The following is a 57,671-nucleotide window of genomic DNA, read 5'->3' on the forward strand; positions in this document are numbered from 1 at the left end:
ATTTGTCAAAAAACTGTCGTTTTTTTCAAGTGGCTGATTTCTCTACGGAAATTCTGCCAGCGGCGATTTGAACGCAGCTTCGACGGCTTTCGAGCCCGACGCTCATACCATCCGTCGCCTTGCTCTATATGGGAATGCGCGCGAGCGATTAAAAGGCCTGCTTCCAGCTTTACCCTTTGGTGATCAGGATCAACACCACGAACATCACGGGCACTGCGACCAGCGCCGGAAGGATGATTGCCGGATATCCGAACGCGACGATCGCAAGCAGCCACATCAGCAGCAGGTTCACGACAAAGAGAACCTTCGCCGTCGTCGGACCTTGAACCGCCTCCTTCAGCATCCAGCCGAACAGCGGCACACGGTAGATCATCTCTGTCATCATAGAACCTCGTCTTGGCTGAGTGACGGCACAGTGGTCGAGCGCGGCCGCTCTCGCAATGTGGCAAATTGGCTTTTGCCAGATCGGCGCGCATTACCTGCGGGGAACGTCGCAATCTGCTGGACATTCCGCAATCTCACGCCCTAATCTCGATCCCGTGATGGTTTCGCCCGGACATGACCCGACGGGCGGACGAAGAGGGAATACGGTGAGGACTACCCATCAGGGGCCGAAACCGTGGCTGCCCCCGCAACTGTGAACGGCGAGCGACGTCCGGAATGCCATTGGCCTCGTGCTGATAAGGCGGACTTTCGCCCTGACCCGTGAGCCAGGAGACCTGCCATCACTTGGCGCCGTGAACGCGGCATTCACTCTTCCCGCGCGGTGGGCGCGGACGAAAGGACATGAACTATGCATATTGAACCCGGCGTCGTCGACGGCGCGAAACTCGCACTCAGCTACGCAACGGCCGCCCTCTCCTTCGGTCTCGTTGGCAAGATGGTGGTCGATGACATCAAGTCGAAGGCCACACCGATAGGTCTTGCCGGACGGGCGCTGATGACCACCGCCCTCGTCTTCTCCTTCTTCGAGGTTCTGCCGCACCATCCGGTCGGCGTCTCCGAGGTGCATTTGATCCTCGGCTCGACACTCTTCCTGATCTTCGGCGCGGGGGCAGCCTCCATCGGTCTGGCTCTCGGCCTGCTGCTACAGGGACTGTTCTTCGCCCCCTTCGATCTGCCGCAATATGGCATGAACGTCACGACCCTGATCGTGCCGCTCTTTGCCATCAGCCAACTCGCCGCGCGGATCATCCCACAGAAGAAGGCCTATGTGGATGTCGGCTACCGCGACGCCCTTGCTCTTTCGACAGCCTATCAGGGCGGCATCGTCGCATGGGTCGCCTTCTGGGCACTTTATGGCCACGGCTTTAGCGCCGAGAGCCTTTCGTCCATCGCAACCTTCGGCGCAGCCTACATGACGGTCATCCTGATTGAGCCGCTCGTCGATCTCGCCGTCCTTGCAGCGGCGAAGTCCTGGCGGAAGGCAACCGACAATGGCCTGTTCAACGGCCGCCTGCACCACGCAGCCGTCTGATCGCCGCTTCACGGAGAAGAGCGCATGGTCCGGCCATGCGCTTTTTCTTTGAAACAGGGGCCACTTTCGGGTACCGCGAGGCGGAAACCGCACAACCTGAGTGCTATCGCCGTCAAGACATCGAGGACACCCATGCGCATCCTGTCCGAAGCTCATTATCCGGAACTGCCGAACTACTATCGTGGCAAGGTGCGCGAAAACTACGACCTTGCGGACGGCAGCCGGATCATCATCTCGACCGACCGCCTCAGCGCCTTCGACCGGATCCTCACCTGCATTCCTTATAAAGGCCAGGTTCTGACCCAGACGGCGCGCTACTGGTTCGAGAAGACCAAGGACATCTGCCCCAATCATGTGATCGCCTATCCCGATCCGAATGTCGTCGTCGGCAAACGTCTTGACATCCTGCCGGTCGAGATCGTCGTGCGCGGTTATCTCGCCGGCACGACAGGTACCTCGATCCTCACTCTCTATAAGAAGGGTGAGCGCCAGATGTACGGGATCACCCTTCCCGACGGCATGCGGGACAATGAGAAGCTTCCGACCCCGATCATCACGCCGACGAGCAAGGAATTCGACGGTGGCCATGACGAGCCGCTGACACCGACCGAAATCGTTGAAAAGAAGCTGCTGACTGCCGACCAGTGGGAGACCTTGTCCCGCTATGCGCTCGCGCTCTTTGCACGCGGTCAGGAACTGGCGGCCGAACGCGGCCTCATTCTCGTCGACACGAAATACGAATTCGGGACGGACGAGAACGGCACGATCATTCTGGCGGACGAAATCCACACGCCGGACAGCAGCCGCTACTGGATCGCGGACAGCTATCAGGCGAGCTTCGAAAAAGGTGAGCGTCCCCAAAGTTTCGACAAGGACTTCGTGCGCGCCTGGGTCGCCGAGAGATGTGACCCCTATGTCGATGAGATCCCGGAAATTCCACAAGCGCTGGTCGAAGAGACATCGCGTGTCTATATCAAGGCGTACGAAGCGATCACGGGAATGGCATTCGTGCCCGATGACAGCGGCGAAAGTCCCTGGGCCCGTGTCCGTCACAATCTGACCTCGTACTTCCCCTGAGAAAGGGTGGACTATGAATCATGATCCTCGCGTAAGGCCTCTCACCTGCTGCCCTTCGGCTGGAGCGGGTGCTGCCATGCGCAGGCCAAGACGGCCGGCGGAGGAAACGCGCGAGGAGATTTTGAACACGGCCGAACGCATGTTCCGCGCTCAGGGCTATGCCAGCGTATCCATTGCGGACATCGCGACAGAGCTTTCGATGTCGCCGGCCAACGTGTTCAAGCATTTCCGCACCAAGACAAGTCTTGTGGATGCGATCGCCACCCGCGCCATCGAACAGACGCTGAATGCCTTGAAGGCTCTCGCCAGCGACAGGCCGGCGCCGGAGCGGCTCTACGCACTTGCCCAGCACCTGATGGACGAACACCTTTCCGAGCAGGTGGATGCTCCCTTCGTGTTCGAGATGATCCTTGTAACGATCACCGAAGAACTGGATTGCGGCGACCGATTCCGCCAGATCGTTGTCGGCATGATCGGCGAGATCATTGCGGCCGGCGTCGAGGAAGGTGTCTATCACGCGGATGATATCCCGCGCCTGGCCAACGCCACCTTCGATGCGCTCGCCTGTGTCATTCATCCTGTCATGACAGGGATGGAGAAGGCTGACATAATGGCAACACGCTGTCGGGAAGTCGTCCGCCTCATCGATGCTGCATTGCGGTCGCCGCTTGCAAAGTGACGTTTCTTGACTTACGTCACTTCGATCATGATGGAGACCTCCTTCAACGGACGCCTCCATAGTTCCGTCATGCCCTGATTCCGATGAAGCAGGACAGGACTGCTCTCGTTCAATGCCTGACCATCTGTATGGGATTATTTGATGCGCCCAAGCCTCAGACTTGCTTCCGCTCTCGTCATCTGCACTGCAGCCCTCGCCGGCTGCTCCGAACAGGAGGCGGCTCAGGGAGGTGGTGGAGCTGCAGCCGGCGGCGGTGAACGCCCACCGGCGGCCGTCAGCGTCGTGGTGATGAAGAAGGAATCCCACGAGCTCACGACAACCCTGCCCGGTCGTGCCTCCGCATTCCAGATGGCGGAGATCCGTCCGCGCGTCAGCGGCATCATCAAGGAAATCGCCTTCAAGGAAGGCAGCGAGGTCCAGGCCGGCGATCTGCTCTTCAAGATCGAGGACGACACCTATCGCGCAGCGGTCGCCCAGGCGCAGGCCAGCTTGCAGAAGGCAGAAGCCGGCGTTCCGACCGCTCAATCCAACCTTGCCCGTCAGGAACGCCTTGTCGGCAGCGGCGCCACGCAGGTGGAGCTTGAAAACGCCCGTGTGACCCTGCTTCAGGCCGAAGCAGATGTTGCCCAGGCCAAGGCCGCCTTGCGGTCCGCCGAGATTGAGCTGGGACTGACCGAAATCAGGGCCCCTTTCGAAGGCGTGACGACGGCTTCGCGCTACTCCATCGGCAACGTCGTGACCGCCAACCAGACCGACAGCCTGATGACACTGCGCCGTCTCGATCCGATTTACATCGACCTGACGGAATCGAGCGTGAACCTGCTGCGGCTGCGTGAGGCGATCAAGGCTGGCCGCATCGATCAGACCGACAGCGAGACGACAAACATCCGTCTGACACTGGAAGACGGCATCGAATATCCGATCGTCGGCAAGCTCGACATGTCCGAACTGGCTGTCAGCCAGACCACCGGCACATTCTCGATCCGCGCCCTCTTCGACAATCCCGACAGCCTGATCCTGCCGGGCATGTATGCCCGGGCAACTGTCGATGTCGGTGTTGAGCAAGGCTTTCTCATCCCGCAGCGGGCGGCCACGCGCAGCCCGAACGGCGAGCTGACGGCGAAATTCGTGACCGCGGACAACAAGGTCGAGACGCGGACCTTCGAGAACGCCGAGGTCTCCGGTGACAATTGGCTCGTCGCCTCCGGGATCGAGGATGGCGACAAGCTGATCGTCGACGGCTTCCAGTGGATCGGCGACGGTGCACCCGTTCAGCCGGTCGAGGCGAAGATCAATGCGGACGGGCTCGTCGAAGAGACCGCGGCCCCGGCTGCTGCGCCTGCTGCACAACCTTAATGGTGCGACAGGCAAGGCAACCGAGGCGTAGAGGATAACCCATGGCCCAATATTTCATCCGTCGCCCGATCTTCGCTTGGGTGATCGCGATCATCATCATGCTCGGGGGCGCATTGGCGATCTCGACCTTGTCGATCGCCCAGTATCCGGAAATCGCACCGACGACCGTGCAGATTTCGGCAAGCTATAACGGCGCCAGCGCAGAGACCGTCGAGAAATCCGTCACCTCGATCATCGAGGACGGCATGACCGGTCTCGACGATCTGACATATATGACCTCGTCGTCGAGCACCGGCTCGGCAACCGTGACGCTGACCTTCGGCAACTCCATCGATCCGGAAATCGCCCAGGTTCAGGTTCAGAACAAGCTCCAGCTGGTCCAGTCGCAGCTGCCGGATATCGTGCAGACCTCCGGCATCTCGGTGACGCGTTCGACATCAAGCATCCTGCTCGTCGGCGCACTCGTCTCGACGGACGGCGCCCGCAGCAACGTCGAGCTTGGTGATATCTTCTCCTCCCAGATCGAAGACCAGATCAAGCGCCTCGAAGGCGTCGGCAGCATTCAGGTCTTCGGCACGGGCTATGCAATGCGCGTCTGGCTGGATCCGTTCCAGCTCAACAAGTTCCAGCTGACGCCCACGGATGTCACCACCGCAATCCAGGCTCAGAACACCCAGGTCTCCGTCGGCGCACTGGGCAGCCAGCCCGCCCCGGCCGGCCAGCAGCTGACCGTAACGGTCACGGCTCAGAGCCAGTTGCAGTCTGTCTCCGACTTCGAGTCGATCATCCTGAAGACGGAAACGGACGGCGCGACGGTTCGCCTGAGCGACGTCGCCCGCATCGAGATCGGCCAGGAAAGCTACGGCACGAAGACCCGCTCCAACCGAAATCCGGCGACCGGCTTTGCCGTGAACCTCGCGACCGGCGCCAACGCGCTGGACACGGCGGCTCTCGTCAAGTCGCAGCTCGAGACCATCGGCCCGTCACTGCCGGAAAACGTGGTCATCACCTATCCCTATGACACCACGCCATTTGTCCAGCTGTCGATCGAGAAGGTCGTTCACACGCTGCTCGAAGCGATCGTGCTGGTCTTCGTGGTGCTGCTCGTCTTCCTGCAGAACCTGCGCGCGACCATCATTCCGATGATTGCCGTCCCAGTCGTTCTGCTTGGCACCTTCGGCATCCTTGCGATCACGGGTTATTCCATCAACACGCTCACCATGTTTGCCATGGTGCTTGCGATCGGCCTCCTCGTCGATGATGCGATCGTCGTCGTGGAAAACGTCGAGCGCATCATGTCGGAAGAAGGGCTTTCCCCGCTCGAGGCGACCCAGAAGTCTATGGGCGAGATCACCGGCGCGATCGTCGGCATCGCGCTCGTCCTGACCGCCGTCTTCATTCCGATGGCGTTCTTCGGCGGCTCGACGGGCATTATTTACCGCCAGTTCTCGGTCACCATCGTTTCGGCGATGCTGCTCTCGGCACTCGTGGCCATCGTCCTCACACCGGCGCTCTGCGCCACGATGTTGAAGCCGATCGACCACCACAAGCAGAAGCGCGGCCTTGGCGGCTGGTTCAACCGGAACTTCGACAGTGCCACCGGCGGCTATGTTTCCTCCATTGGCTATCTCCTGAAGCGCCCGCTCCGCGTCATGCTGATGTTCGCGATCGTGATCGGCGGCATGAGCTGGCTCTTCCTGCGTCTCCCGTCCTCCTTCCTCCCGCAGGAAGACCAGGGCGTGTTGATGACCATCGTGCAGCTGCCGAACGGCGCGACCGTCACGCGCACCGAAGAGATCATCAAGAAGATTGAGGACTACTATCTCGATCAGGAAAAGGACGCGATCCAGGACGTTTTCTCGGTCTCCGGCTTCTCGTTCACCGGGTCGGGTCAGAACTACGCGCTCGTCTTCGCAAAGCTGAAGGATTTCGAGCTGCGTGAAGAGCCAGAACTCGCGGCTTCTGCCATCGTGCAGCGTGCCATGGGGTATTTCTTCACCTTGCGTGATGCTCAGGTCTTCCCGCTGCAGCCGCCTGCAATCCCGGGTCTCGGCACCTCGAGCGGCTTCTCGATGTACCTCGTCGACAGCGGCAAGAACGGCACCGAAGCGCTGACCGCCGCCTCGCAGCAATTGATGCAGGCTGGCAGTTCCAACTCCGCTATCAGCTCGCTGCGCTCCAACAACCCGCCGGCGGAAACTCAGCTGAAATTCCTGCTTGATCAGGAAAAGATGGGCGCCATGGGTCTCGACATCGCAACCGTCAACAACATGCTGTCGACGATCTTTGCGGGCCGTGACGTCAACGACTTCACCCTGAACGGCGAACTGAAGCCCGTCTATGTGCAGGGTGACGCGCGCTACCGCATGCAGGAAACGGCGATCAACGACTGGCATGCCCGCAACAGCGACGGCGAAATGGTGCCCTTCTCCTCTTTCGTCAAAACCCAGTGGATCAGTGGCGCTCCGACGCTCAGCCGGTTCAATGGCGTTGGTGCGATCTCGATGGAAGGTGCAGCCGGCGCAGGCGTCAGTTCCGGCACGGCCATGGACACGATGGAAGAGCTGACCGCAGCCATGGATGGCGGCTACACCGTCGCCTGGCAGGGCATCTCCTACCAGGAGCGACTGTCCGGCTCTCAGGCGCCGCTGCTCTATGCGCTGTCCGTTCTGATCGTCTTCCTCTGCCTTGCCGCCCTTTACGAGAGCTGGTCCATCCCGTTCTCGGTGATCATGGCGGTGCCGGTGGGCGTGCTCGGAGCGGTCGCCGCAGCAACCCTGTTCGGTCAGTCCAACGACGTCTACTTCAAGGTCGGACTGCTCACCACGATCGGTCTGGCTGCCAAGAATGCGATTCTCATCGTGGAGTTCGCAAAGGACCGTCAGGCGGCCGGATTGAGTGTCATTGATGCAACACTCGAAGCCGCAAAGCTTCGTTTGCGCCCGATTATCATGACATCTCTCGCCTTCATCCTCGGCGTTGTGCCATTGGCTATTGCGACCGGCGCGGGTTCCGCTGCGCAGAATTCGATCGGTATTGGCGTTCTGGGTGGCATGTTAACCGCAACGGCGCTCGGAATCTTCTTCGTGCCGTCGTTTTTTGTGATCATTCGGCAACTTTTCGGCGGTGCAAAACCGAAAGATGAGCTGTATAAGGGATGATTGACAAACTACGTTAAGGAATTATTGCGTAAGCTGCTGCGGTAGCCTGCGTGAGTATAGCGGTCGCCGGCAAAGGTATCCAGAGATCCTTCCGCGGCAAGACCGGGGGACCAATACAGGAACACGTGATGCTGAAAATTCGCGCCGCCGCACCTCTCGCAATGCTCCTCCTTTCCGGTTGTGTCGTCGGACCGGATTACGAGACGCCCCAAACGGCACTCCCGATCAAGTTTTCCGAAGGCAGCACGCGGGCCGCTGCAGACGTAACGCTGCAGCCCTGGTGGACGGCCTTCAACGACCGCCGCCTGAACACGCTGGTTGATCAGGGCCTCGACCAGAACCTGGATGTCCTCCAGGCGATCGAGCGCATCACCTCGGCTGAAGCAAACTTCGAATCCGCTGATTCGGCCGCATTCCCGCAACTCTCGGTGTCAGCCGACCATCAGGTCTCCAAGACCAATGCGAGCGGCGCGCTTGTCACCCGCGACAGCGATACGACCAATACCACCACCGGCACGGCCGGTGTGTCCTGGCTGATCGACCTTTTCGGTCAGTATCGCCGGGCAAAGGAAAGCGCCAAGGCATCGCTCGACGCGGCCTATGCCAGCGCAGACGTTGCACGTCTGACCTTCCTGTCGAGCGTCGTGACGGCCTATGTCGATGCCCGCTATTACCAGGAGCGCATTGCGATTGCCCGCAAGAACCTCGGATCCCGCCGGGAAACGTTGGAACTGACGCGCCTGCAGCTTGAAGCCGGTGCGGCTTCCCGCCTCGACGTGGTCCAGTCGGAAGGTCTCGTGAACTCGACGCTGGCTGAAATCCCCGCACTTGAGATCTCGTTCCGCCAGTCTGTGCACCGGATCGCGCTGCTGCTTGGCCTTCCGGCGACGAGCCTTCTCGCAGACCTGCAGAAGGGCGCATCTCAGCCCTACTTCCGCCGCAGCGTGAATGCCGGTGTTCCTGCCGACCTGATCCGCAACCGTCCGGATATTCGCGCAGCCGAGCGTAACCTCGCTGCGGCAACCGCCGAGATCGGCGTAGCTGAAGCCGCGCTCTATCCGTCGATCACGCTCAGCGGATCGATCTCGCCCACGCTCGTCGCCGTCGCCGGCGCCAGCGGCAAGGCAACCTCGTGGGGCTTCGGCCCGAGCCTTGACTTGCCGATCTTCGATGCGGGTGCCCGTCGCGCCAACATCAAGGCACGGGAAGCGGCAGCGCGGGAAGCTTATCTCGCATGGAAGCAGACTGTTCTCGGCGCGGTCGAGGAAGTGGAGAACGCCCTCGTGGCCGTCAACCGCACGCGTCAGACCGTCTCGGCACTGACCGCCACCGTCCGCTCCTATGAAGAGGCCCTGTCGCTTGCAACGGCGAGCTACCGTGATGGCGCCTCCTCGCTTCTCGACGTGCTGGATGCCCAGCGCAACGTTGCCAGCGCCCAGGCGAGCCTCGCCCAGGCTGTGCAGCAGTTGGCCAACGGCTACGTTCAGCTGAATGTCGCCATCGGCGGCGGCTACGCATGGGACGGCGCAAAGACCGTCGTCGCCAGCAAGTAAGCGTCCTGAAATCGACAACAAGGAAGCCCGGCACCTGCAAAGGTCGCCGGGCTTTTCTTTGTCCAGAGTTCAGAAAGTGGCGGGCGTATTGATCCAGATGAGCACGGTCTCGCCGCTTGAGATATTGCGCCACGAATGCGGTCTGCGGCTTTCGAAATAGAAGCTGTCACCGGCATGCAGTTCGAAGAACTGGTCACCGTCGAGGATGATCTCCAGGCTTCCCGACAACATATGGATGAACTCCTCTCCCTCATGCTGATAGGCGCCCTCGCTTGAAGCGCCCGGTGCAAGCTGGAACCGGTTGCACTCCATCATGTTGCGCCCCTCGGCAAGCACCTGAACCGCGACACCGGATGAAGTGGTCGGCCACGAAGCCCATTTGCCTTCGCGGATCAGGCTCTCCCCGCCCCTGCCCTCCTCCTGTCCGCTGAGCGAGGCCAGCGTCGTGCCAAGATGGCGGGCAACCTCGTGCAGCGCGGTGAACGAAAGCCCCTGGGAGGTACGCTCGAACGTCGAGAGCTGGGAGATGGATACCCCGGTTGCCTGAGCGACAGTCTCGAGCGTCTTGCTGGCTTCCCGTCTCAAACGCCGCATTCGCGTGCCCGGCCGGATGTCGGAAGCGTCGTCCTCTGCCTCGCCGGCATCGTCGTCGGCTTCCGGCAAGTCACGCAGGGTCTCGCGGATCGCCGCGGGATTGAGCCCCTTCTCGCTTCGAAGCCATGCAATGTGCTTCAGCCGATCCACCAGGGCGCGATCATAAAGCCGCTGCCCTGTCTCGGTGCGGAGAGGCTGGATCAGTTCCTGGCTTTCCCAGAGCCGCAGCGTCGAGGGCGAAACGCCCGCCATCCGCGCTGCCTCCGCAATCTTGAACCGGATATCGTCCACGCTGCCCTCGATCAAATGTCGCAGTCACGCGTGATAATGCCGACAAGACATATTGCAAGTCTACAGAAAAAATGTAGGAAATATGAAACCGGGCGATCAACCTTGTCGATGACGCCTCTGGCAACCCTTCGCACAGGACGAAAACGATGAAGAACGCCGAAATCTCAGCCCGCAAGAACGACGCCATCTCCCGCGGCGTCGGCATGACAACGCAGATCTATGCCGACAAGGCAGAGAACTCGGAAATCTGGGACGTCGAAGGCCGCCGCTACATTGATTTCGCCGGCGGCATTGCCGTACTCAACACCGGGCATCGCCACCCGAAGGTCGTTGAAGCCGTCAAGAACCAGCTCGACCGCTTCACCCACACCTGCCACCAGGTCGTCCCTTACGAAAACTACGTCGCGCTTGCCGAGCGCCTGAACAAGATGGTCCCCGGCAACTTCGAGAAGAAGACGATCTTCGCAACGACCGGCGCCGAAGCCGTCGAGAACGCAATCAAGATCGCCCGCTGCGCCACCGGCCGCTCTGCCGTGATCGCCTTTACCGGCGGCTTCCACGGCCGCACCTTCCTCGGCATGGCACTGACGGGCAAGGTCGTGCCCTACAAGGTCGGCTTTGGCCCGATGATGGGTGACGTCTTCCACGTGCCCTTCCCGCTCGAAATGCACGGCATCGATGTCGAGACCTCGCTCGACGTTCTCGACAAGCTGTTCAAGGCCGACGTCGACCCGAAGCGCGTCGCCGCCATCATCGTCGAGCCGGTCCAGGGCGAAGGCGGCTTCTACGACGTGCCGCGCGCTCTGATGAAGGCACTGCGCGAGATCTGCGACGAGCACGGCATCTTGCTTGTCGCGGACGAAGTGCAGACCGGCTTTGCTCGTACCGGCAAGCTCTTTGCCATGGAGCACTATGACGTCGTGCCGGACCTGACGACGATGGCAAAGAGCCTCGCCGGCGGCTTCCCGCTCTCGGCCGTCACAGGCCGCGCCGAACTCATGGACGCTCCCGGCCCCGGCGGTCTCGGCGGCACCTATGCCGGCAACCCGCTGGCAATCGCCGCCGCCCATGCCGTGCTCGACGTGATCGACGAAGAGAACCTTTGCGATCGCGCCAACCAGCTCGGCAGCCGCCTGAAGCAGCGTCTGGAAGCCATCCGCGCGGATGTTCCGCATATCATGGATATCCGCGGCCTCGGCTTCATGAACGCCGTCGAGTTCAAAGTGCCTGGAACCGACAAGCCGAATGCGGATTTCACCAATGCGGTGCGTCTGAAGGCGCTGGAGAAGGGCCTGATCCTTCTGACCTGCGGCGTCTACAGCAACGTCATCCGCTTCCTCGCCCCGATCACCATTCAGGACGAGGTCTTCAACGAGGCGCTCGATCTGATCGAAGCCTCGATCCGTGAAGTTGCAGCAGGAGCCTGAGGCATGACCCTTTCGAACGTTCTGACCGACAAGTTGAAGGATCCGACACTGGCGACCGACAAGTCGCTCGTCGGCAATGACTGGCTGGCGGCAAGCCAGTCGGGCAAGACCTTCGAGGTCACCAACCCGGCCACGGGCGAAGTCATCGCGGTTCTCCCCGATGTGAGCAAGGCGGAAGTCACCAAGGCGATCGATGCCGCTCACACGGCTCAGAAAGCATGGGCGAAGAAGACCGGCAAGGAGCGCGCCGCCGTGCTCCGCAAGCTGAACGACCTGATGGTCGCCAATGCCGATGATCTGGCCACGATCCTGACGATGGAAATGGGTAAACCCTGGCCTGAAGCCCGTGGTGAAATTCTCTACGGCGCGTCCTATGTCGAATGGTTCGCCGAAGAAGCCAAGCGCGTTTATGGCGACACCATCCCCGGCCACCAGGCCGACAAGCGGATCATGGTCATCAAGCAGCCGGTCGGCGTCGTCGGTGCGATCACGCCATGGAACTTCCCCAACGCGATGCTCGCCCGCAAGGTCGCGCCAGCACTTGCCGTCGGTTGCGCCATGGTGTCGAAGCCCGCCGCCCAGACGCCGCTCTCGGCTCTGGCGATCGCCATTCTGGCCGAGCGTGCAGGTCTCCCCGCCGGCCTCTTCTCGGTGTTGACCTCGACCGACGCGGCCATGGTTGGCCAGGAACTCTGCGCCAATGACAAGGTCCGCAAGCTGACCTTCACCGGCTCCACCAATGTCGGCCGGATCCTGATGCGTCAGGGGGCAGACCAGATCATGAAGCTCGGCCTCGAGCTCGGCGGCAATGCTCCCTTCATCGTCTTCGATGATGCGGATCTCGATGCTGCCGTCGAAGGGGCGATGATTTCCAAGTATCGCAATGCCGGCCAGACCTGCGTCTGCGCCAACCGCCTCTATGTCCAGTCCGGCATATACGACGCCTTTGCCAGGAAGCTCGCGGAAAAGGTTGGCCAGCTCAAGGTCGGCAACGGATTCGCCGAGGGCGTGACCACCGGTCCGCTGATCGACTCCAAGGCCGTTGAAAAGGTCAAGGAGCACGTGGCGGACGCCGTCTTCAAGGGTGCTCAGATCGCTCTCGGTGGTAAACCGTCCTCGGCGGGCGAGCTCTTCTTCGAGCCGACGATCCTGACGGGCGTCACCACGGCGATGAAGGTGGCGACCGAGGAAACCTTCGGGCCCGTCGCTCCGCTCTTCAAGTTCGAGACGGAAGAGGAAGTGATCGAACTTGCCAACGCCACCGAGTTTGGCCTCGCCTCCTACTTCTACTCGAAGGACATCGCGAAGGTGTTCCGTGTGGCGGAAGCCCTCGAATATGGCATGGTCGGCGTCAACACCGGGCTGATCTCGACGGAAGTTGCGCCCTTTGGCGGCATCAAGCAGTCCGGCCTCGGCCGCGAAGGCTCCAAGTACGGCGTGGATGACTATACCGAGATCAAGTATATCTGCCTCGGCGGCATTGCCTGACCGATTGAAGATCCCCGGCCCTGCCGGGGATCCTCATTTCTGTTGATCGCCTTCGAAGATGCGCTCGGCCACAGAGCGTCCGAGACGCGCTAATGTCTCGAAATGGCTGCCTCGTGCCGAAGACTGGCGCCAGAAGAAGCCGATGTCGCGAATGCCTTCCCAGCCGTCGATCGTCAGCAGCTTGATCCCGTCTTCCTTGGCGAATTCAGAGCGCACATAAAGCTCCGGAAAGAGCGACAAGCCCATGTCGATCGACACCATCTGCCGGATCGCATCCAGGCTGGACCCCTCATATTCTTCGGCCAGTGTGGCGCCAGACATGTCCGCGAGGCGCCGCACTTCGTCCATCAGCCGGTGACCGGCACCGAGCGTGAGAAGCCTCTCGCCCTTCAGCGCATCCGGCGCGATCCTGTCGAACGCAGCCAGCGGATGCGCCTTGGGGACGCCAAGAAGAATCCGCTCCCGACAGATCTGCAGCGAGACGAAACCGTCTTCAGCCGATGGCAGCGGACCCAGTCCGCAATCCGTCTCCCCCTGCAGCACGGCCTTTTCCAGCTGCCGCGGCCTGTCTTCCCGAATGTAGATCTTGAGCTCCGGATACTGCTGGTGAAGGGGCGGCAGAAGATAGGGTAGAAAATAGGGGCCGAAGGAGGGCGCGACGCCGAGGCGGATCGCGCCGCCAAGATTGGACTTCGATCCGGTTGCAAGCGCTCTGATCTCATCCAGACCACTGAGAATGACCTTGGCGGCCGTAATGATCTCCGTGCCGACGGGCGTCGGGGTCACCTGACCCGGCATGCGATCGATGAGCGTCACCCCCAGCTGTTTTTCGAGAAGCGCCACCTGCACGGAGAGCGTCGGCTGGGAGACGTTGCAGCGTTTGGCGGCTTCGCCGAAATGCCCGGTCTCGCCGAGCATCACGAGATATTCCAGCTGCCGGTGGCTTGGTCGGAAGGGCACGGGGTCAACTCCATAGAGAGGGCCTATGGATTTTATATAATCAATGAATTGGAACAATCAAACGAACACCCTCATATTCTGATCGTACGAAAGGAGATAGCCATGAAGCAACTGCTGAAAGCCCTGAGAGCCCGTCACTCGATCGTCGCCGCCAAGATCGATGAAGAACAGCGTCGTCCGCAACCGGATGGCATCCGGGTCCGCGCCTTGAAGAAGATCAAGCTGCACTTGAAGGAGCAGATCATGTTGCTGGAGCAAGGCGAGACCATGAAGGTCGCCTCAGCGCGCTCCAAGGCGTCGAACTTCGGCACACCTCTTCTCGCCGGACGCTGATCCGCCTGCGCGCCGTGATGGCGCAGGCGTGACCGGCGAGAGCGGCCGGCGGGGCACCCTGCGCCCCGCCGGCATTTTCGGGTCGATGAAACGAAAAAGCCCGGCGTCGTTGAACGCCGGGCTTTTTTGGTTTTTGTCGGTCTCGCGCCGGACTAGTTCTTGGCGCGCTCGACGTAGGAATTGTCTTCGGTCGCGATCACGACGCGGGTACCAGCGTCGACATGCGGCGGCACCATGGTGCGGATGCCGTTCGAAAGCATGGCGGGCTTGTAGGAGGAGGAGGCCGTCTGACCCTTCACGACCGGCTCGGTCTCGGTGATCTCGAGCGTCACGTGACGCGGCAGCTGGATGGCAAGAGCGACGCCTTCATGCATCGAGAGGATGCAGACCATGCCTTCCTGCAGATAGGCCTTCTGATCGCCCATCGTCTCGGCATCGACAACGACCTGATCGTAGTTGTCAGGGTTCATGAAGTGGAAGCCTTCACCGTCCTCGTAAAGGAACTGGTGGTTCACATCTTCAACGAACGCGCGCTCGACCTGTTCGGTCGTGCGCCAGCGCTCCGAAACCTTCACACCGTCGACGATGCGGCGCATGTTCACCTGGGTGACCGGCGTGCCCTTGCCCGGATGGAAATTCTCGGCCGTCAGGACGACGTAGAGCTTGCCGTCGACATCCAGAACATTGCCCTTGCGCACGGACGAGGCGATAATCTTGACCATTGGAATTCCTTGTATCTGCGTAAGACCCGTCGTAAAGGACGGCGGTCCCGATGGACCTCTTTGAATTTCTCGGGCGCAACTAACCCAAATCCGGCAAAATAGCCAGCCCGTGTTGAGAAATGGACCGAGATTCCGGCATGATTGACAGCCGCCGTTCATCCCCCCCGTGGTGGCGCGCTTCCGTGCATGCGGACCGCCGTCCTTTCCTCATCGGCCGCAACCGGATCCAGGCTGCTTTTCGCGCGCATTTCGCCGGACAGGACTTCATCGAAGTCGACACCGCGACCCTGCAGGTATCGCCCGGCAACGAGGCCCATTTGCACGCGTTCCGGACCGAGGCGATCGGCCATGATGGCTCCGCGGTACCGCTCTATCTGCACACATCCCCGGAATTCGCCTGCAAGAAGCTCTTGGCCGCAGGCGAGATGAAGATCAGCTGTTTCGCGCATGTCTATCGCAACCGCGAGCGTGGCCCACTGCACCATCCGGAATTCACCATGCTCGAATGGTATCGGGTCGGCGAAGGCTATGAGCAACTGATGCGGGACTGCACCGACCTGATCGCGCTCGCAGCCCGGACGGCAGGAACGCGCCAATTCGCCTATGGCGGCAAGACTGTCGACCCCTTCGTCGCGCCGGAACGGATCTCGGTCGCGGAAGCCTTCTCCCGTTATGCCGGCATAGACCTTCTGGCGACCATTGCCGTCGATGGCTCGACGGATCGCGATGCCTTGGCAAGAGAACTCGAAGACGCCGGCATCAAGACGGCGGTTGACGATACCTGGGCCGACCTCTTCAGCCGCGTCATCGTGGAAAAGGTCGAGCCGAACCTCGGCGATGGCCGCGTCACCATTCTCGATCGCTATCCCGTTGCAGAAGCAGCCCTCGCCCGCCCCTGCGCGAACGATCCGCGCGTCGCTGAACGCTTCGAAGTTTATGCCTGCGGCGTGGAACTGGCCAACGCCTTTGGAGAACTGACGGACCCGGCCGAGCAGCGTCGGCGCTTTGAAGCGGAGATGGTCGAGAAGAACCGCGTCTATGGCGAGACCTATCCTTTGGACGAAGACTTTCTGGAAGCGCTCGCCAGCATGCCGGACGCATCCGGCATCGCACTTGGCTTCGACCGTCTCGTCATGCTGGCAACCGGCGCGCTCCGGATCGACCAGGTCATCTGGGCACCGGTCGCGGAGACCCATCTTGGCTGAGGGAACGCTGCGCAGCGTCGGCGACCTCGTGTCGGAAGGTCTCGTGCCGGCCGACGAGGCGGCGTCCCTCACGGCCGTGGCGGAACGCTACGCCATCGCGCTTACGCCGACCGTCCGCGCCTTGATCGACACGAGCGCGCCGGCCGATCCGATCGCCGCTCAGTATGTGCCGTCTGCCGCCGAGCTGATCGAACACCCGGACGAGCGGCCGGATCCGATCGGCGATCATCCGCATTCGCCTGTCGAAGGCATCGTTCACCGCTATCCCGACCGGGTACTCCTGAAGCTCGTCCATGTCTGTCCGGTCTATTGCCGCTTCTGCTTCCGTCGCGAAATGGTCGGCCCCCAGGGTGACGGCAATCTCGGTGCAGAGGCTCTGCAAAGGGCGCTCGACTATGTCCGCGCCGACGCGCGCATCTGGGAAGTGATCCTGACCGGCGGAGACCCCCTGATTCTTTCGCCCCGCAGGCTGCGCGACGTCATGCAGCAGCTTGCGACCATCCCCCATGTGCGGATCGTGCGCATCCACAGTCGCGTGCCGGCCGTGGATCCCGCTCGCATATCAATCGAACTTCTGGAAGCGCTGAAGGCGGGCGGCAAGACGCTTTATCTTGCGCTGCACGTGAACCACCCGCGCGAACTCACGGCCGAGGTCCGCGAGGCCTGCAGACGTCTCTCGACTGCCGGCGTGCAGCTGGTCAGCCAGAGTGTTCTTCTGCGGTCGATCAACGACAATGCCGAGACCCTGGCGGAGCTGATGCGATCTTTCGTCGAGATCGGCGTGAAGCCCTACTATCTTCACCATCCTGATATGGCGCCCGGCACCGGTCATTTCCGCCTGACCATTGCGGAGGGCCAGGCCATCATGCGGGACTTGCGCAGCAAACTTTCAGGCCTCTGCATCCCCCATTACATCCTCGATCTGCCTGGTGGTCACGGCAAAGTGGAAATCGGCACGAACGCGCTGCGCGAAGTTGAACCAAATCGGTACATCGTTCTCGACCGTCACGGCCGGGAACACCTCTATGAAGGCTAGTCCAGGCATATTTCCGCCCTGAAACGGCCTACTGGGACCTCTGCAGGCTTTATCTTAGCTTTCGTTCATTCTGATTTTACCGAAAGCCTTAGCGGAAACTTCGTCTTTCCTCTGTAAGAAATCGCTCAATAGATTTCGAGCGTCCGACCGGAGGGAAAACGATGAACGAAACCATTCGCGCGCTGCTGACCAAACTCGGTGGCCTTCCCGTAGCTGTCGATACGCTTGCTGATGATGCCGACCTTTATGCGGCTGGCCTGTCGTCCTTCGCCTCGGTCCAGCTGATGCTGGGCCTAGAGGAAGCCTTCGATATGGAGTTCCCGGACCACCTGCTGAACCGCAAGTCTTTCGCCAGCATCGCCGCCATCGAGGCGACGGTCGCAACCATCGTCGGGGACAGAAAGGTCGCCTGATGGACCTCTCCTCCACATCGACGGACAAGACACTGAAGGCACGCGCATCTCGCGTTGCAGCCGTCGCCGCGCAGCATGCCGACGATGTCGATAAGGCCGGCCGTTTCCCGAAGGAAGCGGTCGACGCCATGAAGGCGGAACGGCTGATGGGGATCCAGATCCCTCTCGATTGCGGTGGTGAAGGTCGATCGACCTCGGAAATCGCCGAACTCTGCACCATCATGGCCCAGGGCTGCGCTGCCAGCGCAATGATCTTCGCCATGCATCAGATCAAGGTGTCGAGCTTGGTTTCCCACGGCACTGAAGCCGCCTGGCACCGCGACTTCATGCGCCGGATCTGCGCCGAACAGCTTCTTCTTGGCTCCGCCACGACGGAAGGCGGCATCGGCGGCAACCTGCGCAATTCGATCTGCGCGATCGAGGTCGAGGGTGAGCGCTGCCGGCTGGAGAAGGACGCAACCGTCATCTCCTACGGCAAGCAGGCCGACGCGATCCTCATCACCTCTCGCGCGCACAAGGATGCGCCGCCGAGCGATCAGGTGATGACGGTGTTTCTGAAGGACCAGTACAGCCTCGAACAGACCCATGTCTGGGACACGATGGGCATGCGCGGCACCTGCTCCGATGGCTTCCTGTTCAAGGGTGAAGCGCCGGCCGAACAGATCTTGCCGAAACCCTTTGCCGAAATTGCCGCGCAGTCGATGCTCGCCAGTTCGCATCTGCTCTGGAGCGCGCTGTGGTACGGAATTGCCGTCGATGCCTTCGCAAAAGCGCAGTCCTTCGTGCGTGCCGCTGCCCGCAAGGCGCCTGGCACCCAGCCGCCGGGTCTCGTCCAGCTCGCAGAAATGTCGAGCCAGTTGCAGGTCATCCGCTCGAATATCCAGGCTGGCCTCACCTCCTACGAACAGGCCCTGAAAGATCGGGACCGTCTGTCGTCCATGGGCTTCGCCGTCGCCATGAACAACGTCAAGATCGCCTCTTCCGAGATGATCCTGCCGGTGATCAACCAGGCGCTCAGGGTCTGCGGCATCATGGGCTACAAGAACGGCACGCCCTACAGCCTGGGACGTCACCTACGCGACGCCCATTCGGCGGAGCTGATGATTTCCAATGACCGCATCCTCGGCAATACCGCGACGATGCTGCTCGTACACAAGCAAGAAACCGGATTGTTGGGGTAAAGACATGGACATGCAGGTGAGCTTTCTGGACCGCCTCTTCGACAGCGGTCTTCTGATCGACACGGGCGTCGACGGTCTCTACGGCCGCAGCGGCCAGTTCGAAGATGTCATCGCCGCCTTCGAGCGACTGATCGACAAAGTCGGCGGTGCCGACGGCGCCGAAGCGATCCGCTTCCCGCCCGGCATGAACCGCGCCTATTTCGAAAAGAGCGGCTACATGAAGAGCTTCCCGCAGCTCGCGGGCACCGTGCACTCCTTCTGCGGCAACGACCACGACCATCTGAGCCTCTTGCAGTGCATGGAAGAAGGCAAGGACTGGACGAAGGAGCAGCAAGCGACCGACATCGCTCTTACGCCGGCGGCCTGCTATCCGCTTTATCCGACCGTTGCCAAACGCGGCCCGATCTCGATGGATGGTGGCCTCTTCGACCTGCAGTCCTATTGCTTCCGCCATGAGCCCTCGAAGGACCCTGCACGTCAGCAGCTTTTCCGCATGCGCGAATATGTCTGCATGGGCACCGAGGCCCATGTCACGACCTTCCGTCAGACCTGGATGGATCGCGGCGTCGAGATGATGAAATCCATTGGCCTCGACGTCGAGATCGATGTTGCCAACGACCCCTTCTTCGGCCGCGCCGGCCGGCTGCTTGCTAACAATCAGCGGGACCAGAACCTGAAGTTCGAACTGCTGATCCCGGTCACCTCGCAGGCCAACAAGACCGCCTGCATGAGCTTCAACTACCATCAGGACGCCTTCGGCCAGAAATGGGGTCTCTCGCTGGCCGACGGCTCCGTGGCGCACACCGCCTGCGTCGGCTTCGGCCTGGAGCGCATAGCGCTGGCGCTTTTCGCACAGCATGGTCTGGATGTTGCAGCCTGGCCGGAAGCCGTGCGCAAGACGCTCTGGGGCTGAACCCGCAATGACATCAGTCTTCCCCGGTCTGGATCCGGATGCTTATGTCCCGCACGCTCTCCACGCAAAGGAGCGCATGTGGCCGGAAACCAACTGCTATGTCGATCTCTGGATCGAGGTGCTCGCCTCGGCCGGCTGTGTGCCGGAAGCCATGCTCGGCTTCACCCTGACCCAGGACTTCGAAGGCGACCAGTTCACCTTCTTCAAGGTGCCTCTCGAAGACCTCGAACAGCTCTATGACGTCAGGGTCACCGAACTCGCGATCTTCGACACCGTCGAGGACCACGTCAGCGAGCAGATCTCCCGCGGACGCCTCTGCCTCGTGGAGATGGACAGTTTCTTCATGCCAGACACGCAAGGCGTCGGATACCGGCAGGAGCACGGCAAAACGACGGTCGGCATCAACCGGCTCGACGTCGAAAACCGGGTCATGGACTATTTCCACAATGGCGGCTTTTTCCGCCTCGAGGGCGACGACTTCGACGGGGTTTTCCAGCGGAACCTGCCGGAAGGCACGGTCCCCTTCCTCCCCTATACCGAATTCGCCAAGTTCCCGGAGGCGCCGATGTCGGCAGCCCACCAGCGCGAGACGGCATCGGCGCTTCTCCGCCGGCACTACGTCCGGCGTCCGCAAGGCAATCCGATCGCAGCCTTCGCCGCGGTTTTCCCGGCACAGGTCGAGGCAATCGCCGAACGGCCCTTCGGCCATTTCCACAAATACGCCTTCAACACGTTGCGCCAGTTCGGTGCCAATTTCGAGCTTCTGGCCAGTCATCTGGCATGGCTTGATGAAGCCGCTTACGCTTCTGTCATTGCCGAGGCTCTGGCGATCAGCGAATGCGCCAAGACGGTGCAGTTCCAGCTTGCCCGGGCCGTAACCCGCAAGAAGTTCGATCCCTTGGCCACGGCACTCGATCCGACCATTGCGGCCTGGCAGCGTCTGATGGATGATCTTGGCCAACGACTGACGTAAGGACGCGCCTATGACGGGAACGATCTATCTGGGGGCTGACATGCGTCCCCTGGAGCAGGGCTGGACCCTCATGATGTCAGAGCCCGGGCAGTATCAGGTCCCCGCGGAACTTCCCCGCAATGCGTTTAACATCAACGCATCTGTTCCCGGAACGGTCGCGGCCGCACTGACCGAAGCCGGCCTTTTCGATCCGGCCAGTCCAGCGCCCTTGCATGGGAAGGATGTCTGGTACCGGAGATCGCTCAGCGGCGAAACACCCGGTCCCGCCGTGCTGCGCTTCGAGGGTCTTGCGACCATTGCGGAAATCTTCGTCAACGGCGTCTTGCGGCACACCAGCGAGAGCATGTTCGAACCCGTGGACCTGCCGCTCGATCTCTCGGGCGAAGACGAACTGGTCATCTGTTTCCGTGCCCTGCAACCGCATCTGGAAAAGAAGGGGCCGCGAGCACGCTGGCGCCCGCAAATGATGGACCAACAGGGCCTGCGCCTCGTGCGGACAACCCTTCTCGGGCACATGCCCGGCTGGTGCCCGGAGATCCATCCTGTCGGCCCCTTCAGACCGATATCGCTCATTCGTCCTTCACGCGATGCGATCTCCGATTTGCGCATTGGGGCCGACCTCGATGAGTTCGGCACGGGCGTTCTAACTGTGGAATTCCGCGAAGCGGCCGGCGCAGAAATGGCGATCCTCTGTTGCGGCCGTACCGCGCAGTTCGAAAGGCAGCCAGACGGCAGAATGAGAGCCCGCCTTGATCTGCCCGCCGTCGCGGCGTGGTGGCCAAGAACCCATGGCGAGCCTACGCTCCATGACGTGACGCTGGCCATCGACGGGCGCCTTCATTCCCTCGGTCTCGTCGGCTTCCGCCGCATCGAGGTGGATCATGACGAGGACGGCAAGGGCTTCGGGCTGAAGGTCAACGGTGTTCCGGTCTTCTGCCGTGGGGCCGTCTGGACCAATGCCGATATCCTGCGGCTGCCGGGCACGGCTGAAGCCTATGCACCATGGCTCGCGCTGGCGGCCGAAGCGAACATGAACATGATCCGCATCGGCGGGACCATGACCTATGAGACCGCCGACTTCTTCCGCCTCTGCGATCGGCTCGGCATTATGGTCTGGCAGGACCTGATGTTCGCCAATTTCGACTACCCGACCTCCGATGAAGCCTTCGCGCGCAAGGCAGTGTCCGAAGTCGACATGCTTCTCGGGAGGCTTCAGGGCCATCCGTCCCTGGCCGTCGTTGCCGGCGGCAGCGAAGTCTTCCAGCAAGGGGCCATGCTCGGTCTTCCCGAGCGCATCTGGAAAGGCGAGTTCTTTACCGACGCGCTGGCACACGTGGTGAGGGACCGCCGGCCCGACGTGGCCTACGTCCCGAACTCACCCTATGGCGGCAGCATGCCCTTCGTGCCGAACGAAGGCGTTGGCCATTACTATGGCGTTGGTGCCTACCAGCGCCCGCTCGAAGACGCCCGGCGAGCCAAGGTGCGTTTCGCTGCCGAATGTCTGGCCTTCGCCCATGTCCCGCAGCAGCGAACCCTCGACGCCCACCTGCCGGTTGCTCCGGTCCACGACAGCAGGTGGAAAGCGCGTGTGCCGCGCGATCGCGGCGCCTCCTGGGATTTCGAGGATGTTCGAGACCATTATCTTGCGGAACTCTATGGCGTCGATCGGGCACGCCTGCGCCGGGAAGATCCTGCGGCCTATCTCGATCATGCCCGTGCAACGACAGCGGAAGTGGTAACGGAAACCTTTGCCGAATGGCGACGGCATGGCTCGTCGTGTCGCGGTGCGCTGACCTGGACACTTCAGGATCTGGAGGCCGGTCCTGGATGGGGGGTGATCGATGCGACAGGCGAGCCCAAACCGGTCTGGTACGCCTTGAAACGTGCTTTCCGTCCGCTCCAGGTCCTGTTGACGGATGAGGGCACCAACGGCCTTGATATCCACCTGATCAACGAGGGGCCGACCAGCGAGAGTGTGACACTCGAGATTGCCTGCCTGCGAGAGGGTGCGCAGCCAGTCGTCTCGGCGAGCAAGGCCTTGTCCCTCGACCTTCGTTCCAGCCATCGCATTCCGGCCACGGACCTGTTCGGGGCATTCTTCGATACGACCTATGCCTATCGCTTCGGTCCGCCGTCGCATGATGTGACGGTTGCAAGATTGCTGGATACCTACGGCGCCGTTCTCTCGGAGGCTTTCCATTTTCCACTTGGGCGTCAGCAGGCGCATTATTCGACCGGCATCGAACACGCCTTCCACCGGATCGATGGCGTGTGGTGGCTAGACTTGAGCACCGATCGGTTCGCCCAGTCGGTCCATCTTGATCTCGAGAACTTCCGACCGGAGGATGACTGGTTTCATCTGGCACCCGGTCGCACAAAGAGGATCCGGCTGCATCCGAGAGATGGTGCCGAAAACGATCAGAAACCACGGGGCACACTACGCCATCTCTGCGCGAGCAGAAGCCATCCCCTGTCCTGACGATCTTCACACCTCAGGATCGTGAAAAAGCCGTCCGACCACTTCGTCCCAAGTGAGGATATCGGATGTGTCGATGGTCAGATGGTCCATGACCTTGGCGCGTTCGAAGGCGGAGCGCATGGAGGCCGGATCGTCGGGATCATAGGCACAGACATTATCACGACCGGCCGCGGCAAACCGCGGCGCCACAATCGGAAGATGGCAGTAGCTGTACTGGATCATCTTCAGGCTCGACTGACTGAGATAATCGGCGCCGGCACCGGGCCGATAAGGCGCAATCCCGATATCGGCAAATTTGATGAAGGGCACGATGGTCTGAAATGACACCTCTCCATGCACCACGATGTTTCCTCGTGGCTGGGAGGGGAGAGCCTTCTTGCCGAAGAGGTGAAAGGTCCAGTCGGGGTTTGCGGTCGCGAGCGTCTCGATGAGGCTGGCATCGAACATCATGTCACCAACGCTGATCGCGTGACGCTCCCCTTCGTAAGGGCTGACCGACGCCTCGTCGAAGAGTGTCTTGCTGATGCCGTGCGGCACGAAGACCACACGGTCCTGCAAACCGAAATCGGAGCGCATAGCCTCTGCCATAATGCGGATCTGATCATAGAGTGGCAGTGTCCGCTCGAGTTCGTCGATCACACAGGGATGAACCCGAATGGTCTCCAGCCGATCTGCTGCATGGTAGATGAATTTGGCATCGGGCGCGTATTGGTGCAGATAGCGCGTCAGAAGAGGCGAAGGTCCGCTCTCGATGACGATGTGCGAGTAGTCGGGCAGACGCTCGATCACCGCCTTCGGCAGAAACTGGCCGTAGCGGCGATAAAGAGGCGCAGCCACGGCGTTCAGCAAGCCAAAACGCAGGTTGACCGGATGGAAGGGCGCGACCCAGACGAACTCCTCCAGGCGCTCATCCAGCTCGAACCACTGGTTGATCGGACGGGTGCGCGCGTGCTCGTAGCGTCCGTCCCGAATGAAACGGCTGATCGGGCTGAGGCGGCAGATCAGGAAATCAACGGCGGCACCTTCCGCGCGGAGTTGGTCCGACATGAAGTGCAGGTCGACACGTCGCGGCGCATCGGCGAAATGATGGCCCGAGACGACAAGGATACGCTTGGAAGCAGATCTCATCAGGCAAACGCCTCCTGCAGGCGCGATCCGAGAACCTCGCGGTAGAGTGAAGCATGCTGATCGCAAACGCCCGCCCAGCCATGCTGCGAAGCGCCCGCCATCATCTCCGACCGTAGCGCAGGCGAAGCAGAAAGACGCCGGAATGCCGCTTCGATCGACGAAGCTGCCATTTCGGCCTGCGAAAAATCGGTAGTCGCCACCCCTGGATGGCGGGCAGCCAGGGCGCGGAAGGCCTCGTTCTCGTGAAGCACGGGCACCAGTCCTGCGCTCATGGCCTCGACGGCGACGAGCCCGAAGCCTTCATACTCCGATGCCGAGACAAACAAGGATGTGTTGGCGAAAATCTCGCGGACTCGGTCATTGCTCACTCCGACATGCAGGTCGATCTCCTTGCCGAGGTCTTGGGCTGCGATCGCGGCACGGAGCTCCGTTTCCGTCTGATCGGAGGGGGAACCGATGATATCGAGATGCCAGCCGCTCGCCTGAGCCTTCAAAGCACGCATGGCGGCGACGAGCCGATCGAGCCGCTTGTTCACCGAAAACCGACCGATGGTCACCATGCGGCGAACCGGTGTTTCGCTCGCAAGCCCGGCAAATTTGCCGATATCGACGCCGTTCTCGATCAGCCGCGCCTTCTTGCCGGCGATCGGCTCGAACATCCGCAGATCCGGCTGACTGCAGCAGATGATCGCGTCATAAGCCAGAGCCGAGGCGCGGGTCGCGGTCCCGAACCAGAGCTTCTTGATCGCCGCATGGTTCTTCGTGTGGAAGAACCCACCATGCGTTGTGGCAACCAAAGGCTTGCGGTGAAACGGGCGAGCCCAGGCGAGCGCATCGTAGAAGAAGTCGATGCCGTGCACATGCACGAGGTCGGCATCGGCGATATGACGGAAGACCTGGGGCGCCACGGGATACCGGCTGCTGCCGCGCCAGGGAATGCGGACCACCTCGACGCCGTCCATAACTTCGTGAGCCGGCAGGGCTATACCGAGCTCCCGAAACAGGCGATCGAGGGTAATGACCCTCACCTTCACGCCGCGCTCGACCAGCGAGCGGCTCAAGTTGGAGACCACATCCTCAAGACCACCCCGGCCCGGCGCATACTGGCGCACGATCTGCACGATGCGTGGGCTTCCGCCAGAGCCTGTCGAGCCGCTCGGTCGCGAGCCAGTCATGCTCCCCATGCAGCACCTTCGTCTTGGCTATATCCGGTCCATGTCATGCGCCCTGCCTAACGGAAAACCGTTAAGGTCAGGTGTGCGCAGCAGTGCCGGTCGGCTGGCGGCCTCAACCGCCTCCGCTCAGGGAGGGACAGGTCATGGCTTGCGGCGAAAAATCGGAAAGCGCCCGTGACAGTCCCTGCAGCTGCGGACGATCGCCAGCATCCGTCGGCTGGATGTTCAATGCCTCCTCGGCAGGCCACCAGTCTCCTGCCGCCCAATAGGCCCATCCGATCCACACATCCCGCCCCCGTTCGACGGTATCGACCATGCGACTGAGAGCCTGAACGCAGGCTTCATCCTTCGGCACGCCGAACTCGCCCAGGTAGCCGCGCTTGCCATTGTCTCGGAGCCACTGCGTGTAGTTCTCGATTGCGGCGATGGCATCCTCGGCCCGGCTGCAATTGTCCTTGGTCCCGGAGAAGTCGTCGTCCAGATACTGGTGAACCTCGAACGCATAATGGTCGAGCGGATCCTTCACGCCGAGCATGACAACGCCATTGGCGCCACCATAGTCCTCGCCCATCCAGCTATGTGCTCCCGACCAGGAGTTTCCGGGCACGAGGATCAGGTCGCGCGCACCCGTGGACCGGATGGCAGCGATCGCGACATTGGCACCTTTCAGCCACTGCTCCGTCGGCATTGTGTGCGGCTCGTTCATCAATCCGAACACGATGCCGTCCTGATTGCCGAATGCGAGGCTGAGCTTGCTCCAGAAATCGGCAAAGGCTTCGTAAGGCACGGCTTCCGAGCCGATCAACTCGCCGCGGTAGCGGGCATAGTTGTGAGGATCGAGAACAACGATCTGCCCCGCCTCCCGCAGTCGACGCACCGTATCCTTCAGCCGCTCGAATTCAGCCGCATCGAAGTCGGCGTTGAGAGAGGTCTGCAGGCGCGACCAGGAAAAGGGCAAGCGAACCGAGTTGAAGCCCTTGTCGGCGAAATAGCGGATGGTCTCGTCGGAGGGATAGATATAGGCCGTCCCGAAGACGCCATCCTCCTCGCCGAACTCGGCACCCGCGAGATTGATGCCTCGCAGACAGGTCCCGGACGCAAGCACGGCCTGCGACGTCGTTGCCAACAGCGTCAAAGCCAGGCCGCACGCACGAACGAGAGGAAGGATCATGCCTTTGCGGGCGGTGCGCGTCATGGAGGATCTCATCTGCATCTCGTAACGAGGCCTAGGGTTGGCGCAGGTTATTGCCGGCTCTGCAAAGGTCAATGGGCCAGTTCAGGGATGGATAGCGGTTTTATGCATCGTGATCACGACGACGGCGAAGATGCGTCTTTGAAAGGCGCAATGGGAACGAGGTTTTGCTTTTCCTGCCCTAATCTCTGGCCATCGCAAAGGCAGGGAGCTCGCGGCGGCGAACAAAGCCCACCTTTGGAGGACGATAACAATCTGCGATGTTGCACGCTTCCGATCGTGACGGACATGCGATAGAGACACGGCGCCCTGCCATGCCGAGGAGATGAGAGAACCGATGACGAGCTATGTATTGACCGTATCCTGCCAGTCCACTCGCGGCATTGTAGCGGCGATCTCGGGTTACCTTGCCGAGCAGGGCTGCAACATCGTCGATAGTTCCCAGTTCGACGATCTGCATACCGGACAGTTCTTCATGCGAGTGTCCTTCATCTCGGAGGAAGGTGCGGCGCAAGCCAAACTCGAAAAGGGCTTCGTGGCCGTCGCCGAGAAGTTCGGCATGAACTGGAACCTCTACGACGCCGCCCAGCGCATGAAGGTGCTGCTGATGGTGTCGCGTTTCGGCCACTGCCTGAACGACCTGCTCTATCGCTGGAAGATCGGTGCGCTCCCGATCGACATCGTCGGCGTCGTCTCCAACCACTTCGACTATCAAAAGGTCGTCGTGAACCACGACATCCCCTTCCACCACATCAAGGTGACCAAGGAGAACAAGCCGGAAGCCGAAGCTCGGATCATGGATCTGGTCGAGCAGACCGGCACCGAGCTTATCGTCCTCGCCCGCTACATGCAGGTTCTCTCCGACGATATGTGCCGCAAGATGTCGGGCAAGATCATCAATATCCACCACTCCTTCCTGCCGAGCTTCAAGGGTGCCAACCCCTACAAGCAGGCCTTCGAGCGTGGCGTGAAGCTGATCGGCGCGACCGCCCATTACGTGACCGCCGACCTCGATGAAGGTCCGATCATCGAACAGGATGTCGCCCGCATCACGCATGCGCAGTCGGCAGAAGACTATGTCTCGATCGGGCGCGATGTCGAAAGCCAGGTGCTGGCGCGCGCGATCCACGCGCATATTCACCACCGGACCTTCATCAATGGCAACCGGACTGTCGTCTTCCCGGCAAGCCCGGGCTCCTATGCCTCGGAGCGCATGGGTTAATCAGGGCAAAGGGCGCCGGAGCGGCGCCCTTTCTCGTTTCAGGCCCGATTTCTCCGGGATAGACGCAAAACCACGCTCTGCTAATCTCCCGTCATGATTCCCCAGGGAGGAAACGTATGGCCGACTCGGCTCTGCTCCAGCGCACTGAACTGCCGCGTCCGAACGTTTCGCTGGCCGATGCCAGGATCATCTTCAATGACTTCTATGGCTTCAGTGGCGAGATCCAGGAACTCGGCAGCCAGCAGGATCGCAACTTCCTCATCGACACAGGCGACGAGCGCCTCGTTCTGAAGGTCATGCGGGCGGAATATCCCCAGCATGAACTGGATGCGCAGAACCGGGCGATGGACCATCTGCGGGCACTCGATATCGGTCTGCGGATACCGGAACCGGTTGCCGCTCTCACGGGCGAGTTCATTCCGCAGATCGAGATCAACGGCGAATACTACTGGGTCAGGCTCCTGTCGTTTCTCGACGGCCAGCCCCTGACGCGGCAGAAATACCTCTCACCAGAGGTCGTGGCAGCCTTCGGCGACGTGGTCGCGCGTGTCGCCACCGGGCTGAAGGAGTTTCGCCATGAGGGTCTGGACCGCGAGCTGCAATGGGATCTGCGCCGCGCCGGCCCCGTCGCGCTCCATCTTTTGAAATCGGTGACCGACCAGAAGCAGCGGGACAGGATCGCCAAGGCCATGATCATGGCGGTGAAGCGCCTGCAGCCGCTCGCCTCCGAACTCCGTATCCAGCCGATCCACCACGACATCACCGACGACAATGTTGTTGCGACACCGGACGCGAGCGGCCGTCTGACACCGGATGGCGTGATCGACTTCGGTGACGTGCTTTACGGCTGGCTGGTGGCCGACCTTGCCGTCACCTGCGCCGCCCTGCTCCATCATGCCGACGGCGATCCCTTCTTTATCCTGCCGGCCATCAAGGCATTTCACGCCCGCTACCCGCTGAATGAAGCCGAGCTCAAGGCTCTATGGCCACTTATCGTGGCACGGGCGGGCGTTCTGGTGGCCAGCAGCGAGCAACAGCTGTCGATCGATCCCGATAACGACTATGTGCTCGGCAATATCGAGCACGAACGCACCATCTTCGAAGTCGCGACCTCGGCACCCTACCCGTTGATGGAGGCGGCGATCCTCGAAGCAGCAAGCGCGCTTCCCGACGAACCCGAGGTCACGATCGTTCACCCGCTTCTCCCCGCGCTGCAGCCGGCCGATGTCCGACTGACCGATCTCACGGTGACGAGCCCCGACCTTCCGCGTGATAGCTGGGCTGATCAGGAAATCGACTGGAAGCTGCTGGCGCGGGCCGCGATGGAGACCGGTGTCGCCTCGACACGATACGGCGAATACCGTCTTTCCTACACCAAGCCTCTGTCCCCGACGCCACCGGCAACCTTTGCGCTGCATATCGACGTCTGCTTGCCCGGTGGCACCGAGGCTTTCGCCCCCTTCGACGCGACGATCGTGCTGGACGGCCATCACCTGATCCTGTCCTCTCCCGAAGTTTCTCTGCATCTCGATGGCATCGATTGCAGCCTCGAAGACGGCGCAAGTGTGAAGGCTGGCGACCCGATCGGTGCGGTTGCCGGCGCGGCCGGTGGCGTGGGCGGTCTGCGCATCCAGCTGTGCCGGGATCCGGACCTCGTTCCGCCGCTCTTTGCCAAACCACAGCAAAGTGCCATCTGGAGCCGCATCTGCCCTTCCCCCTCCCGCCTGCTTGGCGTGGGTGTGGATGCGCCCGCTCCGGTGAGCCAGGAACTGCTCGACAGACGCCGCAAGAACTTCGCCAAGCCACAGAAGAACTATTACAGCGAGCCTCCGCAGATCGAACGCGGCTGGAAGGAACATCTCTTCGACGTCAATGGCCGCGCCTACCTCGACATGGTCAACAATGTCACGATCCTCGGCCACGGCCATCCGCGGCTCGCGGACGCCGTCGGCCGGCAGTGGGCCATGCTCAACACCAATTCGCGCTTCCACTACGCCGCTGTCGCCGAGTTTTCCGAGCGTCTCGCCTCGCTTGCGCCGGACGGCCTCGACACGGTCTTTCTCGTAAACTCCGGTTCCGAGGCCGTGGATCTCGCACTCCGCCTCGCCTGGGCTCATAGCGGCCACCGCAACATTCTGAGCCTGCTCGAAGCCTATCACGGCTGGACAGTGGCGAGCGACGCCGTCTCCACCTCTATCGCGGATAACCCGCGCGCTCTGGAGACCCGGCCGGATTGGGTCCATCCGGTGCTTTCTCCCAATACCTATCGCGGTAAACATCGTGGCGAAGGTTCCACGGCCGCCTATGTCGAAGCGGTGGCGGAGAAAATCGCCGAGATAGAGAAACAGGGTGGCCATCTGGGTGGGTTCATCGCCGAGAGCGTTTACGGCAATGCTGGCGGAATACCCCTACCACCAAATTATCTGAGCCAGGTTTATGAGCTGGTGCGCCAGCATGGCGGCCTTTGCATCGCCGACGAGGTTCAGGTCGGCTATGGCCGGCTTGGCCATCACTTCTGGGGGTTCGAGCAGCAGGGCGTCGTGCCTGATGTCATCACCGTCGCCAAGGGCATGGGCAACGGACAGCCACTCGGTGCTGTGATCACGCGACGAGAGATCGCCGACAGTCTGGAAAAGGAAGGCTACTTCTTCTCCTCCTCCGGTGGCAGCCCTGTCAGCTGCGTCGTCGGCATGACGGTGCTGGACATCATGCGCGACGAGAACCTGCAACAAAACGCCCGCGATGTCGGCGACCACCTGAAAGCTCGCCTCGAAGCGCTCGGCCAGCGCTTCCCGATTGTCGGCGCCGTCCACGGCATGGGTTTGTATCTGGGTCTGGAATTCGTCCGCGACCGGGACACGCTGGAGCCGGCGACAGAGGAAACGGCTGCGATCTGCGACCGGCTGCTCGATCTTGGCGTCATCATGCAACCGACGGGCGACCATCTTAATGTTTTGAAAATAAAGCCGCCGCTCTGCGTTGCTCGAGAAAGCGCCGATTTCTTCGTCGAGATGCTGGAAAAGGTGCTTTCGGACGGCTGGTGACCCTCGGCACAAGAATGACCACGAGCCTAACGGGCACCTCCCAAAAACGCATTTTGCGTAAAGAAAGCGCAAAGCCCAAATCTGGGTAAACTAAATGGCAGCTTCACAGCGTTTTGAAGAGTGGTCTATCTTCGGACACAGAAGGTAGCCGAAGGAATATCCATGCCGACAATACCGGAGCAAATCTCCAGTCATTTGCTGATCTGGGCCGTCGCTCTGTTCATCGTGAAGCATCTGCTTGCAGATTTCCTTCTCCAGACCAGCTGGATGGCACAAGGCAAGGAGCGCCCTCACGGCTGGGCAAAACCGCTTCTCGCCCATGTCGGCGTGCACGCGGCGGGGACCCTGCTGATCGCATCCCTGATGGCCCCCTCGCTCATCTGGCTGGCTTTGGTCGATTTCGTCGTCCATGGAGCGATCGATCGTTGCAAGACGATGATCCAGCAGCGCCATCACTTCAAGGTCGACCAGGCGGCCTACTGGTGGCTCTTCGGGGTCGACCAGACCCTTCATCACCTGACGCATCTCCTCTTTGCAGTCTGGATTGCCGCGGCGGCAAGCGCCGCCTGATGAGATCAGGCTTTGGATAACTCTCTGACGATCCAGTCCCGGAAGGCAACGAGTGGCGGATAGGCTGCCCGCTCTCGCGGGAAGGCAAGGTAGTAGCGCTGCGCGCTTTGCATCGGTCGGTCGACGGCGGGCACAAGTTCACCACGCTTCAGCTCGTCCTGGATCAGGAATGTCGGCAACAAAGCCACCCCCAATCCACCGATTGCCGCCTGTGACGCCGTCGCGAACTGGTCGAAGAGCATGCCGTGCAGGCTGTCGAATGCAACGCCGGTTTCGGAAAACCAACGCTCCCAGGCGTCGGGCCGTGTCGTCAGGTGCAGAAGCGGCACTTTGATGAGATCGGCGGGCTGCTCTATCCCGTGCGTCTGCTTGAATTCCGGGCTGCAGGCCGGCACCGTCTGTTCCTGCATCAACAAGGTCAGTTCCGCGCCAGGCCAGACCGCGTCCCCGAAATGTATGGCGGCATCGATGGAATCCAGACGGAAATCGAAGGGTGACAGACGGGTCACCAGATTGATCGTGATGCCGGGATTGGCAGCGAGGAACTGGCCGAGACGCGGCGCGAGCCACCGCGCGCCGAAGGTTGGCAGGATGGCAAGGTTGAGGGTGCCTCCATGGGGATTGGCGCGAAGGTTGAGCGAAGCGCTGGAGATCCGCCGCAGGGCCTCCCGGATCTCACGGGCATAGCTGTCGCCAGCGACCGTCAGCCGGATCGTCTGTCGCTCCCTGAGAAAGAGTTCGACACCGAGCTGGCTCTCCAGGGCCTTGATCTGACGGCTGACCGCACTTTGCGTGAGATCGAGCTCGCGGGCAGCGGCGGTGATGCTCCCCGTCCGTGCGGCAGCCTCGAAGGCGCTGAGCAGAGAAAGCGACGGAAGAAAGCGGCGCGCCGGTAGCATGGTCATGCCTTTTCGGAATGATCTCTTGAGAATTTATCGCTGGAATGGCGTAGAACGCTCTTCTAGAAATCACAAGACTGTACGGGGAGGAATGACATCGGGGGACAGACCCACCCGAACTCCTGGCCCCGCACCATGCATCCGGGGCCACGCCATGCTCAACGATCCTCGCTCCCACGGTCTATGGGAAAAGACGGCCCCTGCCGCCCCGCAGACGACCCCGCTCAAAGGCGCGGCAAAGGCCGACGTCGTCATTGTCGGTGGAGGCTATACAGGCCTTTCCGCCGCGCTGCATCTGGCCGAAGCGGGCACCAGTGTTATCCTTCTCGAAGCCAAAGAGATCGGCTTCGGCGGCGCCGGCCGGAACGTCGGCCTGATCAATGCCGGCATGTGGGTCATGCCGGATGATCTCCCAGGCGAGCTCGGCCCCGTCTATGGCGAGCGGCTGCTCGACCTGCTCGGCAACGGACCACGCGTGGTCATGGAGCTGATTGATCGGCACGGCATCGAATGCGAGCTCGAACGCCAGGGCACGCTACACTGCGCCGTGGGCTCCACAGGCCGGAAGGAAATCGAGGCCCGTGCCGAACAGTGGCAACGGCGCGGCGCGCCGGTGGAACTGCTCGATGAAGCGGAAACCGAACAGAAGATTGGCACCCGAGCCTATCAGGGCTCGCTTCTCGATCGCCGGGCCGGCACCTTGCAACCACTCGCCTATGCACGCGGCCTTGCCCAGGCCGCGATCAAGGCAGGCGCGACACTGCATACGGCAAGCCCGGTCGAAAGCTATGCCAGGATGGCAGACGGCTGGCAGGTCAGGACCTCCGAAGGCAGCGTCGATGCGCAGTGGATCGTCGTGGCAACCGACGCTTATAGCAACGGTCCCTTTGCCGCTGTGCGCGAGGAACAGGTGCATCTGCCCTATTTCAATTTTGCGACCGTTCCCTTGAGCGATAATTTGCGTAAGTCGATCCTGACGGAGCGCCAGGGCTGCTGGGATACGAAGGAAGTGTTGTCCTCCTTCCGCATGGACAAGGCCGGTCGTATGGTCTTCGGCAGTGTCGGCGCCCTGCGCGGCACAGGCCTCACCATTCACCGCGCCTGGGCACAGCGTGCCTTGAAGGCGATCTTCCCGCAGATCGGTGACATCGCCTTCGAAAGCGAATGGTACGGCCAGATCGGCATGACGACCAATGCGCTGCCGCGCTTCCACAAGTTTGCGCCCGGCGTCATTGGCTTCTCCGGCTACAACGGTCGCGGCATCTCGCCGGGTACGGTCTTCGGCAAGACAATTGCACACCATATCCTTGGCCAGCTCTCCGAGGATGAGCTGCCCCTGCCGCTCACCGATCCACAAACACCGGCCTTCCGCACTTTGAAGGAAGCATGGTACGAGGCGGGCGCCCAGGTGGCGCATCTGGCCGGCGCACGATTTTAAACGAACAAGAACCAGGTAGACCTGACGGGAAGGACCATCATGACCCTCGCCACTCTCAAATTTTCCGCCGAAACGGCCTCGCTGATGGCAAGCTTCGGCGTGGATGCCAAGGCTCTGACCGGCGGCACGCTTTCGGTTCGCTCGCCGATCAATGGCGAAACCATCGCAGCGGTCGCAGAGATCTCCGCAGACGACACCCGCAAGGCGATCGATGCAGCCCACAAGGCCTTCCTCGAATGGCGCCTCGTGCCCGCCCCGCAGCGCGGCGAACTGATCCGCCTGCTCGGCGAAGAGCTGCGCGCGGCCAAGACCGAGCTCGGCCGCCTCGTCTCCATCGAAGTCGGCAAGATCACCTCGGAAGGCCTGGGCGAAGTCCAGGAAATGATCGACATCTGCGATTTCGCCGTCGGCCTGTCGCGCCAGCTCTACGGTCTGACGATCGCGACCGAACGCGCCGAACACCGCATGATGGAAACCTGGCATCCGCTCGGCGTGACAGGCATCATCTCGGCCTTCAACTTCCCCGTCGCCGTCTGGTCCTGGAATGCGGCTCTCGCACTTGTCTGCGGCAATTCGACGATCTGGAAACCCTCGGAAAAGACCCCGCTCACCGCCATCGCCACCCAGGCGATCTTCGAAAAGGCCGTGAAGCGCTACAACGCGCAAGGCGGCAAGGCGCCTGCCAATCTCTCGACGCTGCTGATCGGCGGCCGTGACATCGGCGAAATCCTCGTCGACCACCCGAAGGTCCCGCTGATCTCGGCAACAGGCTCGACCGCCATGGGCCGTGCCGTCGGCCCGCGCGTCGCGGCCCGCTTTGGCCGCTCGATCCTCGAACTCGGCGGCAACAATGCCGCAATCGTCGGCCCGACCGCCGATCTCGATCTAACCCTGCGTGGCGTCGCCTTCGCCGCCATGGGCACCGCCGGCCAGCGCTGCACGACACTGCGCCGTCTCTTCGTGCATGAAAGCGTCTACGACACGCTCGTCCCGCGCCTGATCAAGGCCTATGGCTCCGTCACCATTGGCAACCCGCTGGAAGCAGGCAACCTGATCGGTCCGCTGATCGACAAAGGCTCCTTCGACCGCATGCAGCACGCGCTCGAAGCCGCAAAGGCCAATGGCGGCAAGGTGCACGGCGGCGACCGCGTGCGCGCCGATGAGTCCGCTGAGGCCTATTACGTCCGTCCGGCTCTCGTCGAGATGCCCGAACAGTGCGGCCCGGTCGTCGAGGAAACCTTCGCGCCCATCCTCTATGTCATCAAGTATGCCAACTTCGATGACGCTCTGGCGCTGAACAACGATGTGCCGCAGGGCCTCTCCTCATCGATCTTCACCAATGACATCCGCGAGGCGGAAGCCTTCGTCTCCGACCGTGGTTCGGATTGCGGCATTGCCAACGTCAATATCGGCCCCTCGGGTGCCGAAATCGGTGGCGCTTTCGGTGGCGAGAAGGAAACCGGCGGCGGCCGTGAGTCCGGCTCCGACAGCTGGAAGGCCTATATGCGCCGCCAGACCAACACCGTGAACTACGGCAGGACCCTGCCCCTCGCCCAGGGTGTCAAGTTCGACATCGAGTGAATGAACAAAAGGCCGGCGATAACCTCGCCGGCCTTCATCTTTTTCGGCACCCGCGACTTAGCGAAGGTTGAAGCGCACCGGAGCGGTGATGGTCTTGTTCACGCCGGCCGGCGGGGCCGGAACCGGGGATGCAGCGCGGACCATATCGAGCACCGCGCTGTCGAGGGTCGGATAACCGGACGACCTGGACAGAGAGACCGACAGTACATTGCCGGAATCGTCGATCCGGAACCGGACATAGACGGTTCCCTCCTCGCGATTGCTACGTGATGCACTCGGATAGCGTTTGCGGCGCTCCAGATGCGACATCAGCCGCGACTGCCACTTGGCCGGCGAGACGCTGCGTCCGGCGCCATTCGCCGTCGCCGCAGCAGCATTGCGGTTCGACTGGGCCACCTCGGCTTTTGCAGTGCGCGCTGCCTGAGACGCCGGCGGCTGAACCTGTTTCTTGGCGACTTTCTTGGGCGCGGGTTCTTTCTTCTCCACCTCACGCTTGGGCGGAGGCGGCCGCATCATCGGGATCGGAACCTCGACATTTTCGAGCTCCGCCATAACCATCTGCTCGATCGGATCGATCTCCGGTTCGGGCTCCGGCAGCGGTTCAGGCTCGACCACCGGGGGCGGCTCCGGCAGAGCTTCGGCCACTTCCGGTTCGGGCTCAGGCTCTGGCGGAGGCGGTTCGGGCAGAGGCTGCTCCACCGGTTCCGGGATGGGTTCGGGCAAGGGCTCGCTGGTGGCGGTCTTCACCTCTTCGGCGTCCACCTGCTCCGTGGAGATTTCATTCTCTTCCGTGTTGACGGCTTCTGGTTCGGGCGCCAGTTCGATCATGATCGCAGGCGGCGGTCCGCTATCGGCAACCACAATGTCCGGTTCGCGCAGGAGAACTGCCACCGCTCCCGCATGCGCGGTCGCGATCAGGAGGCCGGCTGTCGTCCACAACAGCCCCTCGCCGACGACACGCTTCGTGGAGCGGGGCTCGATCATGGCACCGTCTCCGTTCCTGTCGACGGCTCTGCCTGCGGCGGTGCTGCGGCCGGCACGGATTCGAGCCCGACGAGCGCGATCTTCAGGTAACCCGCATCCCGAAGGAGGTTCATGACCTCCATGAACTGTCCGTAATCGACCGTCTTATCCGCGCGCAGGAAGATGCGTGCGTCCTTGTTGCCTTCCGTCATCCGATCAAGCGAAGGGCCGAGCACATCACGGGCCACGGCGTCGTTGCCGAGCGAAAGGCTCATGTCTTCCTTCAGCGTCACATAGACCGGCTCATCCGGCCGCTGTGCAGGCTTTGCGGTGGAGGCCGGAAGATCGACATTCACGTCGACCGTCGAGAGCGGCGCTGCAACCATGAAGATGATGAGCAGCACCAGCATGACGTCGATGAACGGCGTCACGTTGATCTCGTGGTTCTCGGCCAGATCGTCGCCCGAATTGTTTTCTCTGATACCGCCGGCCATCAGATCACTCCGCCGCCATTGCCATGGCCTTGGCCGCCTGGGCAATCCGCGCGCTCTTGCGGAAATCGAGGTCGCGGCTCACCAGACGCTCGATGCCGGCACCGGCATCGGCAAGCAGCTGGCGGTAGCCCGTAACGGAACGGGCGAAGACGTTGTAGATGATGACGGCCGGAATGGCGGCAACGAGACCGATCGCGGTCGCAAGAAGCGCCTCGGCGATGCCGGGTGCCACAACGGCAAGATTGGTCGTCTGCGTCTCGGCAATACCGATGAAGGAGTTCATGATGCCCCAGACGGTGCCGAACAGGCCGACAAAGGGCGCCGTCGAGCCGATGCTCGCCAGAAGACCTGTTCCGTTCGACATCTGCCGGCCCGCGCGCGCCTCGATGCGCGACAGGGCCGAGGCCACACGCTCCTTCACGCCATCGCCGCCGACCTGATCGATCGCGGCATCCGAGAGGCTCATTTCATGCTGCGCGGCGCGCACCATGGTCGCCACCACGCCACCACGCTTTTCGAGTGCCTTCAGCGCATCGCTCAGCTGTCGGGCCTGACCCACGGCCTTCAGCCCGCGCTTTGCCCGGGCACGGGCACCGAAGAGCTGCAGCGACTTGGCGAGCCACACGGTCCAGGTGAGCACGGAGGCCAGCGCGAGCAGGATCATGACCGACTTCACGACCCAGTCTGCCGCCATGAACATGCCTTCGGGCGAGAGGTCATGCGGCATGATCGCGGTCTCTGCCGCAGACACGTCCTGCGCTGCCGGAGCGGCCGTTTCGTCAACAACCGGCGTAGCGGAGGGCTCGGCCGGCGCAGGATCGGGATTAGACGCCTCGACGGGCGCTGCATCGGACGAAGACGGTTGAGCTGCGGTTGGAGCGGGCTGCGTGGCCGCAACCGGTTGAGAGGGCTCTGCGGGAGCGACCGGCGGCACTGCAGGTGCGGCGGGCTCGCCGGTTGAACTCTCGGGCTGGGTCGCGGCAGCGGGCGCCTGAACGGGCGCGGCCGACTGGGAAGGCGCAGCCTCCGGCAGAACCACACGAGGCTCTGTTCCAGCTGGAGCGGTCTGTTGAGCCGTTGCGGTGGATGCTGCCGCAACGAGAGAAAGCAGAAGCACAAATCGCTTGAGCGAGGGTCCCGAATGGATGAGCGACATTGGGAGCTCCTTGTAAAATGATGATGAAAACGGGCGCAACGAGCACGCCCCTACGCTGCCTTCCCCATAATAAACTTGATTATCTGTGACAAGTAATAAAACAACCGGCGCGCGGTTTTCCCGCAACCGTGACCATCAGCCAGAGCTTAAACCGCGGCACGCGCCCGCTCGAAGAGATCGTTGACGTCCTGCCTCCGGCAAAGTTCTGTACCGGCCGTCATGACGGTGGCCGCACCCGCGGCCTGACCGAAGAGGAAAGCGTCTTCGATCGTGTTTCCTTGCGCAAGCGACCAGACCATGCCAGCTACGAAGCTATCGCCTGCACCTGTCGCCGAATTGACCGGCACTTCGATGGCAGGGAGACGAATGATCTGGTCGGCCGAGGCAAGAACGGCTCCATCGCCGCCAAGGGTAACAGCGATATACCGGGCAGCCCCGCTCCGGGCATAGGCTTGCGCCGCCGCACCGACTTCGTCGTGGCTCAACTTGCGTCCGAGAAACGCCTCGAACTCGCCCAGGCTCGGCTTGACCAGGAACATCTTGGATTTGGACAAGGCCTCTGCGAGCGGAGCGCCGGATGTGTCGAGCACGAAGCGTGCACCCGCTTTCGCAACGATTTCCGCCAAACGGACATAGGTATCATCGGGTGCGCCTCGGGGCAGGCTCCCGCTGGCGACCACGTAATCTGCCTCGCTCGTCTCGATCGCCTCGAATACGGGAGCGAGTTCCGCGTCGCTCACCAGGGGGCCTTCTGGCACGAAACGATATTCGAGGTTGGTGGAGGTTTCGTGGACCGCAAAAGCGACCCGGACAGGATCGTGGATCGTGAACGCCCGCTCCACGATTGGCAGAGGCTTCAGCATGGCTTCCAGCAATTCCCCGGTTGCCCCTCCCGACAGGAACATCAGTTCACAGGTCCCGCCGAGCGTGACGATGACCCGGGCCACATTGATCCCGCCGCCGCCCGGAAACTGCTGCTGATTGTGGGTGCGTGTCTTGTGCGTGTGTCGCACCACCTCTGCATCGCTGGAGATGTCGATTGCAGGGTTGAGGGCAAGGCAAAGGATTTTGGGCATGAATCTGGCCACCACTGAGGAAGAAACAGGATACTGCAATACGGATGCGACAGATCTAGGACGCCAGGGGCGGTAGCCGCAAGCCGGTCAAAAGGCGCAGCCCCTCAACCGCGATGGACAACTGACGTTCCACAGGGAGCGTCCAAGGTGAACAGTGCGGTCGGCTCGACAGGGATTGTCTTTGGCGATTGAGACATTACCTTCGCTGCGCATCTCTCGAAGGAAAACCAGCAGTCATGTATACCGGCATCGTCCAGACCGTCGCCCCTGTCAAATCTGTTGTGCGCCACGACGGCTACACCACCTTCTTCATTGAAATGCCGGAACGGCTGATGGCAGACCTTCAGATCGGAGCCAGCGTTTCAGTCGAAGGCGTGTGCCTTTCCGTCACGACGATCGACGGTAACACGGTCACCTTCGATGCCATGGACGCAACCTTGGAGCGGACCAATCTCGGAACTCTTCAGACAGGTCACGGCGTCAACATCGAGCGCTCGGCCAAGCCGACGGATGAGAATGGCGGCCACAACATCGCCGGCCATATCGCGACCACGGCCGAGCTCGTCGCCGCGAAGATGGAAATGCCTGGAGCGTTCATACGCTTCCGCGTGCCGGAAGAGTGGGCCAAATACGTGTTCAAGCGCGGCTATCTGGCCGTGAACGGCGCGAGCCTGACGGTCGCGGAGGCCGAAGGTGACACCTTCACCATCAACCTCATTCCCGAGACGCTGCGCCAGACGACCTTTCCGCGCTACAGGGTGGGCGATGCAATCAACATCGAGGTCGACCATCAGACCATGGTCATGGTGGATGTCGTGGAACGCACCCTCGAACGCCTGATGGCAAAGCGCAGTTAGGCAGCCGCCTTCAGTGGCGGCTATGGGATCCTGACGAGGGGACGTCTTTCATCAGCGAGACCAGCACCTGCCGGTAATCGGCGGGCTTCGACGCGCAGAGTTCCTGAGGAATGCCGTTCTCTTCGATTTCCTTTATGGCCGAGCCCGAAACGATGCGGAACGGGATCCCGTTGCGCCTCAAGCGCTGGACGATCGGTGTGACTGCGCCATCCCGCACCTGAAAATCAAGGATTGCGCCGGAGATATGCTCGGTGTCGAGGATCTCCAGGGCATCGCGCACACTCTCGGTCGTGATGACATTCACACCAGCGCGTGCGACGGCGTCTGCAGCGTCCATAGAAATGAAGACGTCGTCCTCGACGATGAGGATCGTGTCGATCGCTAAAGCCTGTCCTGGTCTCATCTTCGTTCTCCTTTTGCCACCACAACGTCTTCAACCGCGCTTTGTTCAGTTTTTCTTAAATTGCTAAACGATATGGTAAACATAGACTTAACGCGTAGTTTCGTTCCGATGTTGCGCTGCATGGATGGAACCCGAGCCCACCTTGGAACATCCATGCAAAGCCCTGCGTTTTCACTCCGCAGAACAACGGAGATCACACATGCAGATCATTGGAACGGAAATCATTGAAAGCCCGCAGCCTCACACGGCCTTCATCGTCGAGTTTCTCGGCGACGGCGGAGAAAAGGTTTCGGTTCACATGGCCGAGACGGAAAACGGCGGCCTGACGCGGGACAACGCGGTCCAGAAGGCGCAGGTCCTGCTGCTCCAGGCGAGCCGCTTTGGTCTTTCCGATCAGGCTGACGATGACGAGACTGCCGACAAGGAGCCGAGCGCTGCCGTTGAAAGCCTTCGTCAGGAGCAGCAGGAGCGCAAGGTCGACGAGCGCAACGGCTCTGCTCTGCAGGAGGGACTGGAGGACACCTATCCTGCCAGCGACCCTGTCTCGGCGACCTATACCTCGACCATCGGTGAACAGAAGCACTAACAAAGCCGCATCGGCTTTACGGTAACGACATGCCCGCCGAATTGAACAGCTTTGGCTCGGCGACTTTTCTGGAGCTGTCTGCCATTATCGTTCGACTGCTGATCGCCATGGCCTGCGGGGCGGCGATCGGGGTCGAACGAGAGTGGAAGAGCCATGCTGCGGGCTTGAGGACGCACATCCTCGTTTGTCTTTCGGCGGCGATCGTTGCCATCCTCACAATCGAAATCGCGCACCACAATGCCTTCAACGAGAACGAAGTCAGGCTCGACCCGATCCGCCTGATCGAAGCGGTGACAGCGGGCGTCGCCTTTTTGGCGGCAGGCATGATCGTCTATGCGAAAGGCGAAGTGCATGGCCTGACGACGGGCGCCGGCTTGTGGTTCGCCGGCGCCATTGGCTTGTCCTGTGGTCTGGGCTTCTGGCAAATCGGCCTCATTGCCACGGGCTTTGCCCTCTCTGTTCTCTGGCTCCTTCGGGTAATCGAGAACAAGCTGCCAGAGAAACCTGACGAGAACGAGTAGTCGCTATCGAAGCAGGCTCTGGCCGCCGTCAACCCAGATCGGGGTTCCCGTCACATGCCTTGAGGCATCGGAAGCAAGGAAGGCCACGACATCGGCGATATCCTCAATCGTGCCGGATTCGCCGCCAGTCAGAGGAATGTCCCCTTCGGGAAACTCGACCGGCACCTCCGTCTGGCGCTTTTTACGAACATTCGTGTTGTCGTCGATCTCAGTCTCGATGGCGCCGGGACATATCGCATTGATGCGGATGCCGTGGCGCCCCAGCTCAAGCGCCAGCTGCTGCACCATGGCGAGCTGTGCCGCCTTGGTCGCCGAATAAGCGGTGGCACCGGGCGTCGTGAAGGTCCGTGTCCCGTTGATCGAGGACATGACGATGATCGACCCGCCGGTCTTCTTCAGGAATGGCACCGTATGGTGCAGGGTCAGATAGGTGCCCCGCAGATTAATGGCGATCGTCTTGTCGAATTCCTCGGGCTTCAGGTCGTCGATAGGCGCCCATGTCCCGTTGATCCCGGCATTCGCAACCACGATCTGCAGACCTTTTCGTGCGTCGATCAGACGGCCGACCGCCTCCGCCATCTGATCCGCCTGACTGACATCGGCGACCAGTACCATGCCGTCGCCGCCACCGGCCCGGATCTCGGCAAGCGTTTCTTCAAGCTCGTCTTCCGTGCGACCCAGAAGGCCAACAAAGGCGCCGCCTTTTGCGAGCCTCAGCGCAGCACCTTTGCCAATTCCGGACCCGGCCCCCGTGACGAGGGCGGTATCCCTCTCGAATTCAGCCCCGTTCATGAACGATCGTCCGCATGCTCGGGTTTGCCCTTGCGTTTCGTGGAAGCGAGATCTTCGAGTTCCTTCTCGCTCATGCTCTTTTCCATGCTGCGGGACGCGCCTTTCAGATCGGAGACCTTCGCGTACCCTCGCTTGGCCGCAAGGGCCGCACCGGCTGCCTTTTGCTGTGCTTTCGACTTCGCTGGCATTGCCATCTCCTCTGGTGTTTCAGGGCCTGTCGTGTCGCAAGCAAACCGGCGAAAGAAACGAAAGTTCCTGGCCGCTCACGGCGCGGAACAAAGACAGGGCCTTGCGGATTAAGCTGCGCAACTCCAGACATCAGAGGATCAGATGGACGCCAAGAGCACGCATTTTCATGTCACGCCGGGCGAGTGGCACAAACTGGGCGCGTGCTTTGATGGGGAGGGAACGAATTTCGCATTGTTTTCCGCCCATGCCGAACGCGTCGAGCTCTGCCTCTTCGACGAGAGCGGGAGTGTCGAGATCGCACGGGTCGAATTGCCGGAATATACGAATGAGGTCTGGCATGGCTATTTGCCGGGCGTGAAGCCGGGCCAACTCTACGGCTACCGCGTCCACGGCCCGTACGACCCGGAAAACGGTCATCGGTTCAATCCGAACAAGCTGCTGCTCGATCCCTATGCGCGAGAGATCGTCGGTGACTTCGCCTGGTCGAAGGCCCATTTCGGCTATGACTTCGACGCCGAGGAAAAGGATCTCTCCTTCAACGCACTCGACAGTGCGGACTGCTCCCCCAAATGCCGCGTCATCGATCCGGCGGAAAGCCGCGAGACGAACGGGTTCAAGATGATCCCCTGGGCGGAGACCATCGTCTACGAAACGCATGTGAAGGGCTTCACCAAGCTCCATCCGGCAATCCCGGAAAACCTGCGCGGCACGTTCGAAGGCCTCGGCCACAAGGCGGCCGTGGACTATGTGAAGAGCCTCGGCATCACCTCCATCGAACTCCTGCCGGTGCATGCTTTCCCCGACGACAGTCACCTGATGGACAAGGGGCTGCATAACTTCTGGGGCTACAACACCATCGGCTTCTTCTCGCCGGCGAGCCGCTATTACGGCCCCAAGGGTCTCCACGGCTTCCGCGACATGGTGCGGGCCTTCCACGATGCCGGCATCGAGGTCATCCTGGACGTCGTCTATAACCACACGGCGGAAGGCAACGAACTCGGCCCGACCCTTTCCTTCAAGGGCATCGACAACTTTTCCTACTACCGCACACTGCCCGACAATCACCGCTACTACATCAACGACACCGGGACGGGAAACACGGTCAACACCTCGCATCCCCGCGTTTTGCAGATGGTGATGGACAGCCTGCGCTACTGGGCTGAAGAGATGCATGTCGACGGTTTCCGCTTCGACCTGGGCACCATCCTCGGCCGCGAGCCGGAGGGCTTTGACCAGCGTGGCGGCTTCTTCGACGCCGTGACACAGGATCCCGTGCTGTCAAAGATCAAGCTGATCGGCGAGCCCTGGGACATCGGCCCCGGCGGCTACCAGGTCGGCGGCTTCCCGCCGGGCTGGGCCGAGTGGAACGACAAGTATCGTGACTCCACCCGCGAATACTGGCTGAATGCGGACAACACCTCTCAGGACTTCGCCGCCCGGCTGCTTGGCTCCGGTGATATCTATGACCTTCGCGGCCGCCGTCCCTGGGCCAGCGTCAACTTCATCACGGCCCATGACGGCTTCACCCTCAACGACCTCGTCTCCTACGATCAAAAGCACAACGAGGCGAATGGCGAGGACAACAACGACGGTCACCACCACAACCGCAGCCACAATTACGGCCACGAAGGACCGACCGACGATGCGGAGATCAACGCAATCCGCGATCGGCAGAAGCGCAATTTCCTGGCCACCCTGTTCTTCTCGCATGGCACCCCCATGCTCTTGGCCGGCGACGAATTCGGCCGGTCGCAGATGGGCAACAACAACGGCTATTGCCAGGACAGCGAGATCAGCTGGCTGCATTGGGAAGACCTGCCGCCGGCCTGCGAAGAGCTGAGAGAGTTCAGCCGACGGCTGATCGCCTTGCGCAAGGCCCAGCCCCTGTTGCGTCGTGAGAGCTGGCGCGATGGCATGATCATCGACTGGTATCATGTCGAGGGCGGCCATCAGGAGGCAGAGCACTGGCTCGACGGCAACCCGCTGGCCTTGAAGCTGCTGCGACAGGATCTCGAAACGGAAGAAGGCGCCTGGCCGGAAGTACTTCTGCTGTTCAACCCGGTTGCCGAGGACATCGAGTTTGTCCTGCCGGAAACCGGAGGCGGCAATTGGCAACTGGAACTGACGACCTTCGACACCGAGCGACGCGGTGATATTGCGGAAGAAGGCAAGCCCTTCCAGCTGCAAGCACGATCGCTGGCCCTGTTCCGCCGGGCCTGAGCCCAGAGGTCAGAAGTTGGAGGTCAGGCGCCCGAAGCGCGCTGCAGGACCTCGAAATCATAGAGCTGCCCGGCGACCGAGATACGCCGGGCGGAAATGACGACCGGGATCATGTTGCCGGCTCCGTCGCGGATCTCACCACGCTGCCCGGTATAGCCGCCATCGCGGTCAAGCAGCATCAGCCGCTCAGCCCTCGCCTCGCTGCCGGAAACGACGCCGGAGGCCACCATTTCGCTACCGCCGATCTCGTCCCAGCTCTTGCCGACGAGATCGAGATAGGCCTGGTTGACCCGGACATAGCGCGAGCTCTTCTGCCCAATGCTGGAGATCGAAAAGGCAACCGGCGAGAGGTCGAACAGCGCCTGGATGACAGGCCCCGAGAGCGCCGTGGTTTCGGCCTGCTCGATCATCTCACGAGACGGCCCTTCGCCCTCATCGCCCGAAGCAATCTCGTAATCGGCAGGCATGGCCCACTCATCGCGAAGGACGGCCACGAAGCGCCAGAGATCGATTTCCAGAAACTGCGGTTTATGCGTGTCATCGACATTCTCGAGCCGCGCCGGCAGCCTGTCGATCGCATGCGTGAGACGCTGCGTCTCCCGCGGGCTCTTTGCGCTTTCCAGCAGGGCTTTGATCTTGCCAAGAGCAATCTCATGGATCAGCGCATAGGCATCCTGCAGCATCTCGGCGCGCTCGGCCTCGACGGCCTCCACCGGCCTTGACCCGTCGGCAACCGGCAATTCCTCCAGCAGGGCCCAGATCTTGCGCTCCTCGGGACATTCCTCGTGCTTTGCCGTCCCTTGCGGCGCGTAGCGGATGAGGCTGAGAATGATGTCGGCCCCGAAGGCATCGACATTGGCAGGAACGGTTTCGCCGCCAGAGGCGGTTTGGAGCGCCGTGAGACGCGTCGGACTGCCATTGTCATCGAAATAGACGCAGACTTCGGAAATTGCCTCGGGAAACTCCAACCAAGGGTGCTCGCTGCGGAACACCTCCAGCGCGGAATGGTCGAGCACTGTCAGAGCATACATGGCGCCTCCTCCACAACCGGCTGTGGTGCCAAGCACCCGCCCCCTGCTTCCTCAAGCAGGAATCGCCGCTTATCAGCATAAAGCAATCTTCCCGGCTTCTGAACGTGTTTCTATGGCCGGACAAGTATATGAATGTTTAAGCTGAAATCTTGGAGTTTCGGCAGTGACGCAAGAATGCGACAGTCCGGCACCCAAACCCATAAATAGTCAGGGACGCCAGACTGGTAAGGCTCGAATGAGCGATCAGAAGAAGGCCTGGATGCCCGTCTGCGCACGCCCGAGGATCAGCGCATGCACGTCATGCGTGCCTTCGTAGGTGTTCACGGTTTCCAGGTTCTGCGCGTGGCGCATGACGTGATATTCGATCTGGATGCCGTTGCCGCCGTGCATGTCGCGGGCCATGCGGGCGATATCGAGCGCCTTGCCGCAATTGTTGCGCTTGACGATCGAGATCATCTCCGGCGCGAACTGGTGCTCGTCCATCAGGCGACCGACGCGCAGCGAACCGAGCAGGCCGAGCGCGATTTCCGTCTGCATGTCGGCCAGCTTCTTCTGGAAGAGCTGCGTGCCGGCAAGCGGCTTGCCGAACTGCTTGCGGTCGAGGCCATACTGGCGAGCCCGATGCCAGCAGTCTTCGGCCGCGCCCATGACACCCCAGGAAATTCCGTAACGGGCGCGGTTGAGGCAGCCGAACGGTCCCTTGAGACCGGAGACATTCGGCATCAACGCATCTTCGCCGACTTCAACGCCATCCATGACGATCTCGCCGGTGACGGAAGCCCGCAGCGAAAGCTTGCCGCCGATCTTCGGTGCGGAAAGGCCTTTCATACCCTTTTCGAGAATAAAGCCGCGGATCTCGCCGCCATGGGCTTCCGACTTCGCCCAGACGACGAAGACATCGGCGATCGGCGCATTGGAAATCCACATCTTCGAGCCGCGCAGGCGATAGCCGCCCTCGATCTTCTCGGCGCGCGTCTTCATGCCACCCGGATCGGAGCCGGCATCCGGCTCAGTCAGGCCGAAGCAGCCGATGAGTTCACCGGAAACGAGGCCTGGCAGATACTTGTCCCGCTGTTCTTCCGAACCGTAGGCATAGATCGGATAGATGACCAGCGACGACTGCACGCTCATCATCGAGCGGTAACCGCTGTCGATGCGCTCGATCTCACGCGCCACGAGGCCATAGGACACGTAATTGGCATCGGCAGCGCCATACTTCTCCGGCAGCGTCACGCCGAGAAGACCGGCCTTGCCCATGAGGCGGAAGAGTTCTGGCTCGACCGTTTCACCCAAATAGGCGTCTGAGACACGCGGCGCGAGCTCAGCCTTGGCGAATGCCGCCGCTGCGTCCTGGATCATCCGCTCATCCTCACTGAGAACCTCGGACATCAGGAAAGGATCACTCCAGGAAAAGGGTCGCATCTCGCTCATCGGTCTCATCCATTGTTTCGTCCTGCCACATTGCTCATGACTGAGCACAATTCAAGCCATGTTTACTCATGTTGCTATTAGGTCTATTCATATCGCATGCTCACACACCAGCGTCGTTTCCTGCCTTCGACAAGCGCCCTCGCGGCCTTCGATTCCGTGGCCAAGCTCGGCAGCTTTTCCGCCGCCGCCAATGAACTCGCCTTGACCCAAGGCGCCATCAGCCGCCAGATCGGGCTTCTTGAGGATCAGCTTGGCGTCAGGCTCTTCGAGCGCACGAACCGCGGCGTCGAACTCACACAGATTGGCCGCACATACGCCAAGGGCATAGGCGACGCGCTCGCCACGATCCGCACGCTCTCGCTCGAAGCCATGGCGACGCGCAACGACACCCATCTGCGCCTCGCCATCCTGCCGACCTTCGGCACCCGCTGGCTGATGCCGCGCATCCCCGACTTCCTGGCGAAGAACCCGGCGATCATCATGGACTTCGCCACCCGCATTGGCCAGTTCGAGTTCGAAGGTTCGGGCCTCGATGCAGCGATCCATATCGGGGAACCGAACTGGCCTGGCACCGATTGCCAGTTCCTGATGCATGAAATCGTGGCCCCGGTCTGCAGCCCGACTTTCCTTGCTGACAATCCGGTCGCCAAACCGGAAGACCTTTTGGCCAAGCCGCTGTTCGACATGGCATCCCGGCCAAGGGCTTGGGAGCAGTGGTTCGCAAGCCTGGGCATCAGTGACGGTCGAGGCGGTGGCATGCGCTTCGAACAGTTCTCCAATGTAGTCCAGGCCTGCCATGCAGGGCTCGGCATTGCGCTCGTCCCGACCTTCCTGATCGAACCGGAACTGGCGAGCGGACAGCTTGTTCGCGCCTGGGATCACGAGGTGAAAAGTTCGAGCGCCTATTACCTTGTTCGCCCGCTTTCGAAGATGGCCTATGGGCCGGCCAGCAGCTTTTCGGCCTGGATACTGGAGCAGGCAAGAACCTTCAGCGAGCCGCGTCCCGCATGCGGCTGAGAACACCCAGAAATGACTCAGCGCCTGTGTCCTGTGCCGATTGACAACCTACCGTCATGAGCAAAGACTAACCTTCGAAAGCCATGATCAGGCTCGGAGGGGACCATGTTCACACACCGTTTTTCGGGATTTCTCGCACTCGCGCTGGCTCTTGTCCCGATATCCCTCCCCGCTTCCGCGCAAGACATCCGCACCATCGAACGCATTGATGACGCCGACTATTTCGGCTTCGATCTGAGGACAGAAAAGAACGTCTCCATCGACGAATGCGAGGCAAGCTGCATCGGCGACTCCGCCTGCCGCGCCTTTACATTCAATCCGAAAGTGAACTGGTGCTTTCTGAAATCCGATTATGACCAGCTGAACAGCTTCCCGGGAGCGATTGCAGGCCGTATCGTCGTCCAGGCCGCCGAAGAGGACATCGGCGCGCCGCCGGCGCTTGGCTTCGTCTCGGACTATGTGAAATCCGAGGCCCGCAATCAGCGTGACAGGCTGACGATAGCGCCGGAACAGGACGGCTGGGGCCGCGAAGCCTTGATCGAAACCGGGCGATCAGCCTTCACTGGCGGCAACGTCGATTTTGCGCTCATATCCCTGAAGGGTGCTCTCTCGATCGATCCTGAGGATCCGGCACTCTGGCTCGAACTGGCCCGCATGGCGAACACCGTGACCGGCAATTATTCAATGGCCAATGAAGGCGCGATGGCCTCGATCAACGGCTATCAGCTGACCCGCGGGGCCTCGACCCGCGCGGACGCGCTCGCCACGCTGGCAAAGTCCCTTGAGAATAGCGAGAACTGGCGCCCTGCGCTGAGCGCCTACAAGGCAAGCCTTGAACTCGCATCGAATGCGCAAGTGCGCGCCGCCTTCGAAGACCTGCGCTCCCGCCAGGGCTTCCGCGTCGTCAATAATACCGTCGATTCCGACAGCGCGTCGCCGCGCGCCTGCATCGAATTCTCAGAACCGCTTGTCAAGCGCGGCGTCGACTATTCCTCTTTCGTCACCCTCGACGGCAAGACGCCGAAGGCGCTCGAAGCGAAGAACAACCAGATCTGCGTTGAAGGCCTGGAGCATGGCGGCCGTTATCGCCTCGCACTTCGCGCCGGCCTGCCCTCGTCGGTGGACGAGAACCTGGAAGCCCCTGTCGAACTCGAGGTCTATGTCCGCGACCGCAGCGCCACAGTGCGCTTCACCGGCGACGCCTTTGTTCTCCCCTCCTCCGCACGTCAGGGCATTCCGCTGGTATCCATCAACAGCGAAAGCGCAAATCTCGAGCTCTATCGCATCGGCGACCGCAACATCGCCCCGCTTTTGGCATCGTCGCAATTCCTCACCCAGATGGACGGCTATACCGCCGGTCGCGTGAAGGATGAATTGGGCGAACTCGTCTGGCAGGGCTCGGTCGAGATCGCCAACGAGCAGAACAAAGAAGTCGTTACAAGCATTCCGTTGCAGGAAGCGCTGCCCACCCGCAAGCCCGGCATCTACGTTCTGACCGCCGTCTCGCCGACTTCAGTCACCGAAAACTGGGACAGCCGTGCAACGCAGTGGTTCGTGGTCTCCGATATCGGCCTTTCGACCTTTGCCGGCACTGATGGCCTGCACGTTTTCGCCCGCTCGCTGGCAACGGCCAGCCCGCTTCCGAACATTGAGCTGCAGCTGATCGCCAAGAACAACGAGATCCTGGCAACCGCCACGACCGATGCCGAAGGCCGTGCCCGCTTCGACGCCGGTTTGGTGCGCGGCGGCGCAGCACTGGCGCCAGCCGTCATCGCGGCCCGCAGCGGTGCAGACGACAACGTCTTCCTCGACATGACCCGCGCCGGCTTCGATCTCTCCGACCGTGGCGTTACCGGTCGCCCGGCACCGGGTCCGGTCGATATCCTCGCCTGGACCGAACGCGGCATTTACCGCCCTGGCGAAACCGTGCACGCAGCAGCCCTTGCCCGTGACACCAATGCCGATGCCATCTCCGGCTTGCCGCTGACTTTCCTTTTCTCGCGACCGGATGGTGTTGAATTCCGCCGCATGGCCGTGACGAGCGAGACACTCGGTGGTTACGCCGTTGATCTGCCCATCCTGGCCAATGCCATGCGTGGCACCTGGACGGTCGCAATCCACACCGACCCCAAGAAGCCGGCCATCGCGCAGTCGACCTTCCTGGTTGATGACTTCGTGCCCGACCGGCTCGACCTGAAACTCTCGAGCGAAGCCACGGCGATCTCGCCTGAGGAGGCCGTGACGGTGTCCGCCGACGGACGTTACCTCTATGGCGCGCCGGCAGCAGGTCTCACGCTGGAAGGCGAAGTCGTCATCCGCCCGACGACGAGCCATCCGGACTTTGATCGCTACAGCTTCGGCCTTTCGGACGAAGAAGGCATCGAGGACATGCGCGTACCGCTCGAAGGCCTTGACGCGCTGGATGACGACGGTCTCGCCAACATCGACGTCTCCCTCACCGACCTGCCTTCCACGACGCGGCTCCTGAATGCCGACGTGGTGCTGCGTCTGCGCGAAGGCGGCGGCCGCGCGGTTGAGCGCAAGCTGACCCTGCCGGTCACGCCGGAAGGTCCTATGATCGGCATCAAGCCGGAATTCGAGGGCGATCTCGCCGAAAACACCAATGCCGCCTTCAACCTGATCGCGCTTGGCCCCGATGGTCAGCGTCAGTCGCTGGCGGGCGCCCGCTGGAAGCTGATCAAGCTGGAGCGGAACTATCAGTGGTACCGCGACGGCTCGTCTTGGCGCTACGAACCGATCACCACGACCAAGCTCGTGGCCGATGGCACCACAGACATCGCCTCCGATGGCACCGCGCTTTCGGTACCGGTCACCTGGGGCAGCCACCGGCTGGAGGTCGAACAGGGTGGCGCCGTTACCAGCGTCGATTTCGATGCCGGCTGGTTCGTCACCGCAAGCTCCACCGAGACGCCGGATGCCCTCGAAATCGGCCTGGACAAGCCCTCCTATCAGGTCGGCGACACCGCGAAACTCAAGATCTCGCCGCGCTTTGCCGGCCAGGTCATAGTCACCTCCGGCACGGATGCTCTGATTTCCACACAGGTTGCCGATGTCCCGGCCACCGGCACGGAAATCGAGATCCCTGTGACTGCCGATTTTGGCGCCGGGGCCTATGTGACGGCAACCCTTTTCCGTCCAGGTGATGCCGAGGAAAGCCGGATGCCGGCGCGTGCGATCGGCATTGCCTGGCTCGCGGTCGATCCGGGTGCCGACAAACTAGCCATCAAGCTTTCACCGCCGGAAAAGACGCTACCCCGCCAGCCGCTGGAAATCCCCGTGGAAGTGACCGGGGCCGGCATCGGCGAGGAAGCCTATGTGATGGTCGCCGCCGTCGACGTCGGCATCCTCAACCTCACCCGCTACGAGACACCCGATCCGGAAAGCCATTACTTCGGCCAGCGCCGCCTCGGCCTTGAACTGCGCGACCTCTATGGCCGTCTGATCGATGGCTCGCTGGGCGCCACCGGGCGTCTGCGCACCGGTGGTGACGGCGGACAGGTCGCCCTTCAGGGCAACCCCCCGCGCGAAAAGCTCGTGGCCTTCTTCTCAGGGCCCGTGAAGCTCGACGGAGACGGGAAGGCGACCGTCTCCTTCGACATACCCCAATTCAATGGCACGGCGCGTGTCATGGCCTGGGCCTGGTCTAAGACCGGCGTCGGCCATAGCGAGACAGACGTGATCATCCGCGATCCGGTCGTCGTCACGGCCAGCCTGCCCAAATTCCTGGCGCCCGACGACGAAAGCAGTCTGCGCCTCGACATCGCGGCGACGGATGCACCATCCGGCACCTACACGCTCGCCGTCACCGGCAACGATCCGGTCGGCGTTGGCGGCGCGGACACCCAGGAAGTCGCGCTGACCTCAGGTGAGACGACCACCGTCACCCTGCCGCTGACCGCCAATACACCCGGCGACGGCGTCATCGACATCGCTCTCTCCGGCGCCGACGGTATTGCCGTCAGCCAGTCCCTCGATCTTCCGGTGCGCCCGGCAACCCTGCCGATCACCGAGCGGCAGGTCATTGCGCTCGCACCGGGCAAGAGCCTGACCGTCGATGGCAACCTGCTCGCCGACAGCCTGCTGCAGGGCGCCTCGGTCAGCCTCAATATTGCCCGTGCCGATGGCCTCGACATTCCGGGCCTGCTGATGGCGCTCGACCGCTATCCCTATGGCTGCGCCGAGCAAACGACCAGCCGCGCGCTGCCGCTTCTCTATTTCGATGAACTGGCCAAGCTCTCCGGCCTGCCGGAAGACGAGGCGATCAACAAGCGCGTTCAGGATGGCATCCTGCGCGTGCTCGCCTATCAGTCATCGAGCGGCTCCTTTGGCCTCTGGGCACCGGGTTCTGAAAGCCTCTGGCTCGACGCTTATGTCACCGACTTCCTGACCCGTGCCCGCGAGCAGAAGTTCGACGTGCCGGAAGAAGCCCTCCTCCAGGCGCTGCAGAACCTGCAAAACCGCATCGCCTATGACAACGACATCCGCACGCGCGGCAACGAGATCGCCTATGCGCTCTACGTGCTCGCCCGCAGCCGCAAGGCCTCTCTCAGCGATCTGCGCTACTACGCAGACACAATGCTGGGCGACTTCCCGACGCCGCTCTCGAAAGCGCATCTGGCCGCAGCCCTGTCGCTCTACGGCGACAGCGAACGCGCCAACGGCGTCTTCCTCGATGCCGCTGGCATGAGCGAACAGGCCCGCTTGACGCCGGTCAGCTTCTCGCGCTCCGACTATGGATCTGCCCTTCGCGATGCCGCAGGCGTTCTGGCGCTTGCCGCCGAAAGCCGGCCGGTTCCGCCGGTCGTCCCGATCCTGACAAAGGTGGTGGCGGACGAGTGGAAGGCGAAGCAGACGCTGAGCACCCAGGAACAGACCTGGATGCTGCTCGCCGCCCGCGCACTGCAGCAGGACGACAAGGGTCTGAAGCTGGACGTCAACGGTGCGGAAAAGACCGGCGCCTATGCCGCCACGATCCCCGGCGACGCGCTCCTGCAGGCGCCGCTGACGCTGACCAATACCGGCCTCGATCCGGTGAGCGCCGCCATCACCACGGTCGCAGCACCCGTGCTGCCCCCGGCGGCCGGCGGCGAAGGCTTCTCGATCAGCAAGACCTTCTATAGCCTCACCGGCGAAGAGGCCAATATCACCGAGGTCATCCAGAACGAGCGTTACGTCGTCGTGCTGGAGGTGACGGAAGAAGACGAATGGCCGGCGCAACTGCTGGTGACCGATCTGCTTCCCGCCGGCTTCGAGATCGACAATCCGAGCCTGGTCGACAGCGCCGCCCTCGCCAACTTCGACTGGATCGGCGTGACCGAAACGGCGCATCTCGAATTCCGCAGCGACCGCTTCGTGGCAGCCATCAATCGCGGCGCGGGCGAGAACGGCACGATCACGCTGGCTTATGTCGTTCGCGCCGTCACGCCGGGCACCTATGACCTCCCAGCAGCCAGCGTCGAAGACATGTATCGCCCGCAGCTGTCGGCGCGCACGGCAGCCGGTGCGATGACGGTCTCGACCGCACCCTGATGGGTCGGGCGCGGCGCATCGGGATCAGCATCGGGGCGGTCGCCATCGCGGCCACCGCCTCGCTCGCTGGGCTCGACTGGGCAGACAGAAACTACCCTCCCCCGCTGGACGCGGCGCTGGAGGTCTCGACCGAGATCCTCGATCGCGACGGCCAGCTCTTGCGCGCTTTCGCGACCCGCGAGGGCCTCTGGCGGCTTGAAACCACAATCGATGACGTCGATCCGGCCTTGCTGCGAATGCTCGTCGCCTATGAGGATCGCCGCTATGATAGCCATTCCGGCGTCGATCTTCTGGCGCTGGGGCGAGCCGCCTGGCAGCTTGCCGCCAATGGCCGCATCGTCTCCGGCGCCTCGACGCTTTCGATGCAGGTCGCACGCCTGATCGAGCCGCGCCGGGAACGCTCGATCAGCGCCAAGCTCATCCAGATCGCCCGCGCGATCCAGATCGAGCGGCGCCTGTCGAAGACGGAAATCCTCAACCTCTATCTCACCCACGCCCCCTATGGCGGCAATCTCGAAGGCGTGCGCGCGGCAAGTCTCTCCTGGTTTGGCAAGGAACCCAAACGCCTGTCGACAGCAGAGGCGGCCCTCCTGGTCGCATTGCCCCAGCTGCCGGAAAGGCGCCGCCCGGACCGCTATCGCGACAACGCACTCGAAGCCCGCAAGCGGGTTCTCGAACGCGCCCGCGAGGCCGACGTTGTCGACGACATGGAAGTCGAACTCGCCTTCAACGCATCACTCCCCACCGCACGGCGTCAACTTCCAGCCCTTGCGCCCCACCTGGCGGAAGCCGCACGACGCAAGGCCCCCGCGGCAAAAACCCACCAGACCACCATTATCCGCCCGGTCCAGGAAACCTTGGAAAAGGTAGCACTCGAAGCGGGCCGCAAGCTCGACCCGAAGGTCTCGCTCGCTTTGCTGATGGCCGATGCCACCACCGGCGAGATCGTCGCCGAAGTCGGCGCGGCCAACTATTTCGATGCCTCCCGTTCCGGATGGATCGACATGACGCGGGCTGAGCGCTCTCCGGGCTCTGCGCTGAAACCCTTCATCTACGGCCTCGCCTTCGAGCAGGGTCTCGTCGCCCAGGAAACCATCGTCGAGGATCGCCCGGCCGACTTCTTCGGCTATCGCCCGAAGAACTTCGACATGCACTACCAGGGCGACGTCAGCATCCGCCAGGCGCTGCAGCTGTCGCTCAACGTGCCCGCCGTGCGCCTGCTCGATGCCGTCGGCCCCTCCCGCCTGATGGTGCGCCTGCGCCGCGCCGGGGTGACGCTGAAGCTCCCACCGAACGAGGCCCCGGGCCTCGCGATTGCTCTTGGTGGTGCCGGGATCACGCTGAAGGATCTGGTGCAGCTCTATGCCGGTCTCGCCAACCGCGAGCAGCCCGTCCGGCTCGGCGACGGCATTCGCGACAAAGCCGAACTGATCGACGAGGAGCCGCTTTTCGAACCCACAGCCGCCTGGACGGTCGCCGACGTGCTCGGCGACGTCCTGCCGCCAACCGGCAGCCCGCCCGCCGGCATCGCCTACAAGACCGGCACCAGCTACGGCTACCGCGACGCCTGGTCGGTGGGTTATGACGGCCGCTATGTCCTGGGCGTCTGGATCGGCCGGCCGGACAATGCCGCCGTCCCCGGCATCTCGGGATATCAGACGGCAGCCCCGATCCTGTTCGAAGCCTTTGCCAAATCCGGGCTCGCAGGCACGGCTCTGCCCCGCGCGCCGGCAGGCGCCAATCGCATCGCCGCCTCCGAGCTGCCGCAGTCCCTGCGGCGATTCTCGGTGGACTCGAACGGCCTCATCTCCGTCTCGGCGCGCGAGCGCCCGCCGCAGATCGTCTACCCGCTGGAGGGATCCGTTCTGGAGCTTGGAAAGAGTGCAGATGGGAAAGCTCTGCCTGTTGTCATGAAGATGCAGGCCGGCCGCGCGCCTTTCCGCTGGCTGGTCAACGGCAAGCCGATGAGCGAATCCACCCGGCGCAGAACCGGGGAGTGGCATCCGGAAGGAACCGGCCAGTCCACCTTGACCGTCATCGATGCCGAGGGAAGGGCCGCCTCGGTCAATGTCTTTGTCCGCAATTGAAGCATCTGTGACAGCCGCGCGTGATCCGGCTGTTGATGCGGAGCGTAAAAGACCCCGTTAACCCCATTGAACGGGAGACCTTCGTTATGACCAGCAGCTTTCGCGCCGGACTGATTACGCTCCTGACGCTCGCTTTCGCCGTGCCCTCCGCCATGGCCAACGAGCGCTTCACTGCCAATGACATCAAAGGCGAGATCATCGGCAAACGCATCTATCTCGCTGTTCCCTTCGGCGGCGAATTTCCGCTGAACTATCGACCCAACGGCCAGGTTGACGGCTCCGGTGAGGCTCTGGGTCTTGGCCGCTTCGCCAAGCCGAATGACAAGGGCAAATGGTGGATCAATGGCGATCGCCTCTGCCAACAGTTCACCAGCTGGTACAAGGGCGAGCCGATGTGCTTCGAACTGATCCGCACCGGCGATAAGCGCCTGAAATGGATCCGCGACAACGGCCAGACCGGCACGGCCCGCATCGGCAGCAGCATCTGACCTGCCTTGTCGCGACAATCTCGTGCCCCTATTCTGATCCGCAATCAGGATGGGGACACAAATGGCAGATCTGAGAAGCCGGCCGATCGGTGCAACGGCCAGCCTGGGCCGGATGGGCTATCCGTCAATCCGCTCGGCAACAGGCGGTGAACTTCAGATCGTGACGGGCCCAGCCCAAGCCGGCTTCAACCCGCTGGACCTGCTGCTGGCGTCGCTCGCGGCCTGTATGAGCATGAGCGCGCGGATCGCAGCCCGGGAGCTCGGGTTCTCGGACACCTTCGAAGGTCTCGAAGTCGACGTCAGCGGCGAAAAGTCCGCGGACGAGCCGTCCCGCTTTGTCGGCTTCACCGTGCGAATGACCTTCCACGGCGAGATCCCATCAGAACAGCAGTGGTTGATTGCCCGCCGCGCCGAAGAGATCTGCACGGTCAGCAACAGCCTGGCAGTTCACCCTCAGCTGTTGCTCGGCCCGGTCTGATCCTCGAGAAGCCGCAAGGTTGCTCGGTCCGGCTCGCCATTGCAGAACACCTCCAGGGCGGTCCGGAAAAGCGTGCCCGCACCCGGCTCGGCTGCCTCGGCAAAAAGCGTCATGGACGACTGAAACTTCATGTCGTCAGGCTGTCCGAAGATCTCTCCCAAGCTGCGGTTTGAGTGCGCGAGCACCGCGCTGGTGACCGCGCGCAGGCGTTCCCCGAGGACAGGATGCGCAAGATAGGCTCGCGCCTCGTCGAGCGACGTAAGTGCGAAATACTGCGCCGTTGGCGAACGTCCGAGCCCCGTCAGCTGCGGAAAGATGAACCACATCCAGTGACTGCGTTTCTGCCCCGACTGGAGTTCGCGCAGCGCTTGAGGGTAAAGGTCCTTCTGCGCATCGACAAAGCGGTCGAGGCCGGTACTAGAATGCTTGTCGTCCATGGATGCTCCTCCTTCGGCCTGCCGGAGTAAGAAGCCAACCTGCCCATCGCTGTTGGCCGATACGATCAACTGTTTGCCCCCGAACGCCATAAATCTTGACGTCGGGGCAATGTTCGTTAACAAGAACGTGAGGCGCCGTGATTTCAGCATCACCGCGTCCGAACCTGGTGCCGGGCCCCTCTGGCGAGAGTTTACGGCGCTCTCGTGATGTCGGTACCGCCAGCAATTTGAGCCGGCGGATTCTAGAACAATGAACACTTGGATCATGCTTCGTGCGAAGGCGTGCAGGGCGCTTCGCATCTCCACCATTTCTGTGTCCTCGAGCCTG

48 protein-coding genes and 1 riboswitch are annotated in these 57,671 nt (G+C 61.9%); of the genes, 30 read left to right on the forward strand and 18 right to left on the reverse strand.

Annotated features, from left to right (window positions below; genetic code table 11):
- Nucleotides 1–169 precede the first annotated feature (169 nt).
- A complete protein-coding gene (locus tag FAA86_RS14920; RefSeq protein ID WP_136541832.1) occupies nt 170–382 on the reverse strand; it encodes a hypothetical protein in 213 nt (70 codons plus the stop codon).
- Nucleotides 383–526: 144 nt separating this feature from the next.
- Nucleotides 527–741: riboswitch (cobalamin riboswitch) on the forward strand.
- A 52-nt stretch (nt 742–793) separates the two neighbouring features.
- Here FAA86_RS14920 and FAA86_RS14925 point away from each other — a divergent pair.
- The 6 genes from FAA86_RS14925 (at nt 794) to FAA86_RS14950 (ending at nt 9,303) form a co-directional block, all read left to right on the forward strand.
- Nucleotides 794–1,477 (forward strand): energy-coupling factor ABC transporter permease, encoded by a 684-nt coding sequence (locus FAA86_RS14925; RefSeq protein WP_113462169.1) that lies wholly within the window; start codon nt 794–796, stop codon nt 1,475–1,477.
- A gap of 132 nt (nt 1,478–1,609) precedes the next feature.
- Nucleotides 1,610–2,554, forward strand: a complete 945-nt coding sequence (locus tag FAA86_RS14930) for a phosphoribosylaminoimidazolesuccinocarboxamide synthase (RefSeq protein WP_136541834.1) — start codon at nt 1,610–1,612, stop codon at nt 2,552–2,554.
- Nucleotides 2,555–2,630: 76 nt separating this feature from the next.
- Nucleotides 2,631–3,233 carry a TetR family transcriptional regulator gene (locus FAA86_RS14935; RefSeq protein ID WP_246035095.1) on the forward strand — a complete coding sequence of 201 codons (603 nt, stop codon included), beginning with the start codon at nt 2,631–2,633 and terminating at the stop codon, nt 3,231–3,233.
- Nucleotides 3,234–3,371: 138 nt separating this feature from the next.
- Nucleotides 3,372–4,589 carry an efflux RND transporter periplasmic adaptor subunit gene (locus tag FAA86_RS14940; RefSeq protein WP_167494999.1) on the forward strand — a complete coding sequence of 406 codons (1,218 nt, stop codon included), beginning with the start codon at nt 3,372–3,374 and terminating at the stop codon, nt 4,587–4,589.
- Nucleotides 4,590–4,630: 41 nt separating this feature from the next.
- Nucleotides 4,631–7,750 (forward strand): efflux RND transporter permease subunit, encoded by a 3,120-nt coding sequence (locus FAA86_RS14945; protein WP_136541840.1) that lies wholly within the window; start codon nt 4,631–4,633, stop codon nt 7,748–7,750.
- A gap of 128 nt (nt 7,751–7,878) precedes the next feature.
- Nucleotides 7,879–9,303, forward strand: a complete 1,425-nt coding sequence (locus FAA86_RS14950) for an efflux transporter outer membrane subunit (protein ID WP_136541842.1) — start codon at nt 7,879–7,881, stop codon at nt 9,301–9,303.
- 69 nt (nt 9,304–9,372) lie between these two features.
- On the opposite strand, the gene FAA86_RS14955 is transcribed toward FAA86_RS14950, so the two are convergent.
- Nucleotides 9,373–10,149: a cupin domain-containing protein gene (locus FAA86_RS14955; RefSeq protein ID WP_246035109.1), complete on the reverse strand. Its 777-nt coding sequence runs from the start codon at nt 10,147–10,149 to the stop codon at nt 9,373–9,375.
- Nucleotides 10,150–10,334: 185 nt separating this feature from the next.
- On the opposite strand from FAA86_RS14955, the gene FAA86_RS14960 reads away from it, so the two are divergent.
- Both FAA86_RS14960 and FAA86_RS14965 read left to right on the forward strand, forming a co-directional pair.
- Nucleotides 10,335–11,615, forward strand: a complete 1,281-nt coding sequence (locus FAA86_RS14960) for a 4-aminobutyrate--2-oxoglutarate transaminase (RefSeq protein ID WP_136541846.1) — start codon at nt 10,335–10,337, stop codon at nt 11,613–11,615.
- A gap of 3 nt (nt 11,616–11,618) precedes the next feature.
- A complete protein-coding gene (locus FAA86_RS14965) occupies nt 11,619–13,103 on the forward strand; it encodes an NAD-dependent succinate-semialdehyde dehydrogenase (RefSeq protein WP_136541848.1) in 1,485 nt (494 codons plus the stop codon).
- 33 nt (nt 13,104–13,136) lie between these two features.
- On the opposite strand, the gene FAA86_RS14970 is transcribed toward FAA86_RS14965, so the two are convergent.
- Entirely contained in the window at nt 13,137–14,063 is a 927-nt protein-coding gene (locus FAA86_RS14970; RefSeq protein WP_136541850.1) for a hydrogen peroxide-inducible genes activator, read from the reverse strand.
- A gap of 102 nt (nt 14,064–14,165) precedes the next feature.
- Between FAA86_RS14970 and FAA86_RS24630 the strand changes: the two genes are divergently transcribed.
- A complete protein-coding gene (locus tag FAA86_RS24630; RefSeq protein ID WP_162760194.1) occupies nt 14,166–14,396 on the forward strand; it encodes a YdcH family protein in 231 nt (76 codons plus the stop codon).
- A gap of 152 nt (nt 14,397–14,548) precedes the next feature.
- On the opposite strand, the gene efp is transcribed toward FAA86_RS24630, so the two are convergent.
- Nucleotides 14,549–15,118 carry an elongation factor P gene (efp, locus tag FAA86_RS14980; RefSeq protein WP_113460942.1) on the reverse strand — a complete coding sequence of 190 codons (570 nt, stop codon included), beginning with the start codon at nt 15,116–15,118 and terminating at the stop codon, nt 14,549–14,551.
- Between the two features lie 137 nt (nt 15,119–15,255).
- Here efp and epmA point away from each other — a divergent pair, with 137 nt between their 5' ends.
- The 7 genes from epmA (at nt 15,256) to FAA86_RS15015 (ending at nt 23,318) form a co-directional block, all read left to right on the forward strand.
- On the forward strand, nt 15,256–16,323 hold the full coding sequence (gene epmA / locus FAA86_RS24960; RefSeq protein ID WP_246035096.1) for an EF-P lysine aminoacylase EpmA: 1,068 nt from the start codon (nt 15,256–15,258) through the stop codon (nt 16,321–16,323).
- Nucleotides 16,316–17,359, forward strand: coding sequence for a lysine-2,3-aminomutase-like protein (locus FAA86_RS14990; RefSeq protein WP_246035097.1), 1,044 nt, complete (start codon nt 16,316–16,318; stop codon nt 17,357–17,359). The genes epmA and FAA86_RS14990 overlap by 8 nt, the downstream gene beginning before the upstream one ends.
- A 161-nt stretch (nt 17,360–17,520) precedes the next feature.
- Nucleotides 17,521–17,772, forward strand: a complete 252-nt coding sequence (locus FAA86_RS14995; RefSeq protein WP_136541858.1) for an acyl carrier protein — start codon at nt 17,521–17,523, stop codon at nt 17,770–17,772.
- Entirely contained in the window at nt 17,772–18,953 is a 1,182-nt protein-coding gene (locus FAA86_RS15000; protein ID WP_136541860.1) for an acyl-CoA dehydrogenase family protein, read from the forward strand. The genes FAA86_RS14995 and FAA86_RS15000 overlap by 1 nt, the downstream gene beginning before the upstream one ends.
- A gap of 4 nt (nt 18,954–18,957) precedes the next feature.
- Complete coding sequence (locus FAA86_RS15005; RefSeq protein ID WP_113460946.1) at nt 18,958–19,866, forward strand: amino acid--[acyl-carrier-protein] ligase; 909 nt, start codon at nt 18,958–18,960, stop codon at nt 19,864–19,866.
- A gap of 7 nt (nt 19,867–19,873) precedes the next feature.
- Complete coding sequence (locus FAA86_RS15010) at nt 19,874–20,839, forward strand: DUF1839 family protein (RefSeq protein WP_136541862.1); 966 nt, start codon at nt 19,874–19,876, stop codon at nt 20,837–20,839.
- A gap of 10 nt (nt 20,840–20,849) precedes the next feature.
- Complete coding sequence (locus tag FAA86_RS15015) at nt 20,850–23,318, forward strand: glycosyl hydrolase 2 galactose-binding domain-containing protein (protein ID WP_136541864.1); 2,469 nt, start codon at nt 20,850–20,852, stop codon at nt 23,316–23,318.
- A gap of 6 nt (nt 23,319–23,324) precedes the next feature.
- On the opposite strand, the gene FAA86_RS15020 is transcribed toward FAA86_RS15015, so the two are convergent.
- The 3 genes from FAA86_RS15020 to FAA86_RS15030 form a co-directional block, all read right to left on the reverse strand.
- On the reverse strand, nt 23,325–24,446 hold the full coding sequence (locus tag FAA86_RS15020; protein WP_136541866.1) for a GumK N-terminal domain-containing glycosyltransferase: 1,122 nt from the start codon (nt 24,444–24,446) through the stop codon (nt 23,325–23,327).
- Complete coding sequence (locus FAA86_RS15025; protein WP_136541868.1) at nt 24,446–25,630, reverse strand: glycosyltransferase family 4 protein; 1,185 nt, start codon at nt 25,628–25,630, stop codon at nt 24,446–24,448. Before FAA86_RS15025 ends, FAA86_RS15020 begins: the two co-directional genes overlap by 1 nt.
- 103 nt (nt 25,631–25,733) lie before the next feature.
- Complete coding sequence (locus FAA86_RS15030; protein ID WP_246035098.1) at nt 25,734–26,816, reverse strand: glycoside hydrolase family 5 protein; 1,083 nt, start codon at nt 26,814–26,816, stop codon at nt 25,734–25,736.
- Between the two features lie 334 nt (nt 26,817–27,150).
- On the opposite strand from FAA86_RS15030, the gene purU reads away from it, so the two are divergent.
- From purU to FAA86_RS15045, 3 genes are all read left to right on the forward strand, one after another.
- Entirely contained in the window at nt 27,151–28,035 is an 885-nt protein-coding gene (gene purU / locus FAA86_RS15035) for a formyltetrahydrofolate deformylase (protein ID WP_136541872.1), read from the forward strand.
- Nucleotides 28,036–28,151: 116 nt separating this feature from the next.
- Entirely contained in the window at nt 28,152–31,079 is a 2,928-nt protein-coding gene (locus tag FAA86_RS15040) for an aminotransferase (protein ID WP_136541874.1), read from the forward strand.
- Between the two features lie 162 nt (nt 31,080–31,241).
- On the forward strand, nt 31,242–31,649 hold the full coding sequence (locus FAA86_RS15045) for a DUF3307 domain-containing protein (RefSeq protein WP_136541876.1): 408 nt from the start codon (nt 31,242–31,244) through the stop codon (nt 31,647–31,649).
- 5 nt (nt 31,650–31,654) lie between these two features.
- Here FAA86_RS15045 and FAA86_RS15050 read toward each other — a convergent pair whose 3' ends face one another.
- Nucleotides 31,655–32,554, reverse strand: a complete 900-nt coding sequence (locus FAA86_RS15050; RefSeq protein WP_183954686.1) for a LysR family transcriptional regulator — start codon at nt 32,552–32,554, stop codon at nt 31,655–31,657.
- Between the two features lie 148 nt (nt 32,555–32,702).
- Here FAA86_RS15050 and FAA86_RS15055 point away from each other — a divergent pair, with 148 nt between their 5' ends.
- Nucleotides 32,703–33,986, forward strand: coding sequence for an NAD(P)/FAD-dependent oxidoreductase (locus FAA86_RS15055; RefSeq protein WP_136541878.1), 1,284 nt, complete (start codon nt 32,703–32,705; stop codon nt 33,984–33,986).
- A 39-nt stretch (nt 33,987–34,025) separates the two neighbouring features.
- On the forward strand, nt 34,026–35,567 hold the full coding sequence (amaB, locus tag FAA86_RS15060) for an L-piperidine-6-carboxylate dehydrogenase (protein WP_136541880.1): 1,542 nt from the start codon (nt 34,026–34,028) through the stop codon (nt 35,565–35,567).
- Nucleotides 35,568–35,624: 57 nt separating this feature from the next.
- Here amaB and FAA86_RS15065 read toward each other — a convergent pair whose 3' ends face one another.
- The 4 genes from FAA86_RS15065 to FAA86_RS15080 all read right to left on the reverse strand — a co-directional run bounded on the left by FAA86_RS15065 (nt 35,625) and on the right by FAA86_RS15080 (nt 39,256).
- Nucleotides 35,625–36,551: a TonB family protein gene (locus FAA86_RS15065; RefSeq protein WP_136541882.1), complete on the reverse strand. Its 927-nt coding sequence runs from the start codon at nt 36,549–36,551 to the stop codon at nt 35,625–35,627.
- On the reverse strand, nt 36,548–37,024 hold the full coding sequence (gene exbD, locus FAA86_RS15070; protein WP_136541884.1) for a TonB system transport protein ExbD: 477 nt from the start codon (nt 37,022–37,024) through the stop codon (nt 36,548–36,550). The genes FAA86_RS15065 and exbD overlap by 4 nt, the downstream gene beginning before the upstream one ends.
- 4 nt (nt 37,025–37,028) lie before the next feature.
- Nucleotides 37,029–38,180: a tonB-system energizer ExbB gene (gene exbB, locus FAA86_RS15075; protein WP_136541886.1), complete on the reverse strand. Its 1,152-nt coding sequence runs from the start codon at nt 38,178–38,180 to the stop codon at nt 37,029–37,031.
- A 146-nt stretch (nt 38,181–38,326) separates the two neighbouring features.
- A complete protein-coding gene (locus tag FAA86_RS15080; RefSeq protein WP_136541888.1) occupies nt 38,327–39,256 on the reverse strand; it encodes a 1-phosphofructokinase family hexose kinase in 930 nt (309 codons plus the stop codon).
- A gap of 236 nt (nt 39,257–39,492) precedes the next feature.
- Between FAA86_RS15080 and FAA86_RS15085 the strand changes: the two genes are divergently transcribed.
- The gene (locus FAA86_RS15085) at nt 39,493–40,113 is read left to right on the forward strand and encodes a riboflavin synthase subunit alpha (protein WP_136541890.1); all 621 of its coding nucleotides are present in this window, start codon (nt 39,493–39,495) and stop codon (nt 40,111–40,113) included.
- 10 nt (nt 40,114–40,123) lie between these two features.
- Here FAA86_RS15085 and FAA86_RS15090 read toward each other — a convergent pair whose 3' ends face one another.
- Nucleotides 40,124–40,516 (reverse strand): response regulator, encoded by a 393-nt coding sequence (locus FAA86_RS15090; RefSeq protein ID WP_136541892.1) that lies wholly within the window; start codon nt 40,514–40,516, stop codon nt 40,124–40,126.
- 199 nt (nt 40,517–40,715) lie between these two features.
- Between FAA86_RS15090 and FAA86_RS15095 the strand changes: the two genes are divergently transcribed.
- Complete coding sequence (locus FAA86_RS15095; RefSeq protein ID WP_136541894.1) at nt 40,716–41,102, forward strand: hypothetical protein; 387 nt, start codon at nt 40,716–40,718, stop codon at nt 41,100–41,102.
- 29 nt (nt 41,103–41,131) lie between these two features.
- Nucleotides 41,132–41,623: an MgtC/SapB family protein gene (locus FAA86_RS15100; RefSeq protein ID WP_136541896.1), complete on the forward strand. Its 492-nt coding sequence runs from the start codon at nt 41,132–41,134 to the stop codon at nt 41,621–41,623.
- Nucleotides 41,624–41,626: 3 nt separating this feature from the next.
- Here the strand turns inward: FAA86_RS15100 and FAA86_RS15105 are convergent, their stop codons facing one another.
- Together FAA86_RS15105 and FAA86_RS15110 are read right to left on the reverse strand one after the other, a co-directional pair.
- Nucleotides 41,627–42,415: an SDR family oxidoreductase gene (locus tag FAA86_RS15105; protein WP_136541898.1), complete on the reverse strand. Its 789-nt coding sequence runs from the start codon at nt 42,413–42,415 to the stop codon at nt 41,627–41,629.
- A complete protein-coding gene (locus FAA86_RS15110; RefSeq protein ID WP_136541900.1) occupies nt 42,412–42,603 on the reverse strand; it encodes a DUF3008 family protein in 192 nt (63 codons plus the stop codon). Before FAA86_RS15110 ends, FAA86_RS15105 begins: the two co-directional genes overlap by 4 nt.
- A 142-nt stretch (nt 42,604–42,745) precedes the next feature.
- Here FAA86_RS15110 and glgX point away from each other — a divergent pair, with 142 nt between their 5' ends.
- Nucleotides 42,746–44,824: a glycogen debranching protein GlgX gene (gene glgX, locus FAA86_RS15115; protein WP_136541902.1), complete on the forward strand. Its 2,079-nt coding sequence runs from the start codon at nt 42,746–42,748 to the stop codon at nt 44,822–44,824.
- A 23-nt stretch (nt 44,825–44,847) separates the two neighbouring features.
- On the opposite strand, the gene FAA86_RS15120 is transcribed toward glgX, so the two are convergent.
- Together FAA86_RS15120 and FAA86_RS15125 are read right to left on the reverse strand one after the other, a co-directional pair.
- Nucleotides 44,848–45,855 (reverse strand): diguanylate cyclase, encoded by a 1,008-nt coding sequence (locus FAA86_RS15120; protein WP_136541904.1) that lies wholly within the window; start codon nt 45,853–45,855, stop codon nt 44,848–44,850.
- 243 nt (nt 45,856–46,098) lie between these two features.
- A complete protein-coding gene (locus FAA86_RS15125; protein ID WP_377344433.1) occupies nt 46,099–47,277 on the reverse strand; it encodes an acyl-CoA dehydrogenase in 1,179 nt (392 codons plus the stop codon).
- A gap of 105 nt (nt 47,278–47,382) precedes the next feature.
- Between FAA86_RS15125 and FAA86_RS15130 the strand changes: the two genes are divergently transcribed.
- The 5 genes from FAA86_RS15130 to FAA86_RS15150 all read left to right on the forward strand — a co-directional run bounded on the left by FAA86_RS15130 (nt 47,383) and on the right by FAA86_RS15150 (nt 56,906).
- Nucleotides 47,383–48,303, forward strand: a complete 921-nt coding sequence (locus FAA86_RS15130; RefSeq protein ID WP_136541908.1) for a LysR family transcriptional regulator — start codon at nt 47,383–47,385, stop codon at nt 48,301–48,303.
- Between the two features lie 105 nt (nt 48,304–48,408).
- Nucleotides 48,409–53,853 (forward strand): alpha-2-macroglobulin family protein, encoded by a 5,445-nt coding sequence (locus tag FAA86_RS15135; protein WP_136541910.1) that lies wholly within the window; start codon nt 48,409–48,411, stop codon nt 53,851–53,853.
- Nucleotides 53,853–55,940 carry a penicillin-binding protein 1C gene (gene pbpC / locus FAA86_RS15140; protein ID WP_136541912.1) on the forward strand — a complete coding sequence of 696 codons (2,088 nt, stop codon included), beginning with the start codon at nt 53,853–53,855 and terminating at the stop codon, nt 55,938–55,940. The genes FAA86_RS15135 and pbpC overlap by 1 nt, the downstream gene beginning before the upstream one ends.
- 86 nt (nt 55,941–56,026) lie before the next feature.
- Nucleotides 56,027–56,428 carry a hypothetical protein gene (locus tag FAA86_RS15145; protein ID WP_113460972.1) on the forward strand — a complete coding sequence of 134 codons (402 nt, stop codon included), beginning with the start codon at nt 56,027–56,029 and terminating at the stop codon, nt 56,426–56,428.
- A gap of 61 nt (nt 56,429–56,489) precedes the next feature.
- Nucleotides 56,490–56,906: an OsmC family protein gene (locus FAA86_RS15150; protein WP_136541914.1), complete on the forward strand. Its 417-nt coding sequence runs from the start codon at nt 56,490–56,492 to the stop codon at nt 56,904–56,906.
- On the opposite strand, the gene FAA86_RS15155 is transcribed toward FAA86_RS15150, so the two are convergent.
- Nucleotides 56,882–57,493, reverse strand: a complete 612-nt coding sequence (locus FAA86_RS15155; protein WP_342774135.1) for a DUF1810 domain-containing protein — start codon at nt 57,491–57,493, stop codon at nt 56,882–56,884. The genes FAA86_RS15150 and FAA86_RS15155 overlap by 25 nt on opposite strands.
- Nucleotides 57,494–57,671 lie beyond the last annotated feature (178 nt).

Origin of the sequence: Rhizobium rosettiformans W3, from assembly GCF_004912135.1 — a bacterium.
Classification (GTDB): domain Bacteria; phylum Pseudomonadota; class Alphaproteobacteria; order Rhizobiales; family Rhizobiaceae; genus Allorhizobium; species Allorhizobium rosettiformans.

Coding starts and splice junctions, on each gene's coding strand:
- FAA86_RS14920 (WP_136541832.1), bottom strand. CDS start 382: ATGACAGAGATGATCTACCGTGTGCCGCTGTTCGGCTGGATGCTGAAG.
- FAA86_RS14925 (WP_113462169.1), top strand. CDS start 794: ATGCATATTGAACCCGGCGTCGTCGACGGCGCGAAACTCGCACTCAGC.
- FAA86_RS14930 (WP_136541834.1), top strand. CDS start 1,610: ATGCGCATCCTGTCCGAAGCTCATTATCCGGAACTGCCGAACTACTAT.
- FAA86_RS14935 (WP_246035095.1), top strand. CDS start 2,631: ATGCGCAGGCCAAGACGGCCGGCGGAGGAAACGCGCGAGGAGATTTTG.
- FAA86_RS14945 (WP_136541840.1), top strand. CDS start 4,631: ATGGCCCAATATTTCATCCGTCGCCCGATCTTCGCTTGGGTGATCGCG.
- FAA86_RS14950 (WP_136541842.1), top strand. CDS start 7,879: ATGCTGAAAATTCGCGCCGCCGCACCTCTCGCAATGCTCCTCCTTTCC.
- FAA86_RS14955 (WP_246035109.1), bottom strand. CDS start 10,149: ATGGCGGGCGTTTCGCCCTCGACGCTGCGGCTCTGGGAAAGCCAGGAA.
- FAA86_RS14960 (WP_136541846.1), top strand. CDS start 10,335: ATGAAGAACGCCGAAATCTCAGCCCGCAAGAACGACGCCATCTCCCGC.
- FAA86_RS14965 (WP_136541848.1), top strand. CDS start 11,619: ATGACCCTTTCGAACGTTCTGACCGACAAGTTGAAGGATCCGACACTG.
- FAA86_RS24630 (WP_162760194.1), top strand. CDS start 14,166: ATGAAGCAACTGCTGAAAGCCCTGAGAGCCCGTCACTCGATCGTCGCC.
- efp (WP_113460942.1), bottom strand. CDS start 15,118: ATGGTCAAGATTATCGCCTCGTCCGTGCGCAAGGGCAATGTTCTGGAT.
- epmA (WP_246035096.1), top strand. CDS start 15,256: ATGATTGACAGCCGCCGTTCATCCCCCCCGTGGTGGCGCGCTTCCGTG.
- FAA86_RS14995 (WP_136541858.1), top strand. CDS start 17,521: ATGAACGAAACCATTCGCGCGCTGCTGACCAAACTCGGTGGCCTTCCC.
- FAA86_RS15000 (WP_136541860.1), top strand. CDS start 17,772: ATGGACCTCTCCTCCACATCGACGGACAAGACACTGAAGGCACGCGCA.
- FAA86_RS15005 (WP_113460946.1), top strand. CDS start 18,958: ATGGACATGCAGGTGAGCTTTCTGGACCGCCTCTTCGACAGCGGTCTT.
- FAA86_RS15010 (WP_136541862.1), top strand. CDS start 19,874: ATGACATCAGTCTTCCCCGGTCTGGATCCGGATGCTTATGTCCCGCAC.
- FAA86_RS15015 (WP_136541864.1), top strand. CDS start 20,850: ATGACGGGAACGATCTATCTGGGGGCTGACATGCGTCCCCTGGAGCAG.
- FAA86_RS15020 (WP_136541866.1), bottom strand. CDS start 24,446: ATGAGATCTGCTTCCAAGCGTATCCTTGTCGTCTCGGGCCATCATTTC.
- FAA86_RS15025 (WP_136541868.1), bottom strand. CDS start 25,630: ATGGGGAGCATGACTGGCTCGCGACCGAGCGGCTCGACAGGCTCTGGC.
- FAA86_RS15030 (WP_246035098.1), bottom strand. CDS start 26,816: ATGACGCGCACCGCCCGCAAAGGCATGATCCTTCCTCTCGTTCGTGCG.
- purU (WP_136541872.1), top strand. CDS start 27,151: ATGACGAGCTATGTATTGACCGTATCCTGCCAGTCCACTCGCGGCATT.
- FAA86_RS15040 (WP_136541874.1), top strand. CDS start 28,152: ATGGCCGACTCGGCTCTGCTCCAGCGCACTGAACTGCCGCGTCCGAAC.
- FAA86_RS15045 (WP_136541876.1), top strand. CDS start 31,242: ATGCCGACAATACCGGAGCAAATCTCCAGTCATTTGCTGATCTGGGCC.
- FAA86_RS15050 (WP_183954686.1), bottom strand. CDS start 32,554: ATGACCATGCTACCGGCGCGCCGCTTTCTTCCGTCGCTTTCTCTGCTC.
- FAA86_RS15055 (WP_136541878.1), top strand. CDS start 32,703: ATGCTCAACGATCCTCGCTCCCACGGTCTATGGGAAAAGACGGCCCCT.
- amaB (WP_136541880.1), top strand. CDS start 34,026: ATGACCCTCGCCACTCTCAAATTTTCCGCCGAAACGGCCTCGCTGATG.
- FAA86_RS15065 (WP_136541882.1), bottom strand. CDS start 36,551: ATGATCGAGCCCCGCTCCACGAAGCGTGTCGTCGGCGAGGGGCTGTTG.
- exbD (WP_136541884.1), bottom strand. CDS start 37,024: ATGGCCGGCGGTATCAGAGAAAACAATTCGGGCGACGATCTGGCCGAG.
- exbB (WP_136541886.1), bottom strand. CDS start 38,180: ATGTCGCTCATCCATTCGGGACCCTCGCTCAAGCGATTTGTGCTTCTG.
- FAA86_RS15080 (WP_136541888.1), bottom strand. CDS start 39,256: ATGCCCAAAATCCTTTGCCTTGCCCTCAACCCTGCAATCGACATCTCC.
- FAA86_RS15085 (WP_136541890.1), top strand. CDS start 39,493: ATGTATACCGGCATCGTCCAGACCGTCGCCCCTGTCAAATCTGTTGTG.
- FAA86_RS15090 (WP_136541892.1), bottom strand. CDS start 40,516: ATGAGACCAGGACAGGCTTTAGCGATCGACACGATCCTCATCGTCGAG.
- FAA86_RS15095 (WP_136541894.1), top strand. CDS start 40,716: ATGCAGATCATTGGAACGGAAATCATTGAAAGCCCGCAGCCTCACACG.
- FAA86_RS15100 (WP_136541896.1), top strand. CDS start 41,132: ATGCCCGCCGAATTGAACAGCTTTGGCTCGGCGACTTTTCTGGAGCTG.
- FAA86_RS15105 (WP_136541898.1), bottom strand. CDS start 42,415: ATGAACGGGGCTGAATTCGAGAGGGATACCGCCCTCGTCACGGGGGCC.
- FAA86_RS15110 (WP_136541900.1), bottom strand. CDS start 42,603: ATGCCAGCGAAGTCGAAAGCACAGCAAAAGGCAGCCGGTGCGGCCCTT.
- glgX (WP_136541902.1), top strand. CDS start 42,746: ATGGACGCCAAGAGCACGCATTTTCATGTCACGCCGGGCGAGTGGCAC.
- FAA86_RS15120 (WP_136541904.1), bottom strand. CDS start 45,855: ATGTATGCTCTGACAGTGCTCGACCATTCCGCGCTGGAGGTGTTCCGC.
- FAA86_RS15125 (WP_377344433.1), bottom strand. CDS start 47,277: ATGCGACCCTTTTCCTGGAGTGATCCTTTCCTGATGTCCGAGGTTCTC.
- FAA86_RS15130 (WP_136541908.1), top strand. CDS start 47,383: ATGCTCACACACCAGCGTCGTTTCCTGCCTTCGACAAGCGCCCTCGCG.
- FAA86_RS15135 (WP_136541910.1), top strand. CDS start 48,409: ATGTTCACACACCGTTTTTCGGGATTTCTCGCACTCGCGCTGGCTCTT.
- pbpC (WP_136541912.1), top strand. CDS start 53,853: ATGGGTCGGGCGCGGCGCATCGGGATCAGCATCGGGGCGGTCGCCATC.
- FAA86_RS15145 (WP_113460972.1), top strand. CDS start 56,027: ATGACCAGCAGCTTTCGCGCCGGACTGATTACGCTCCTGACGCTCGCT.
- FAA86_RS15150 (WP_136541914.1), top strand. CDS start 56,490: ATGGCAGATCTGAGAAGCCGGCCGATCGGTGCAACGGCCAGCCTGGGC.
- FAA86_RS15155 (WP_342774135.1), bottom strand. CDS start 57,493: ATGCTGAAATCACGGCGCCTCACGTTCTTGTTAACGAACATTGCCCCG.